Here is a 57,671-nt window from a genome sequence, read left to right as displayed (position 1 = left end):
AAGACCATTCGATGAAAAGGATGTGTCCGTATGCTGTCGATCGTCAAAAAGTCAGGCCTGTCCATTCTAGTCGCCGCATTAATCTCCTCGCCTCTTACTTTCTCCCCCGCCCGCAAAGCGCACGCGGACGCCGTCGAGACGAACGTCGCGCTCGGCAACGCGACCGTAACGACGAACAGCTTCGTAAGAAACGCTGTCTCGCTCGCCAGGCTCGTCGACGGCGACCGGCAGACATCCAGTTACGCGCTCATCGACGCAACCGCCGGCCCCAAGTGGGTTCAGCTCGATCTGGGCGAATCGTTCGACGTCACTCGCGTGAACGTATTGAACGACTTCAATCCTTCCGAGCCCCGGACCGGCAGAGACATCATCGTTCAGCTGTCCAACGATCCTTCCTTTGCCAGCGGTGTCACGACCGTGTTCAACAACGATACGGACAACACGGCCGGCCAGGGCGCAGGCACCGACGCTTCCTATCTGGAGCCGACGGATGGCAGCGGCAAGAACGTGACGCTCGCCGCTCCCGTGAATGCGCGCTACGTCCGCTCCTGGGCGAACGGACACGTCCGGTCCTCGAACAATTCCATCCAGACCGTCAATACGCCTGTCGAAGTGGAGGTGTATGCCGCCGTTCCCGCGACGAATGCGTCGCTGCCGAGCTCCGTCGGGCTGACGGCGGGCAGCGCCTCGGTCAACAGCGCGAGCTTGTCCTGGACCAGCCCGGGACCGTCGGCGGTCAGCGGCTACGATATCCGCTACTCGACCTCCCCGATCACGGGCGCCAATTGGGACAACGGCCTCGTCGTCAAACGGGTGACCGGCGAACCGGCTCCGGCCGCCGCGACGACCGCCCAGAGCATGACGGTGAAGGGCTTGCCCTCCGGCACGCCGCTGTACTTCGCGATGAAGACGGTCGGCAGCTCGGGTCAGGTATCCGCGCTCTCGCCCGCCGTCACGGTCTCGACGCTGCCCGTCGCTAATATCGCCCTCGGCAAGCCGGTCACGACGAACGGCACGGTCAACCCTAGCGGGCAGCCGATCTCGGCGCTGACCGACGGCGTGAAGACGCGGGACGCCTATTCGCTATATAGCGTCGCCGACGGTCCGAAGTGGGCGCAGCTCGATCTGGGCATGACGTACGATATCGCCCGGATCAACATCCGCAACGACTGGGGCGGCTCCGCCGACGTCTACCGGTTCGCCCGCGACGTCGTGGTCCAGCTGTCGAACGATGCGAGCTTCGCAAGCGGCGTCGTGACGGTGTTCAACAACGACGGCGACAATAGCGCCGGACTCGGCGCCGGCACGGACGCCGAGTATATGGAGCCAGCAGACGGCAGCGGCAAGGACATCTTGCTGGCCGACACGGTCGGCGCGCGGTACGTTCGCTACTGGGCGAACGGCCACGTTCGTGTCAATGGCTCGGTCAATACCGTCGACACGCCCGTCGAGATCGAAGTGTACGCCGATCCCCAGGACAGCGCCCCGCCGGCCGCAGTGACGAACCTGGCGAGCACCTTCGTCTCCTGGAAGTCCGCCGATCTCGCGTGGACGGCGCCGGGCGGCGACGGCAATACGGGCACGGCGGTCGCCTACGATCTCCGCTACGCCACGAGCGCGATCACGGCGTCCAACTGGTCCTCCGCGACGCCCGTGTCCGGCGTTCCCGCGCCGAAGACGGCGGGTTCGGCCGAAGCCTTCACGGTCACCGGGCTGACGCCGGGCACGACGTATTACTTCGCGCTCAAGGCCAAGGATCTCGTTAACGAGTCGCCGATCTCCAACGTGGCGACCGTCACGACGCCGGCGGCGGACACGGTCGCTCCGGCCGCCATCGCGAACTTGCAGGCGACGCAGGCGATGTTCAAGTCCGTCAAGCTGACCTGGACGGCGCCGGGCGACGACGGCTCGAACGGCAAAGCCGCCAGCTATGACGTCCGTTATTCGACCTCTCCGATCACGCTGGCCAACTGGGCCTCCGCCACGCAGGCGGAGGGCGAACTGCCGCAGCCGACGGCGGGCACGCCTATGCAATTCAAGGTGACGGAGCTGACCGCAGGCGTTACGTATTACTTCGCGGTCCGGACGACGGACGCCGTAGGGAACGTATCGGGTCTGTCAAATTCTGCGAGCGCCACGGTCGCGACGCCGACGGCCGATGCCGTGACGGTATCCTCGCTCTCCGCCCTGCAGACGGCGATCGACGGCGCGCCTGCCGGCGGCCGGGTCATCACGCTGGCTGCGGGCACCTACAACCAGACGACGCCGATCAATATTACAGGCAAGAACAATATTACGATCCGGGGCGCAGGCAGCAACTACACGGCGACGGTCGTGAAAGGGCTCGGCATCAACAACAGCGCGCTCGACATCAATTTCAAGGTCAACGACTCCGATTATGTCACGTTCAAAAACATGACGATTCAGGATTCCTATTATCATGCCATCCAGGTCAATCAGGGCTCGAAGTACTTCCATGCCGACGGCTTGAAGACCTGGGACAACGGCGAAGGCGGTTTCAAGACGACCTTCGATCTGAACGGGGGCAAAGGCTATACCGATTACGGCATCATCGAGAACTCGCTGATCGGCTACACCACGAGCGGCATGCGCAGCGTCGTGGAGGGCGTCGACCTGATCGCCTCCAAGGGCTGGATTGTCCGCGGCAATCGCGTGGAAAACGCCAAGACGTCGAATAACGGCGGCGGCTACGGCATTTTCGCTAAAGGGAATTCCATCGACACGATTTTCGAGAACAATGTGATCGTAGGCAGCTTTGTCGCCATGTCGTTCGGCGGCGGCGGCACGGGGGCGACCTTCTTCCGCAATCAGGACCAGACCTACGAGCATCGCGGCGGCATCATCCGCAACAATGTCGTTTTCGGCGCTACGGATACAGGCGTCTACCTGAACAAGGCCAACGGCTACAAGGTGTATAACAACACGATTCTGAACACCGGATCCGGCGTCGGCGCCATCGAGCCAAGGTTCGCCGGCACGAGCGGAGAGGTGCGCAACAACCTGATGACCGGCACGGTCAAAAACCGCGACAGCGGCACTTCCGTGGTTAGCAACAACATCACGGGAGCGACGGCAAGCTGGCTGGTCGATCCGGCTGGCGGTGACTATCGCCTGCATCCGTTCAACGGGATGGCTGCCCGCGACGTCGGCATGACGCTGGCCGACGTGCCGACCGACATGTACGGCGAAGCCCGTCCGTACGGCAGCGCGTACGACGTCGGCGCCGACGAGTTCGCGCCGAGCGAGACGACGCCGCCGGCCGCCATCGGCAATTTGGCCGCAAGCGACATTACGTCCCGTACGTTCCGGTTGACATGGACGGCGGCGGGCGACGACGGCAACACGGGAACCGCGTATGCGTACGACATCCGCTATGCGAATGCCCCGATCACGGAAACGAACTGGAGCAGCGCGCAGAAGGCGGACTCGACGCTGCTGCCTGCGGCCGCAGGGACTTCGCAGTCGGTTCAGATCGTGGGCCCCACGGCAGGAAGCGTCATTTATGCGGCCGTAAAGACGGTGGACGACCAAGGCAACGTGTCGCCGCTGTCGAATATCGTGCAGGTTAACACGCCTGCGTCGTCGGGTTCCGAGTTCACGCCGACCGACGACGCCTATGTGGCCGCCTCGGGCGACAGATCCGGCACGAACCAATCGCTCATTATTCTGAACAACGGCAACAGCACGTATTGGAGTTATTTAAAGGCCGACTTCACCGGTTATTCCGCGACGCATGCCGAACGTGCGGTCTTGAAGCTGTACGTATCGGACATCCCGAACAATCCAAGCCGGCCGCATGCGCTCGCCGTCACCGGATTGATCAACGACAGCTGGTCGGAAAGCACGGTCACCCGGCTCACCTTGGCCGACGAGACCGGCGCCGTCCCGCTGGGATCGATCCAGTTCAGCAAGCCGGGCTGGTACGAATTCGACGTCACGGCGTTTATTAACAGCCAGATGACCGACAAAATCGTCACTTTCAAAATTAGCGATCCGCAGTCTCAAGCGGCAAGAGTGGACCTGAACAGCACGGAGCATCCATACAACAGGCCGTACCTGCTCATCAGCGCAACGGACGATGTTGCGCCGGCGGCGATCGCCGATCTCACAGCAGGGAAGAAGACGCTGAGCAGCGTGGAACTCGGCTGGACGGCGCCGGGCGACGACGGCAACGTCAGAACGGCCGGCGAATACGACGTGCGGTACGCCGCTTCGCCGATCACCGAGTCGAACTGGGCGAACGCCACGCCCGTGATCGGGGAGCCCTCGCCTCTCGCGGCGGGCACCGCGCAGAAGTTCACCGTGCTGGGCTTGACGCCGGGCGCCACGTATTACTTCGCGATGAAGACGCGGGACGATGCGAACAACGAGTCGGCGCTCTCCAACGTGGTTCAGGTCGCGCTGGAGTCGACCGTCAATGTCGCGCTCGGCAAGGCGGTCAGCACGAACGGCACGGTGTCCGGCGGCGGCTCTGTCTCGGTCGTGACGGACGGCGCCCGGGGCTCTAGCGGGTACGCGCTGATCAGCGTCGCCGACGGTCCCAAGTGGGTGCAGGTCGATCTCGGTCAGGCTTATGCGATCAGCCGGATCAACGTGCTGAACGACTGGGGCGGTTCCTCCGGCGTCGCCAGGACGGGCCGCGATCATGTCGTGCAGTTGTCCAACGATCCGATGTTTGCAACCGGCGTCACGACCGTGTTCAACAACGACACGGACAACAGCGCGGGACTCGGCGCGGGCAGCGATGCGGCATACCAGGAGCCGACCGACGGCACGGGCAAAAACATCGTGCTCACGACGCCCGTCAATGCCAGGTACGTCAGATCCTGGGCCAACGGACATGTGAGAGTGACCGGGGAGACGAATCTGGTCAATACCCCGGTGGAGCTCGAGGTGTACGCGAATACGGGGGATACGACGGCGCCGGGCACGATCGCGAATCTATCCGCGTCCGGTACGACCTGGAAGTCGACCAATCTGTCATGGACTGCGCCGGGCGATGACGGCACGACCGGTACGGCGGCTGCCTACGACATCCGGTATCATACGTCCAGCATCACGGAGAATAGCTGGAACGATGCCGTCCAGTTGACGAACGAGCCGGCTCCGGCGCCCGCGGGAACGACGCAGACGCTGGCGGTAACCGGACTGCCGGCGGGCACGGCGCTGTACTTCGCGATGCGGACGTTCGACGAGACTTCCAACGCATCGGCGCTGTCCAACGTCGTGCCGGTTACGACGGCAGCGAACGATCCGACGCCGCCGGCGGCGATCGCCGATCTCGCGGCGGTGAACCCCGGCCCGCGCAGCGTGCAGCTGACCTGGACGGCGCCGGGCAACGACGGCACCGCCGGCATGGCGGAAGGCTACGAGGTTCGGTACGCGACTTCGCCGATTACGACCGAGGCCCAATGGTCTGCGGCGACGCAGGCGGAGGATGAGCTGGCGCAGAAGAGTCCCGGCCAGACGATGAAATACCAGGTCAACCAGCTCCAGACGGGCGTGACCTATTACTTCGCGGTCAAGACGTACGATGACGGCGGCAACTACGGCGGCCTGTCCAACCCCGTCAGCGCGACGACCGTCACGCCGACGCCGGACAGCGTGACGGTCGCTTCGCTGTCCCAGCTGCAGCAGGCGATCGACCAGGCGCCCGCGCAGGGCAGAATCATTACCCTTGCTGCAGGGACCTACAGCCAGACGACGACGATCAATATTAACGGCAAAAACAATATTACGATCCAAGGCGCGACGTCGAACTACGACGACACGGTCGTCGCCGGTCCGGGCATTAACGCCTCGAGCATGGACATCAACTTCAAGGTCAACGATTCGGACTATGTCACGTTCAGGAACATGACAATCCGCGATTCCTACTACCATGCGATCCAGGTGAACTCGGGGTCGGATTACTTCCGCGCCGATCATCTGAAAACCTGGGACAACGGAGAGGGCGGCTTCAAGTCGACCTCGGGCGGATCCCCGGATCTGCCTTATGCGGACTACGGCACGATCGAGAATTCGTTGATCGGCTACACCACGGGCGGTACGCGCAGCGTCGTCGAAGGGGTCGACTTGATCGCGGCCAAGGGCTGGATCATCCGGGGCAACACCTTCCAGAACGCGAAAATGTCCGGCGGCGGTGTCGCCTATGCCTTCTTCGCCAAAGGCAATTCCATCGATACGCTCGTCGAGAACAACGTGTTCCAGAACAGCTTCATCGCCATGTCGTTCGGCGGCGGCGGTACCGCGCCGCAGTACTTCCGAAACGGAGATACGTCGCTTGAGCACCGCGGCGGCATCATGCGCAACAATGTCGTGTACGGCACGGCCGACGCGGGCGTCTATATGAACAAGGCTTCCGGCTTCAAGGTTTACAACAACACGATTCTGGGCATTCCGTCGGGCGTAGGCGCCGTGGAGTCCAGGTTCGCGGGAAGCAGCGGCGACGTGCGCAACAACCTGATGGACAAAGCGGTGAAGCTCCGCGACGGCGGCGCGGCTACCAGCAGCAACAATATTACGAACGGCACCGCGAGCATGCTGGTCAACGCGGCAGCCGGCGATTATCATCTGAATCCGGCCACCGCCTCGGCGGCGATCGATACCGGCTTCGCGCTGCAGGCCGACGTTCCGCTGGATATGGACGGCCAGCCGCGTCCGTCCGGCTCGGCCTACGACATCGGCGCCGACGAGCTCAGCCTGGCGCCGGCCGCGCCGACCGGACTCACGGCCAGCCTGGTCGGCGGCAACGTCCAGCTGACCTGGAATCTCGTGTCCGGCGCGACCGGCTACACGGTGAAGCGCGCGACGGTCGCAGGCGGTCCGTATTCGAGCTTGGCCACGGGCGTCGCGACCAACGCTTATACGGACAACGCTGCAGCCGCGGGCGCGACCTACTACTACACCGTCTCCGCCGCGAATACGGCCGGCTCGGGACCGAACGCAGCCGAGGCGTCCGTCACGGTTCCGCTGGCGGCGCCGACCGGCGTCACCGCGACCGGCGGCAACGCCACGGTCTCCGTCGGATGGACGGCTACTTCCGGCGCGACCGGCTACAACGTGAAGCGCAGTACCGTCAGCGGAGGTCCCTTCAGCATCGTCGCGACGAGCGTGACCGGCGCCGTCTATGCCGATACGACCGTCTCGAACGGGACGACGTATTATTACGTCGTGAGCGCCGTCAGTACGGGCGGCGAGAGCGCGGACTCCGCCCAGGTGTCGGCCACGCCGTCGAGCGGCGCGGTACTGAGCCGTACGGGATGGACTGCGACGGCTTCGTCGTCCGCGAGCGCTGCGTCAGCCGCGCTGGACGGCAGCGCTACGACCCGCTGGGCGACGAGCGCTGCGCAGCAGGTTGGTCAGTACTATCAGGTCAACATGGGCGCGGCCAAGACATTCAACAAGATCACGCTTGATTCTACGGGCGGCAGCGATTATCCGCGCGCCTACGAGGTATACGTGTCCGCCGACGGCACGAACTGGGGCACGGCCGTCGCGAGCGGCACGGGCATCGGCAATGTGCAGACCGTCACCTTCTCCGCGCAGACGGCCCGGTATATCAAGGTCGTGCTGACGGCGGCGGCATCCCCGTGGTGGAGCATTTACGAGTTTAACGTGTATGAGCCTTAAGCGTTCGCATTCCGCTTGATTCGCTTTCGACCGACCGCCGGCGGCAGCCCCATTTCGGGCCGCTCCGGCGGTTTTTTCGCGGCGGAAAACCTGCTCTAGCAGGAGGACAAAAGTTCCTCAGTAAAAGCCAGCAATGACTCGTTTCTAAAGTATGGCGTCCTCTCTAACATGATAGATAGCTGCAAACCACAAGGCGGTTCGAGGGCGAAGGCCGGGAAGGAATGGACGATGACACCGATCAAGACGAACGCTGTAGATCTGGATTGCAATTGGAAAATACAAGGCTTCGACGGCAGGGAGACGATCCCGGATGCCGTGCATCGAGCCGGCTTCGACGACGCGGAGTGGCTGGCTGCGGCGGTGCCGGGGGACGTGCATTCCACGCTCCTGGCGCACGGGCGAATCGAGGATCCGTACTATTCGACCAATGACCAGGCCTGCCTGTGGATCGAGCGGAAAACATGGGTGTACCGCACGGTATTCGACCGTCCGGGCGCCGCGGATACGGCCGGCCTGCTGCTGGAATTCGACGGACTCGATACGCTGGCGGAGGTATTCCTGAACGGCGAGACGGTCGCCGTATCCGACAACATGTTCGTCCCCGTCGCGGCCGAGCTCGCCGGCAAGCTGAAGGCGCGGGACAACGTGCTCGTCGTCCGCTTCGATCCGGTCGTCGAATACGCGGCGCGGCAGGATGTCTCCCGCTTCTGGTCCAAAGTCAATTACGAACGGATCTGGCTGCGCAAGTGCGCTTGCAATTTTTCGTGGGATTGGAGCCCCCGCATCGTGACCGCGGGCATCTGGAAGGAAGCGCGCTTGAAGGTCGTCCCTGCGGCGCGGCTCGCGCACCTGGACTTCAAGACGCTGTCGATCGGTCCGGATCGCGCAGAAGTCGAAGTGGGGGCAGAAGTCCGGCACCGCGACGCGGGCGCGCGGCTGACCGCCGAGGTGATCCTGCGCGGGCGCGGCGGCGAGATCCGGCACGAGACGGACGTGACGGACGGCGCGGTCGGCCTCCGGTTCCCGGTGGAGCGGCCGTCGCTCTGGTGGACGTTCGATCACGGGGAGCCCTTCCTCTACGAGTTGACCGTCAACCTGACGGCGGATGGCGAGCTCGTCGATACGTTGTCCGAGGAGGTCGGCATCCGCACGATCGAGGTCCTTCTTCGTTCGGAGAGCGGCGCCCCCCGCTTCCAGTTCATATTGAACGGAAGGCCTATCTACGCCAAAGGCGCGAACTGGATTCCCGCCCACAACTTCATCGGCGCGATCCCGGACGAGCGGTACGAGGATCTCGTGACGCTTTCCCGCGAAGCGAATATGAACATGCTGCGCGTCTGGGGCGGCGGCGTCTACGAAAAGGCGGCCTTCTACCGGGCCTGCTCCCGTCAAGGCCTGCTGGTGTGGCAGGACTTCATGTTCTCCTGCAGCGAGGTGCCCGATTACGACGAAGCGTTCATGGCCAGCGTGCGCGCGGAGATCGTGGCGAACGTGAAGGCGCTGCGCAGCTATCCGTGCATCGCGATCTGGGCGGGCAACAACGAGAGCCAGGCGATCCACAGCGAAAAGATGTACTACCGCAGCGACACCCGTTTCTACGGCGCGAAAATTTTCCACGAGCTCATGCCCGAGCTGCTGGCGAAGCTCGATCCGACGCGGCTGTATTGGCCCAGCTCGCCTTGGGGCGGCAACGACCCGAACAGCTTCGACGAAGGCGATACGCACAATTGGGCCGTATGGGCGGGGGACGTCTATCCGCGGCATTACGGCGAAGCCTCCAAGATGGACGTCTCGCCGTACGGCATCTCCTACCGGCGATTCGCCGAAGACACCTCCAAGTTCAGCAGCGAGTTCGGCATTCACGGGAGCACGGTGAAGGAGACGCTGCGGCGCAACATCCCGGAAGGCGAGCTCTACTACGGCAGCTTCGAGGTCGATTATCGCAACAAAGACTACGAGCCGGAAAAGGCGACGATCACGATGGCGGGCTACTCCGGGCTGCCGGGCGATCTGGACGAGTACATCGACTTCTCAATGCTGTGTCAGGCGGAGGGATTGAAGTTCGGCGTCGAGCACTTCCGCAGGCGCAAGCCGGAGAACGCCGGCTCCCTGATCTGGCAGCTCAACGACTGCTGGCCGGGCATCAGCTGGAGCCTGATCGACTATTACTTGTTCCCGAAAGCTTCTTACTACTGTGCCCGCCGCTTCTATCATCCGCTGCTGCTGTCGTTTAAGGAAGACGAGGGACGGATCTCCGTCTGGATGACCAACGACAGCGACGAGGCCTACGACGATACGATCACGGTCGGCGTGCGCAGCTGCTTCGGCCAGTCGATCTACGAGCAGTCGTTCGAGATTCGCGTCGCGGCGAACGCATCCCAGAAGATTGTCGATTACGCTCCAGCCGAGATCGAATGGCGTCTTGGCGTCATCGACAAGCGCTCCCGGTTCATGTTCGCGCGAAGCGCCCGGGAAGACGTGTACGACAACCACTTCTTTTTCGCCGAGCACAAGGATCTGCGGTTCAGTCCCTGCCGGCTGACCGTCTCGCATAAAGAGAGCCCGGAGGGGATTCTCGTCACTGTCGAGACGGATACGTTCGCGCGCTTCGTCAAGCTGGAATGCCCGATCGACGGCACGATGTTCTCGGACAACTACTTTAACCTGCTGCCCGGAGAACGCAAGACGGTGCTGGCGACAAACCGCAAGGGAACCCCGGTCTCCGCGGCGGATATCAGCGTCTCGGCGCTCAACGTCAAAAAAACACAGCGGCAGGAGGAGAAGCGATGAGCAGCAGCTATTTGATCCATGATATGATACGCGTCTGTCCCCAGACGGGGGAGTTGCTCGAAGAGGAAGCCCGTGCCGGTACGCTGGCAGAGCTGAGCGAGCGTTCGTCCGAGCTGGCTTCGCCGCGCAACGCCTATGTATCCTTTCAACTGATCGTGAAGCTTGGTGCGGCGGGACCGTCCGCGATCCGGTTCGAGGCCGAGGCGCCTCGGAGCGGGTGGGACGAGATCGGCGCGAACGAATTCGCCTTTTACGCGCAGTGGTATCATCGCGTGCAAGGGAGGTACTACCCCGACGCTCTCGTGCCGCTGGACGGCGGAGAAGCCGGGCCTCGCACGCTGGCCGCGATCTCGGCCGCGAACGAAGTAGAGGACCAGGCCTATGCGGCCGTCTGGGTGGACCTGTTCGTCCCGGCCGGCGTCGGGGCGGGAGATTACCGCGGCGCGGTTCGCGTGGAGACGGGGAGCGGGACCGACGTCCACGAGATTCGGCTGCGCGTGCTGCATACGGCCGTGCCGGACGAATCTCTGATCGTCGCCGATCTGAACAGCTACGCTGACAATCTGTCGCGCCGGATGGACAGCCTGCGAAGCAATCCGGACCGATACGAGGACGGCACGTACTTCAGGACGGAACAGGCTTTTTTCCGAATGGCGCACGAGCACCGCTGCCTGCTGCATTATTTGCCTTACGAGCACTCGGGGCGCATTCCTGCCGCCTTTATCCCGGAGCTCGAGGGCAAGGGCAAGGAGATGCGCGTCAAGGACTGGTCGGTTTTCGACGAGCACTTCGGCCCCTATCTCGACGGCTCGGCCTTCGCGGATACCAAGCGCGGCGCCATTCCGATTCCGTATATGTATTTGCCGTTCAACTTCCATTGGCCGGCCGACTACGCCAAGTTCGGGACGAAGGGCTACCGCACGGAATTTGCCGGGATCATGGAGGAATTCCACCGACACTTCACCGAGCGCGGCTGGCTGCGGACGAAGTTCGAACTATTTCTGAACCACAAGAAGCGGTATAAGCTGTTCCCTTATGACGGAGACGAGACGCGCTTCGTCTGGGACGAGAAGGTCAACGACATTTATTACGACTTGGCGAAGGACGTATTGGAAAAGGAGGACGGCGCCCGGTTTGTATTCCGTACGGATGCGAGCTGGAGCTATGGGCTCCACTTCGAAAAGTATGCGGATCTCATCAAGCTCTGGGTCGTCAATCATCAGATGTTCTCCTGGTTCCCGGAGAGCCTGGGCGTGCTTCGCGGCGCCGGCTGCGAGGTGTGGACGTACGGCGGAGCCGAGCGGATCTCGCGTCCCCTGCTCGCGACCGCGATCTCTCCGCTGGCCGCCGTGGCGCGGGGCGTGGACGGGTTCGTGTACTGGGAAAACACGAAGTGGGGAGACCAGTGGCACGAGACGCCCGATTCGGAAGGCAGCACCGCGGTATTCTACCCTGGGGACCGGCTGTTCGGCTTGCAAGGGCCGATCCCGTCCATCCGGCTTAAAGTGCTGCGCAACACGATGCAGGTCGCGGACTGCATGGAGCAGTGGATCCGCGCGCAGCCGGAGGCCGGCAGGGAGCGGATGGGCGAGGCGATCGCCGAGGCTTTTGACCTTGCGCCGGGAGCCTGGTGGCCGGGCAAGCCGAACTTCCTCGACAAACCGCCTTACGAGTGGGAGAATGCGATGTTCAGCGAAGCGCCCAAAGCGTCGCTGCACGAGGGGCGGCCGTCGGAAACGCTGAACGACCTGAAACGAAGCTTGTGGGCGATCCTGGGATAGGAGGCGAAAGCCGCGATGAAGCCGAAAACGTACAGCTTGATGGAAATCGCAAGACTTGGCGCGTTGTTTCTTCCGGGCGACTCCCTCGAAGACGTCATGCCGCCGGACCGGCGGGAATATCCGCTGAAGGTCGCCGGCACGGAGAGCGAATTCGCGCTCGGCGACGAGATCGACTTCGTGGAAGACCACTTCAACGCGCTGAAGCGGGTACTTCTGTTGACGGAGCGGATCGATCCGCTCCGCCGTCCCTATGCGGCGCTGTGGATCCGGCGGCCGGAAAATCCGGCGCTCGGCGAGGTCATGGTCGCTGGCGGCGCCCTGCCGTCGGAGGGCACGCATATCATGGCTTTATGGCCGGAGATTTTACGCGCCTTCTCCGGGCGCCCTACGCGACGGGACCGGGAGTCCGGACAGACGGTCTATTATCCCGTCCGCAATTCCGACGAGGAAATCGTCGGGGTGCTGGAGCTGACCGAGAACGTTCCGCCTATGTTTGTCTAAAGAGAATGCTGCCATAGCTGCCATGCTGTCGCAAAGCGCCGATACCGAAGGATTCCGCATTTCGTCATGCGGATTTCATCGGATTCGGCGCTTTTCTCTTTTTTTCAGGAAGGGATGTAAGAGCTCGGGGGAGAAGTACTGAGCCAGGAGAGGCGAATCGGCGTGTTGGTCCCCCAACAAGGATAAAAATGCCCTGCATTCGTCTAGTTTAACCTGTAGCGACGCCGGGGAGACACTACGCAAAATGGAGATCAAAGCCTCATTCCGTTAACGACACGCGTGATTACAGTAGAAATCCGAGGAGGCGGTGCGATGGTCCGGATTTTGATAGTCGACGACGAAAGGGAAATTCGCAACGGTCTTGTAAAACAAATTCCCTGGTCGGATTGGGGCGTCGACGAGGTGCTGGACGCCGATGACGGCGATACGGCGCTTGAGCTGGCGCTTGCGCGCCGGCCGGACCTGATCGTCACGGATATTCGCATGCCTCGCATGACCGGCCTGAAGCTGATCGAAGCGCTCTCGCGGGAACGGTACGACGGCAGTACGATCGTCGTCAGCGGCTTCGACGATTTCCATTATGCCAAGGAAGCGTTCAAGCTCGGCGTATCGGATTACCTGCTTAAGCCGCTCGACAAGCACGATCTGTTCAAGGCGGTCACCGTGGCGCTTCAGCGCCAGCGCGAAAAAAACGAAAGCGAGCTGAACCGAAGACTCATGCGGCAGGGGTACGAATCGGCCGTCCCGAAGATCAGGGAGGAGCTCCTGCGACAGCTGCTCGGTCGTCCGTACCGGGAGGAGCCCGCCGTGCGGACCGAGCACAAGCTGGAGCAGCTGGACCTCGCGTGGCTGCTCGACGCGCAGCTAGGGCTCGCCGTAATTGGGATCGACAGCTTGAAGGCGCTGACAGCGAGGCCGTCCATGACCGACAAGGAGGCGCTGCTCGCAGAGGTTGGCAGGATCCTCTCGCAGACGATCGCCGCTCGCCATCCCGGCCGTCACGTGCTGTTCAGGTCCGAGCAGGACGATTGGATCGCGATCCTCGAGCAGGCGGATGCGGACATGACCGAGCCGGGCGCGGAATTGCTCGAGGAGGCTCGCGAGCAGGTCGGACAAACGTTGGATATTCGGCTGAACCTGGGCGTGGCAATTGGGAGAGGCGGCCTTCAGCAGCTGTCCGATCTGTACCGAAGCGCGATGGAATCGCTTGTCAGCCGGAGGCTCCAGGGAAGCGGAGCGGAGGAAGCGCCGGAAGGCGAACTCGGCGATCGGCCCGAGTACCTGCTGGCGAGCCCCAGAGAACTCGTGGAAATTCTGAAGTACGGTACCGAGAGGGAAATTCGGGAGACGATGGCCGGCTTTTCGAAGCTGGTGAAAACCTGGGAGGTCAAGCACCCGAAGGATCTGCAGCAGCGTACGTTCGAATGGCTGCTTGACGTATTTCGGACCGCACAAAAAACGGCGGGCTGGAAGGAATCGTCCTGGGAAAAACATCCGATCGCGCTCTGGGAGCATCTCGAGCGCTTTGACACGCTGGAATCTCTCCGGCAGCAGGCGACGGAGCAGTTGCTCAAGGCAGCGGAGAGCATCAAGGCGCAGTCCGGATCGCGAAGCCAGATCGTGGACGAAGCCCAGCGCATCATCCATGAGCGCTACCAGGAGAACCTGACGCTGCAGATGGTGGCCGAGCGCGTGCACGTGACGCCGGTGTGGCTCAGCAAGCTTTTCAAAAAAGAAACCGACATGAACTTCCTGGAATATCTGACAGATGTGCGTCTGAAAAATGCGGCGGACCGGCTGGGCGACCTCAGGTACAAAGTGTATCAGATCAGCTACATGGTCGGATATCAAGATCCCGTCCACTTCGCCAAGCTGTTCAAACGAGCGTACGGCTGCACGCCGCAGGAGTACCGCAACAGCGGGAGCAGCCGGCATGAGTAGGCCGGTCCGGGCCCAGCTTGGGAGATTCTCGATCCGCCGCCAGGTGATTCTCCTGTTTTTTCTGATCGTCGTGCTTCCCTTTTTATTCATCGGCTATTTTGCCTATTCCAAGTCCATCAAGGCCATTCAAGACGTGAGCTCGATCGTGTCCATGGAGATGATGGACAAGAATGCGAAGGTGCTGGACAACTATCTGGATCTGGTGGATACCGCCCAGAACGAGATCATGTATTCCAGAGACATGCAGGACCTGCTCAGCATCCGGCCGACCGACGAGCTGGAGGAGCTCGGGATCGCTTCCAGGCTCATGCAGTATACCGGCTTGCTGAACAGAAACACGCATGCGTATACGATCCGGATCTTCCCGATCGAGCCGTCCCGCTACCCGACTTTTACGCACACGATATACGATGATGCCGACATCGAGAGCCAGGCCTGGTTCCGCCTGGCCAAGGAGATGAAGTCTCCCTATTGGCAGCTTTTCCTGCCGAAGGACAATCCGACGCTCTACAAGGAGCCGATTCTGTCGAAAATCAAGCAATTGTACGGACTGAACCAATCCGAGCCGCTGGGCTTCGTCGCCGCCGACGTCAAGGCGAGTACGCTGAGCGAGTACCTGGCGCCGGTCAAAATGGTGGATCGCCAGCAGGTCGTGCTGCTGAACGAGAACAATACGATCGTCTACCACCAGGAAGCGGAACGGATCGGTACCCGATTCGACTCTCCCGAGTTGGACGCCTTCCTCATGCAGTCTACGGAGGCGGCGAGCCGGCTCACGATCGAAGGCGTGCAATATATGGCGACATACGCGTCGCTCACCCATAACGATTGGAAAGTGCTCAGCCTCATTCCCGTATCGGTGTTGACGCGGCCGGTATCGGGCATCGAACAGATCAGTCTGTTCTTTTTGCTGTTCTATCTCGCGATCTCCGTCTTTACGATCGCCTTTTTCACCATCCGCTTCACCAATCCGATTCAGAAGCTGGTCAAAGCCATGCGCAAGGTGGAGCGCGGGGAGACGGTCATCGGCTGGCCGCAACTGAGGCGTTCGGACGAGATCGGCTGGCTCTATATGGGCTTCGACAACATGGTGCGGAAAATCGACGAGCTGGTCAGAAGCGCGGAGAAAGAAGCGAAGGACAAGAAGGAACTGGAGTTCCAGGTGCTTACGCATCAGATCAATCCTCATTTTCTGTACAACACGCTCGAGGCGATACGCTGGAAGGCGGAAAGCAGGCAAGCGTCCGATATCAGCGAGATGGTCCGGTCGCTCGGCAATTTGCTGCGGCTGAGCTTGAACGACGGCCGGGAGCTGACGACGGTCGAACGCGAGATCGAGCACGTCAAGGCGTACGTCGCTATCCAATCCGCGCGCCAGGATACGTCGATCCGGGTCGTCTATATGATCGACGAGGACATCCTGCCGCTGCCATGCATGCGGCTCATGCTCCAGCCGCTCGTGGAGAATGCGATCAAACACGGCACCCGGCACGCCGGAGACGGAGAGGCCGTCAAGATTCTGATCCGGGGCACCCGCGAGCCGTACCGGCTGCAGTTTGAGTTCGTGGACAACGGCCCCGGCATTCGGGAGGCGCTGCGCGCCGGGCTGCTCACCGCCGAGACGGACATCCCCCATCGACGGAAAGGGGTGGGCCTCCGCAACGTCCACGAGCGGCTGGCGCTCTATTTCGGCGAACGCTACGGACTGCGGATCGCGAACAGAGAAGAGGGCGGGACGATCATCGAAATCTCGCATCCGATCCTGGACGCGGAACCGGCGCAGCGGGAGGCGATCTGACGATGACGCGGCACGGCCGTTCGACCGGTTAAGTCACACAACCGGCGGGCGGCCTATTTTTTTGCCTGCCTCTCGAACAGTTTAAAAATCTCCCAGTAAACAACAACTTTAAGAGATACTACGGGCGCATGGGCGGAAGCTATAATGAATCTCAAGTAAGACGGAGGTGAACCGGAATGGAAACGAACGCAGCCGCAAACGCAGAACCCGTCCAGAGCGCGCGCCGGGCAGCTACGGTCCGAAGGTCTCCGCTATGGATGAGAATCCGGAAGCAACAGGTGCTGCTGTGGATGTCCGTCCCCATCATGCTCCACCTGGTCCTGTTCCAGTTCGTGCCGCTCTGGGGATGGCTGATGGCGTTCAAGGACTATCACATCGGACAAAGCTTGTGGAAAGCCGACTGGGTCGGGTTCAAGCATTTCAGGACATTGCTCACGCACGATGAGTTTTTACAAGCGCTTCGAAACAACTTCGCGATGAACCTCATGCAGCTGATCTTGGGGACGTTAAGCTCCATCGCCCTTGCTGTCGTGCTGAGCGAGCTGAGGAGCAAAAATTTCGTCCGCATCGTCCAGACGATGACCTACTTGCCCCATTTCGTTTCGATGGTTGTCGTCGCCAACATTTTCGTCATGCTCCTCTCGCCGGACGGCGGCCTCATCAACGACCTGCTGATCAAGCTGGGCTGGATCGATGAAGGCATCTTCTTCTTCGGCAAGCCGACCTGGTTCTGGGTCATTCATACGCTCATCATCACCTGGAAGGGCTTCGGCTGGGGCGCGATCATCTATCTGGCCGCGATCGCCGGCATCAATCCGAGTCTGTACGATGCCGCGATGGTGGACGGCGCCAGCCGGTGGCAGCGAGTCAAGTACATTGTCGTACCCTCCATCATGCCTACCGTCATCCTGCTCACCATCCTGTCCATCGGGGGGCTCATGACCGGCGGATTCGAATCGCAGTTCCTGCTCGGAAACGTGATCAATGCGGATTATTCCCAGGTCATCTCGATCCTGGCGCTCAGACTGGGCCTTAACGCAGGCGACTTCTCGTTCGGTACGGCGGTCGGTATCTTCAACTCGGTCGTCAGCATTACCCTGGTTCTTATCGTCAACGCGATTGCCAAACGCTATCAAGCCAACCTCTTCTAACGATTGGAGCGAATCGCCATGCCTCTTCATCGCAGTGCAGGAGAGCGAACGTTCGACGCCGCGTTGTATGCGCTGCTGGCCCTGGCCGCCTTTACCACGGTCTACCCGTTTATCTACTTGCTGGTCATCTCGCTCAACGAGACCGCCGACGCTTTGAAGGGCGGACTTTACTTCTGGCCGCGCAAGTTCACGTTGGAAAATTACGCGTACGTGTTCCAGAAGGACACCCTCCTGCGGGCATCGGTCAACTCCGTGCTCCGTACCGTGATCCAGACCGTCCTTTCCGTATTCGCCTGCGGCATGCTCGCTTATGTCCTCAGCCGCAAACACTTCATGCTGCGCCGCTTCTTCATCCTTATGCTCATCGTCACGATGTACGTAAGCGGGGGATTGATCCCGACCTACCTGCTGATCAAAAACCTTCATCTGCTCAACACGTTCGCGGTCTACATCGTGCCGGGACTGGTCAGCGCCTTTTACATCTTCATCATGCGAACCTTTTTCGAGCAGCTGCCGGAAGGGCTCGTCGAATCGGCTTACATCGACGGCGCCAACGATTTCCGGATCTATACGCAGATCATCTTGCCGGTCAGCCTGCCCGTCCTCGCCACGATCGCGCTGTACGTCGCGGTAGGGGAATGGAATTCGTGGTTCGACAACTACTTGTACAACAGCCGCAACGAGAAACTGGCCGTCCTCCAATACGAGCTTCAGAAGATGATTCAGGTCGTAGAGAACACCGCCGCGGAAGGCGGGGAGGAAGGCAACGCCCGCATCATCTCGCCGCTCACCATCAAGTCCACGCTCACTATCCTCGTCACTGTCCCGATCCTGCTCGTCTATCCGTTTCTGCAAAAGTATTTCGTCAAAGGCCTGACACTGGGTTCCATGAAGGATTGATTTCACGGCGGCCGCCGCTTGTGCCGGCTCGTAAGTCGGCGGGCGCCTGAAATAAATAGCACGATACGAAATGGGAGGTCGCCAGCGTATGTGGAAATGGAAGAAGCACGGTTTGGTGTCCGTACTGCTAATGTTCGGTATTCTCGCGACGGCTTGCTCGAATGGCAACGGCAACGGCAACGGCAACGGCAATAACGGGGCTTCGCAGGAAGCTTCGCCCAGCCAGTCGGCGGCGCCGAGCGCATCGGCGTCCGCGTCTCCGTCCCCGTCTGCGTCAGGAGGCGAGGCGGCCCGCGAGCCGTTCACCTTCACGATGAACACGGACAACCCGAACATCAACTGGAACAATGAAGTCGCGCAAGAGATTACCAAGCGCACCGGCGTCACGATCAAGTGGGACGTCATCACGGGAGACTTCCGCGAGAAGATGAACGTCTGGCTTGCCGCCGGCGATTATCCGGAGGTCATTAACATCCATGACAATACGCTGCAGTCGTACATCGGCGCGAAGGCCGTACTCGATCTGACGGACTTGATCAAGGAGCATGCGCCGAACATCATGAAGGCGTACAATAACGATCTGTCTTTCCTTGAGCAGCCGGACGGCAAAGTATACGGCTTGCTGCAGCCGCCTACCCAGAAGGTCGATAATCTGAGCCAAGCGGGCTGGATCGCCATTCAATCCGCGGTGCTGAAGGAAGCCGGCTATCCGGAGATCAAAACGCTCGACGACGTCAAGAAGATTACCGTCGACTACATGAAGAAGTATCCCGAGATCGGCGGCGGCAAGACGATCGGCTTCTCCAACTACGGCGCGGCCAACCAGCTGTACAATGTTTTCGATACGGCGGCCCGTTCCTATGCCGGCTTGCCGACGACGGCCCAGTATTTCGTCGACGATCAGAAAAACGCCAGACTGCGCTTTTTCGAGCCGGGCTACACGGACTTCTTCAAATTCCTGAATCAGATCAACAAGGAAGGCCTGTTCGACCCCGAATCGCTTATTCAGACGCAGGAGCAGTTCACGACCAAGTGCAGCCAGGGACGCGTCCTCGTCATTTTCGGAGGCGGCGGCAACTGCAACGGCAGCCTCGAGCAGAACAACATGGCGGATCGGACTTTTATCAACTTCGACATCGTCGAGCCAGGCAAGACCAAGCTCATCGTCAAGCCGTCCACCTATGCGAGCCGCGGCGGCGACATGTGGCTGTCGATCACCAAGAACGCCAAAAATCCGGAGCGCATCATCCAGTTCTACGACGACATGTTCAAGCTGGAAAATCAAATCCTCGTCGGCTGGGGCATCGAAGGCAAATACTACACGGTCGAAAACGGCAAGCGTACGGTAACGGATTGGCTGATCAACGAGTACAAGAACAGGCCGAATACGTTCTGGGAAGATCTCGGAATGGGCTACGCCCGTCCGCTGTCCACCAACTATGCATCGGGCTTCACGCTGTCCGACGGAGACTTCGCGATGTACAGTTTCTCGGAGAGCTGGATCTCCAAAAACATGAATGCCGTCGCGATCGAGACGCTTGGCAAATACGGGGCCAAGACGTCCGCGGATCTGCTGGTGAAGGGCGAGGAGAAAGACTACCAGTTCGCCGGCTCGGTCGCCAAGTGGACGGACGATATCAAAGATTTCAACACGGAAGCGATCGCGGAGTGGGGCAAGACGCTGCCGAAGTTCATCCTCGAGAAGGACGAATCCAAGCTGGACGGCATCTGGCAGGGTCTTGAGAAAACGCTCAAGGGCAAGGGGCTCGACAAGCAGAACCAGGAAGTGACGGCCATCTACCAGGAATACCTAAAGTCGGTCGGACAATAACCTCGCTAAAAAAAGCCGTTCCGGCAGCGCCGGAGCGGCCTTTCTTTTTTATTCATGCCGGCCGTCGGGCAGCCAGTGATCGTGCGTCCGGAGCGCGCAGCCCGCGAACTTGTTGTCCCCGAGGGTGATCCCCGACGTATGCGGCTCCAGGCAGATACCGATCGTTCGCTCGGGAGGCGCTTTGGAAAAGGAGATCCGATTCGATACGAGCTCGACGTCGTGCGTGTACCCCCGTATGCGGATGCCGACGTAGCCCATATCGTCCGAGCCGTTGTCCTCCAGCGTGTTTCCTTCGACCCGGTTATAGCTCGGCGACATCGGTTCTTTTTCGTTGCGGAAGAAAATCCCATAATACCGGTTGTCCGACAGGCGGTTGAACCGGATCACGTTACGGATGTCCTTGTGGCCGATGGACAAGCCGTTCATCCCGTTGCCGACGGCCGTGCAGCCTTCCACCGCGCTGTCCTGCACGCGCCAGCAGAGGAAGATTCCGTCCATGGCATTGTCGTTGAAGCGGCTGTTCACGATTCGGGTACGGGACGTGCCGCTGCCGGGATGGATGCCTTTGCCGCCGTTGCCGACGGAATCGCAATCCTCGACGACGATGTGCGAGCAGTGCTGATAGCTGATGCCGTCGCCCTTGTACGCGCGCACCGCGCAGCGCTCGATTCGCGCGCCGGCGACTCCGTACAGGTAGATGCCCGCGCTGCGGCAACCTTCGGCCAGCGTGACGTTGTTTTCGTTGCCCCGGACGGTCAGGCCGTACAGCTCGATCCCCTCGCAGTCGTAGGCGGCGACGACCGGCGCCTGCGTCGTCACGATGCCGCCCTGGTCGAGCAGCACGGTCGCGTACAGCTCGCGATCGAGGTGCAAGACTTGACCTTCTTTGCCGACGACAACGGCGACCGTGTCCCCGAAGCCCATGCTGGACGCGGCTTTGCGGATCGTTACGGTCTGTCCGACCGCGAAGAGGCCAGGATGCTCCACCGAGACTTGGCGTTCGTGCAGGTCGGCGTCGGACGCGAGCGCGGACAGCCGCTCCTCGCCTTGCTGCAGAACCGTTCGGCCGGGAATGCCCTCGAGCCGCACGCCGGATCGCAGATGCAGCGAGCCGTCCAGCGCGTAGACGCCTTCTCCGAGCTTGATCGTACCGCCCCCCAGATTCGCCGCATAATCGATTGCCGATTGAATGGCTCTGGTCGTGCCGCCGGCTCCGGACGCGGGCGAGGGTTCGACCTCGAAGACGATTTTTTCCATCTCTCCACAGCTCCTTGTAGGGGATCCCCATGATCCAGTCCAGTCTACCCCAGGCGCGGCGGCGCGGCGATGAGGCGTTCGCGTTTTTTACTGGGTGGATCTTAATCACTCCGGGGTGCAGACGGATGGTCGGACGGCCGCGCAGCTGCGGGAGATCGAAGGATAAAAGTCCCGCAGCATAAATTAAGATCGGCCCGTTTGCCGGACGCCCGATTCGTTCTACTATGGAAATGATACTGGCGATCGCGCGACGGAGGTGTTCACGGATGGCGAAGGTGGGAAAGTCAGGCGCGGCCTTTATCGGCGTCGATATCGGAGGGACGAACACGGTGATCGGCCTCTTCGACGAGGACGGCCTGCCGCTCGGCGAGCGGCGAATCGCGACGATGCGCGCGGATCCGCGCCGCCCGACGTCCGAGCCCGCCGAATTCATTGATCGGCTGGGTCTTGAGATCGGAGCGCTCGCGCTTGCGCACGGCTATCGCGAGATCGCGGCCGCCGGGTTCGGCGTGCCCGGCTGGGTCGATACCGCGAGCGGGATGGCGCTGGACGCCTCGAACATGGGCTGGAAAAACGTGCGGTTCGCGGAGGAGATGAGCCGCCGATTGGGCGCGCCCGTCTATATCGACAACGACGTCAGGCTTTATACGTTGGGCGAAGCTATTGCGGGGGCGGGCGAAGGCTGCGCCGACCTGGTGTGCATCACGGTGGGGACGGGGCTGTCGGCGGGCATCCTGATGGACGGCGTCCTGCTGCGGGGCAGTCGTCTGCTCGCCGGCGAGATCGGGCACGATCGCGTGGACGGCTGGGACGAGCCGTGCAACTGCGGCAAGCGGGGCTGCCTCGAGACGATCGCTTCGGCGCCGGGCATCGCGCGGCTCGCAGAGGCGGCCGTGCGGGAAGGCAAGCTAACGACGCTGGCGGAGGTCGGGCATCCGATTACCGCGTATGACGTCTTCCTGGCTTGCGAAGCGGGCGATGCCGTCGCCGCCGACATCTTCGGGTTCGTCGGCCGCGCGCTCGGCCGCAAACTGGCCGCGCTCGCCTTTGCCGTCGATCCGCAGATGATCATCGTCGGGGGCGGCGTGGCTGCGGCGGGCGACTATTTGCTGCAGCCGATCCGCGACGAGTTGGCCGCGCACATCCCCGAGACGGAGTGGCGTCCGGCCGTGGTACCCGGCAAGCTGCAGGACAAGGCCGGCCTCGTCGGCGCCGTGCGCTTCGCGATCGACAATTGGACGAAGGAAAGGAGCGGCGAACATGACGAGTAGCGACGGCCGGCGTCTGCTGGCGATAAACGGATTGATCTACGCGGGCGGCCGCGCGATTGAAGGCGGACGTATGCTGATCGGCGCCGACGGACGTATCGAAGCCGTTGGCGGCGCGGAGTTGGAGGCTGTCGGGGTGCAGGTGCTCGATTTGGGCGGGAAAACCGTCATCCCGGGGTTGATCGACCAGCATGTTCACGGCGGCGGCGGCTGGCAGGCGATGAACGCGACATACGAAGATTTGAACGGGATGAGTCTGTTCCATGCGGCGAACGGCACGACTTCTTTTCTCGCGACGACGGAGTCGGCGGCCGAAGGGCGAATTCTCGACGCGCTGCGCAGCGCCGTCGCGGCCGCCGGGCGGGGGCTCGAAGGCGCCGAGCTGCTTGGCGTTCATCTGGAGGGACCGTTCTTGAACCCGATCCGCTGCGGGGCGCAGGACAAGGCGAATATCCGTCCGGCGAATCCGGACGAGCTGGATCGCTATCTCGAGGCGGCGGGCGGACTCATCCGGCTCGTCACGCTCGCGCCCGAGATCGAAGGCGGCATCGAGGCCGCGGAGCGCCTGACCCGGGCGGGCGTGACCGTGTCCGTCGGCCATTCCGACGCGACGCTCGCGCAGATGCGCGAGGCGATTGAGCGGGGGGCGACGCAGACGACGCATCACTTCAACGGCATGAGCCCGTTTCACCACCGGGAGCCGGGCGTGGCCGGCGCCGGGCTGATCTGCCCGGAGCTGACGACGGAGCTGATCGCCGACGGCATTCACGTCCATCCGGACGCGGTCAAGCTGTTGTACGACGTCAAGGGCGCGGGCGGCGTGTGCGTCATCACCGACGCCGTCTACTGCGCGGGACTGCCCGACGGCGAATACGGGGAAGCGACGATGAAGGACGGACAGGTATGGCTGAAGGACGGCTCGAGCCTCGCGGGCAGCAGCCTTACGATGCTGCAGGCGCTGCGCAACGTTCTGCGGTTCACCGGCCGCCCGCTTGCGGAGGTGCTGCCGTCGCTCACGGAAGTGCCTGCCCGGCAGATTGGCGTATCGGGGCGCAAGGGGAGGCTGGAGGCGGGAATGGACGCCGATTTTCTCGTGCTGGACGGCGCGCTGGAGCTGCAGTCCACCTATGTGCGGGGCCGGCAGGTCTATGCGAAGAAGGCGGCCGACAGTCCGATCGGATGAGGTCCCGCATCGAAAATTGCGACATTCCTCTCAGGTTCGCGTCACTCCGTTCGAGCAGCGATGCTTGGCGGGGTGGCGTTTTTTTACGCATAAATAGCTATTGCATGGGTGGGCGGCGTCCGCGCGGGGTACACTTCATGGTAAAAGGAGGCGGTTCCGTGCTCGTCAGGTTCGGCTTTGTCGCCATGTCCGTGCTGCTGGAGAACGCATCCCCGTCGCGCACGATGACCTACACCAATTTCAGCAAGCTGCCGGACCGCGAAGGCGCGCTGCTCCGTCTCGCTCGCATCGCGCAGGAGAACCTGCAGCATACGCAGCGGCTGCTCAGCCACTGCAAATATTCGGACATCCACCTTTACCGGCTCACGTCCAAGCTCGTTCCGCTCGCGACGCATGACGCGCTGGCCGACTGGGACCCCTACGCGATACTCGCGGACGACTTCGCCGCGCTCGGCGTCTATATCAGGGAGACGGGCATCCGCGTTTCGTTTCACCCGGACCACTTCACCGTGTTCAGCACGCCGCGGCCGGAGGTGCTGCGCAATTCGATCAAGGACTTGAACCATCATGTGCGGATGTTCGAGCTGATGGGGCTGGACGAGCGGGCGACATGCAACATCCACGTCGGCGGCACTTACGGCGACAAAGACGCGGCTGGCCGGCGGTTTCTGGCGCAGTTCGGCGCGCTCGAGCCTCGCATCGTCCGGCGGATGACGCTCGAGAACGACGACAAGACGTTTACGGCGGCCGAGACGCTCGCGATCAGCGAGGCGGCGGGCGTCCCGATGGTGCTCGACATTCACCATCATGCGGTCAACAACCCGGACGCCATCGCGCCCGAATCGCTCTGGGACCGGGTACAGCGCACTTGGCGCGATTACGGGTGGAACGGGCTTCAGCGCGAGGCCGGCGGCGCTGTCGCGGAGGCGTCTTTGCAAGCGGCGCTGCCGCCGAAGATTCACGTCTCAACGCCCAAAAGCGCCACCGATCCGCGTGGGCATGCCGATCACGTCTCCTTGGAGCCGCTGCTCTCGTTTCTGCGCGCGATCGCCGGCTCGACGCCGGCCGTCGACGTGATGATCGAGGCGAAGCGCAAGGACGAGGCGCTGTTCAAGCTGATGGACGAGCTCCGCGCAGCCGCCGAGGGCGGTGCCGGGGATATTCGGATCGTGGACGGGGCCAGCGTGGAGATCGAGGCGTGAAGGCTGTTGAGACAGTCGGCATGGACCGTACAGGCGTTATTTTGGCGCATGGGGCGTGATCGGAGAGGTTGGCGGACCCACATGCTCTTATTTGGTCTGAACGGGGTTAAAAAGTCCCGCTTTGTGGTCAATAACGTCCGCTGTGTCCGCGAATCGGCCTATTTCAGCGTATTGCGCTCAAATAGCGCCTCTCGGGTCCGGCAGCGCGGCGTTTAGACGAACGAGAGCAGCCGGCCGACGTTCTGAGGCCTCTCTATAACCGAGACTTCGCTTCCGGTGCAGGTACAGGTATAATAAAGTGAATTCAACCCAACAAGAACCAATAGGAGATTTGCATTTGGCTACGATTATCCTCGTATTGATCGGCATCGTCGCCGCGCTGTTCGGCAGCATCGTCGGGCTGGGAGGCGGCATCATTATCGTGCCCTCGCTCGTGCTGCTGGGGCCGAGCTTGCTGGGCGAGGAAGTATCGTCGCAGACGGCGGTGGGCACGTCGCTCGCCGTGCTGATTTTCACCGCTTTGACGTCCACCTGGACGTATCGCAAGCAAGGGAAGGTCGATTTTCGCAGTGGGTGGCTATTCTTCATTACGAGCGGACCCGCCGCCATGGTCGGCGCGCTTGTGACCGATTATATTCCGCAGGGGCCGTTCCAGCTGGCGTTCGGCCTGTTCATGCTCGCGATGTTCGGCTTGATGCTGGCCAGAGAGCGGATGAAGCCCCTGCGCATCGATTGGCCGATCAAACGATCGTTCAGAGACGGCTCCGGCGCCGTACACGAATACGGCTACAACCTGCCGCTCGCGCTGACGATCGGCTTCGCCGTCGGACTGTGCTCGGGCTTGTTCGGGATCGGCGGCGGTTCGCTGTTCGTGCCGATCATGGTTATTTTGTTCAGGTTTCCGCCGCATGTTGCTACGGCAAGCTCGATGTTCGTCATTTTCCTGTCCTCGATATTGGGCAGCACCGTGCACCTGTGGAACGGAAACATCGATTGGCCGCTATTTTTGGCGCTTGCGCCCGGTGCGCTCATCGGCGGCCGCGTCGGCGCGGTCATCGCGTCGAGGCTGTCGGGGCCGCAGCTTATGTGGCTGTTGCGCGTGACTCTGCTGATCATGGCCGGATATCTCATCTTTAAGGGCGCCAGCGAGATGTGACACGGAGCCCTTCCTTAATAAGGCGGGGCCAAGCGCCGGAACGCTCGGCGACGGCTTCGCGTATAAGTAGAGAGATCAACGGTAGACAAGCGGTCCTGGCGCTACGAATTCATAATGCTTAATGAGGGATGAGGATATGAGCGACAATACGAATACGATCGGGGGCAAGAGCTTCACGGCCGTCGCGATCAACTGCGCTTCCAAAGCGGGCGAGTGGATCAAGAGCAGGATCGGGCAGTTCGCGGCGCCCGATCTTAAATTTTCGAAGCACGATCTCGTCACCGAAGTGGACAAGGGCTCCGAGCGCCTGATCCGCAATTTGGTGGCGACGCATTATCCGACGCACTCGTTTCTGGGCGAGGAGGGTGTCGAGCCCGGGCCGGAGGCGTCGGCGCAGTCGATCGCCAAGATGGGCGGCAGCGAGTATCTTTGGATCGTGGACCCGGTGGACGGCACGACCAATTATGTGCACGGGTTCCCGTTCTATTCGGTATCGATCGCGCTCGCCTATCGTGGGGAAGTGATCGTCGGCGTCATCTACGATCCGTCGCGAGACGAGCTGTTCGTAGCCGAGAAGGGGAAGGGCGCGTACGTACACGGTAAACGGATGCAAGTATCCGCGGAGCCAGGGCTCGCGCAAAGCCTGCTGGCGACGGGTTTCCCGGCGGACCATCTCTCCGCGCTCCCGCGCAACCTGAAGCAGACGCTGGCGATCGCGCCGCAGGTACGCAACATCCGCAGCTCCGGCTCTGCCGCGCTGCACATGGCTTACGTCGCCGCGGGACGGCTTACCGGCTTCTGGGAAGTCGGCCTGAACGCCTGGGATCTGGCTGCCGGCGCGCTGATGATCGCAGAGTCCGGCGGCGTCGTCACCGACCAGAACGGCCAGCCTTACTCGCTCGGCGTGCGCGATATCGCTGCGAGCAACGGCCTCATTCACGACGAATTGTTGAAGGCGCTTGCGGACGCCTAAGTATGCGTGCGCGCAGTATCGTTTTCACACTTAAGCATTCGATCCCGCTTGGGGTACATGAGAGTAGGGCGTAAGGATCATGCTACTGAAGAAAGGAGTGCGACAACGATGCGCGACGACCGATCGGACGGAAGATTCGACCAATCGCAGCCGTTGCCCGAGCGTACGGAAGGGCTTGCTGCGCGTGCGGCGGAGGAGTACGTGGACGACGAAGCGGCGTTCATGTCCGGCGCGGAGGCCGAGCTCGTGAGACAGCTGACCGAAGGAGAGCCGGCAACCGGCGACCCGAACGAGGAAGCGCTCGCGCGCCTGTCTCCGCGATGGGAGATTCGGATCCAGACGGAGCGCGACCCCGTCGCCGAAGAGACGGCGGCCTACCGCAAGCTGGCAAAAGAAGCGGACGGGCGGTACGACGCACACGGCAAGTCCGAATGAGCAGGCAACGAAAAAAGACGGCCCTGGGGTCGTCTTTTTTTCGTGCGTTTTTGGGGATGCGCGGGATTCAGGCCGTGCGGCAGCCTTTTATCGCGCCAGCGCATACCTCAGCTGTACGACGCCGCCTTCGAGCGGTCTGGAATCGATTAATGATACTTCTTGGAAGGCATATTTCTCTTGGTCGAGCAGAATGTTTAGTCCTTTTCCCTCCAGTACGGGAGCAATGTTGAAGATAAGCTCGTCGACGAGGCCTTGGCCGAGAAAGGCTTGATGAAGCGCGCCTCCGCCGGACAAAAGCGCGGTCGAATGCCCCTTGTCTCGAAGATAATCTAGCGCCTCTTGAGGCGAACTCGCGATCTTGGCGCCCGGTAACTCCTTTGCGCTTGCGGAGACGACGACGATGTCGAGATCCGCGAACGGGCCGCCTCCGCCGCCGTTGCCCGCCATCGCCTCGTATGTCCGCCGGCCTACGATGAAATTGCCCGCTGCTTTGGCTTGCGCGGCGAAGTCGGCCAGCGCCTCCGGTTTGGGGGGATTTTCAGGACCCGATTGCGCGTAATTTCCGTTTGCAGTCAACGTTGCCCATAGAATGGTTTTCATAGTCGAACCTCCGATTGTTATTGAATTCGTTCAATGACGCTCCTAATGCTAGCCGCGACCCGATCGGGCCGGTCCTCCTGGACGTAGTGCGATGCGTCCTCCAATATCTCGGCTTCGCTGTTCGGCAGGTAGCTCTGCCATCTTCGCATCTCGTCAAGCGGGAACCCCGCGCTGTCGCGCGCCCCCCAGACGATTCGGGCGGGCAGATCGGCAATTGCCGGAAGCCCGGCTTCGATGCCGGCGAGCCATTTCCGCGCTTTTCGGATGCTGCGGGGGAACACCCAGGTCGGTATTCTCGATGCCGGCGTAGGGTATGGATCCGTGTAGGCTTTTGCGAGCGTCTTTGTTACTTTGTTCGCTTGATGGATACCGCTCGGCAGAATCTTGCGCGCGAAAAAGTTGCGCCTGGTCTGCAGCCAGTAGCCCAAGGGCCAGCCGCCCATAACGATGGAGAAGAGCTTCATCGCGGTCAGCTTGGCGGGCCATGCCCACGTGTTCATGAGCACGATGCCCCGCACGTTATCCCTGTTGCGTACCGCATAATTCAAACCGATCGGACCTCCCCAGTCCTGAACGACCAGGACGATGTCCGTCAGACCGAGCGACGCGATCAGCTCGCCGAGCGCCTCAGAATGCTCCTGAGGCGTATAGCCATAGCCGGACGGTGCGCGAGACATCCCCATGCCGGGGTAATCCAACGCGATCAGGCGGCACTCTCCGCGCAGCGCCTTGATGACGTTGCGATAAAGATAAGACCAGGTGGGATTGCCGTGCAGGAGCAGAACGGTCTGTCCCCGGCCCTCGTCCACGTAATGAATCGTGCCGCCCCGATACGGCAGCCACCGATCCTCGAACGGATACTCCGCGGGATCGACTTCGAATGGTTTTTGCATGCTCACGCCCTCCTTTCCCGGTTGTCGATCGCGCGCTCGATCAACCCTGTACATAGCTTAATGGCCTATGGTACATTTGAAAAGTAGTTACATTTAAGTGCAATAGTTTCATAAAATGAACTACGGAGGACGATAGCCGATGAAACCCGATCAAGCATGCCAAGGCACGATCGAACCGCTGCTGGAAATTTTGGACGGAAAATGGACGCTGCCGCTGCTGCGCGACCTGTTCAACGATGTCAAGCGGTTCGGGGAACTGAGGCGATCGCTCCATCCGATCAGCCCGAAGACATTAACCGACCGGCTGCGGATGCTGGAAGAGAAGGGGATCGTGACGCGAACGCTTTATCCCGGCGTGCCGCTTCACGTCGAATACGAGCTCACGGACAGCGGCCGCAGGCTGCAGCCCATCTTCGCCGCGATGAGCGAATGGGCGCGAGCGGAGGCGCCCTGCGAACGAGCCGAGCCGGAAGCGGAGGCATCCCTCGGCGCGGCGGCGTCCGAATAAGGCGAATGCCTGCGCAAAAAAGAACCGCACAAGAAATGTGCGGTTCTCCATCATGTCTTCATAAACGCAAGGCTCAATGCCGCACGCCCGCGCTGCAAGCACGAGAACCGCACAGAAAATGTGCGGTTCCGCATCATGTCCTCATGGACGCAAGGCTCCATGTCGTACGCCGGCGCCGAATGCGCCAGAACCGCACAAAAAATGTGCGGTTGCGCGCCAAACCCGCCGGCCGGAGAAGCTTCGCGCCTTACGCCGGCGCCAAACTCGCATGCTGCAAAGCTCCGCGCCCCGCGCCAAGCCCGCACTTCCCTTCGCTCCCGGCAATCTACCTGATCGCCCTGAAGCTCGCGTCTGCCGCCTCGAGCGTCCTGTCAACGTCCGCCTCCGTGTGCGCGGTCGTCAGAAACCACGCCTCGTACTTCGACGGCGCCAGATAGATGCCGCGCGACAGCATCTCGCGGAAGAACGCCGCGAAGCGCTCGCCGTCGGTGTCCTGCGCCTCGTCGTAGTTGGTGACGGGGTGGTTGCAGAAGTGCGTCGAGATCGCGCCTGCGATGCGGTTGACCGTCAGCGGCACGCCGTGACGCGCCGCGGATTCGCGCAGGCCGTCGGCGAGCCGCGTGCCGAGCACCTCCATGCGCGCATAGACGCCCTGCTCGCGGAGCACTTCGAGGCAGGCGATGCCCGCCGCGATGGAGGCGGGGTTGCCGGCCATCGTGCCCGCCTGGTAGGCGGGGCCGAGCGGCGCGACCTGCGCCATGATTTCGGCGCGGCCGCCGTAGGCGCCGATCGGCAGGCCGCCGCCGATGATTTTGCCGAGCGCCGTCAGGTCCGGCTCGATCGCGGCCAGGTCGGGGAACGCCGCCGCATACGTCTGCGTCGTGCCGTAGTGGAACCGAAACGCCGTGATGACCTCGTCGTAGATCACAAGCGCGCCGGCCGCGCGCGCCATGCGGCACACGTCCTCGAGAAATCCCGGCTTCGGCATCACCATGCCGAAGTTGCCGACGATCGGCTCGATCATGACGGCCGCTACGTCGTCGCCCCAAGCTTCGAGCGCGAGCCGCAGCCCTTCGGTGTCGTTAAACGGCACCGTGATCACTTCGCTCGCGATGCTGACCGGGATGCCCGCGCTGTCGGGGATGCCCAGCGTCGACGGACCCGAGCCCGCGGCGACGAGCACAAGGTCTGAGTGGCCGTGGTAGCAGCCGGCGAACTTGACGATCTTGTTGCGCCCGGTGGCCGCGCGCGCGACGCGAATCGTCGTCATGACGGCTTCGGTGCCGGAATTGACGAAGCGCACCTTGTCGAGCGACGGGATCGCTTCCTTCAGCATGCGCGCGAGCGTCACCTCGCCTTCGGTCGGCGTGCCGTACAAGGTGCCGTTCTGCGCGGCGCGGACGATCGCCGATGTAACGTGCGGATGCGCATGGCCGGTGATGATCGGGCCGAATGCGGCCAGGTAGTCGAGGTAGCGGTTGCCGTCGACGTCCCAGAAGTAGGCGCCTTCGGCGCGCTGCATGAACACGGGGGCGCCGCCACCGACGGCCTTGAAGGAGCGCGACGGGCTGTTGACACCGCCGACGATATGGCGCTGCGCCTCCTCGTAGAGGCGGGCGGATTCGGGTCTTACGTTCGATGGTTGATTCAAATCGGACATGTACGGTGACCTCCTGAGCGAATGGGATAAGGGCGGTTAGGTGCGGAAACGTCAAGGGACCGCCGATTCGGCGGTCCCCGGTAAGGTCGGTTATGGCGCTGCGCTCGACGAAGGAGACGCGGAGCCGGACGGCGAAGGCGACGCCGCGGACGTATCCGAAGCGAGCACTTCCTGGATGTACTCGCGGAGCTTGTCCTCGTCGCGGATGCCGATCGTCGAGCCGCCTTTGGTCTGCTCGACCAGGTTGTCCATCGGCGGCAACTGAGCGGAGCCCGCCTGGTGCGACTTGTAGCCGAGGCTGGCGAGCTTCCACATGTCGTTGACCGACATGTTGGTCTCGATATAAGGCACGACCTGGTTGAGGATGGTCGGCAGCTTGATCAGGTTCCAGCCGGACTGCAGCTTGTCTGCGACCGCGCCGAGGAAGGCACGCTGGCGCTCCGTGCGCGTGTAGTCGCTCAGGCGGTCGTGCCGGAACCGGACGTACTGCAACGCATGATCGCCGTCGAGGTGCTGCTGCCCCTTTTTAAGATGAATGTCGAACATATGCTTGTCCGCGGCCGACTCGTAGTCCATGTCCTTCTCCACGTAGAAGTCCACGCCGCCGATCGCGTCCACCAGCTTGATGAAGCCCTGGAAATCCGCGTACACATAATACTGAATATCAAGTCCGGTCAATTCGGAGATCGTCTTCATCGACAGGTTGGGCCCGCCGATCGAGAGCGCCGCGTTAAGCCGGTCGGAGCCGTGACCCGGTATCTTCACGTACGTATCGCGCAGGATCGAGAAGAGATGCACCTTCTTTGTCGTCGGGTCGAACGATGCGACGAGCATCGAGTCCGAGCGCGGCGTTTCCCCCTTGGAGAGCCCTCTGTTGTCTCCGCCCATGAGCAGGACGTTGACGCGTTCGGTGCCCGTCCACTCGGGAGGCTGCTCCTCCGGTTTCTCCGGAATGTTGCTGAAGATCGAGTCTTCCTTCGGCTTGTCGAGCTGGTCGAGCGCGTGATACGTATTGTAAAAGTACCAGGCGGCAAAGCCGATTACGATTACTAATATGGAGAGACCCGTGTAGAGGGGCCACCTTCTCTTTTTTCGCGGCTGGCTGCGCATCCTCATGTTCCCTTCGTTTTACGTTAAGATCAATCTCCTGTAAGATATCATATTGAATTATATAGTTCCCGCACGACTCGAATCAAGTAAAGTCGAATTACGGAGGAATATGGAATGTTAGCCATCGACGTACGCGATCTGCGCAAGCAGTTCAACGTTCAGAAAAACCGCGAAGGCATCGGCGGTGCGCTTCGGGACCTTTTCAAGCGCGAATATACGGAAGTGACCGCGGTCAAGGATATCAGCTTCCAGATTCCGCAGGGCGAGATTTGCGGCTATATCGGGGAGAACGGCGCCGGCAAGTCGACGACGATCAAGATGCTGACCGGCATCCTCGTCCCGACGTCCGGGCATATCAAGGTCAACGGCTTCGTGCCGCATAAGGAAAGGGAGAAGTTCGTCCAGGGCATCGGCGTCGTGTTCGGCCAGCGCAGCCAGCTGTGGTGGGACATCGGCGTCATCGAGTCGTTTCGGCTGCTGCGCAAGGTGTACGGCGTCGGCGAAAACGACTTCAAGCGTCTGCTCGACGAGCTCGTCGAGACGCTGTCGCTCGGCGAGCTGCTGAACCGGCCGGTGCGCAAGCTGAGCCTGGGGCAGCGGATGCGCTGCGAGCTGGCGGCGGCGCTGCTGCACAACCCGTCGATCCTGTTCCTCGACGAGCCGACGATCGGCCTCGACATCGTGGTGAAGACGGAGATCCGCGAGTTTTTGAAACGGATCAACCGGGAGCGCGGCACGACCATCCTGCTCACGACGCACGACCTGCAGGACATCGAGGCGCTCTGTTCCCGCGTTATTATGCTCGACGACGGACGTATTATCTATGACGGAGGGCTGGAGGAGCTCAAGACGCGCTGGGGCAAAGGCCGCGAGGTCGTCTTCACGTTCGGCGACGCCGTGCGGGCGGATAAGCTGGCCGCGCTGACGGAGGGCATGGACGTAAAATGGAGTCTGGGCGACGCCTTTACCGCGACGGTGTGGATTCCGCTCGAGATCAACGTGTCCGAGGTGCTGTCGCGCGTCGTCGGCACGATGGAGATCAGCGACATCAAGATTATCGAGACGAACACCGAGGAGATCGTACGCGAGATTTACCGGACGGGCAGCGCGCAGACGCCGGCGGAGGTGCTTGCCGAAGGCGGTTCGGGCATCGGCGGTTCTGACGGCGACAGTTCGCAGCCGACCGCACAGGCGGAGGCGATCAAGCCGTGAATGCCGCTTATTTCGAATTCATTCGCATCCGCTTTTTGACGATGCTCGCTTACCGCGTTAATTATTATAGCGGCATTATCGTTTATGCCATTAACATCGGCGCGTACTACTTCCTGTGGAAAGCGATCTACGGCGATGCGGAGACGCTGGCGGGTTTTACCGTGGAGCAGATGACGACCTACGTGGCTGTGTCCTGGATGGCGCGCGCGTTTTATTTCAACAACCTGGACCGCGAGATCTCGAACGAGATTCGGGACGGCAGCGTGGCGGTGCAGATGACGCGTCCGATCAATTATTTAATGGTGAAAATGATGCAGGGCTTCGGCGAGGGCGTGTTTCGCCTGCTGCTGTTCATGGTGCCGGGGATGATTCTGGCCACGCTGCTTTTCCATGTGACGCTGCCGTCTGACCCGATGCGCTGGATCGTGTTTTTTATCATGATCTGGTTCAGCTTTCTGATCAATACGCAGCTCAATATCTTGACGGGCCTGTTCGCCTTCTTCGTCGAGAACAACGAGGGGCTCATGCGCATGAAACGGGTGCTCGTCGACCTGCTGTCCGGCGTCGTGGTGCCGATCGCCTTTTTCCCTGCATGGGGGAGGGCCGCCATGGATTGGTTGCCGTTCCAGGCGATCACGTATTTGCCGAGCTCGGTGTTCACGGGCAGGACGAGCGACGCCGAGACGTGGCACGCGCTGCTCATCCAAATCGGCTGGTTCGCGGTCCTCATCATTCCGATCGTGCTCATGTGGCGGTCGGCGCGTCGCCGGCTGTTCGTGCAGGGAGGCTGACAAAATGAGACTGTCGAGACTGGGCTACACGTTCGGCCTGTTCAAGGAATACATCGCCAATTATGCCAAGGTCAAGCTGACGTACCGCGCCGACTTCTGGGTGGAGGTCGTGAGCGACCTGCTTTTTTCGCTGACTAATTTGTTGTTCATCTTTATTGTGTTCCAGCACACCCCGACGCTCGGGGACTGGAGCGAATCCGAGGTCGTGTTCGTTTACGGCTACTTCATGATCGCGCAAGGGGTGTTCGGCGCCTTTACGAACTTGTGGAACTTCGGCGATCGCTACATCATCAAGGGTGAGATGGATCGCGTGTTGACGCGGCCGGCCCACTCTTTGGCTCAGGTTATGCTGGAAAACGTGGACCCGCCGTCGCTCGTCTCCTCGCTCGTCGGACTCGCGATCATGGGCACGGCGTGGGGGAAGCTCGGGCTCGCGTTCGACTGGTACGACCCGTTCGTGCTCGTCGTGATGGTGCTGGGCTCGGTGCTCATTTACACGGGCATCTACGTGACGCTGGCGGCGATCTCGTTCTACTCGGACGCGCCGACGGGCATCATCCCGCTCATGTACAACATCCAGAGCTACGGCCGCTACCCGGTTCAAATTTATAACCGCGGCATCCGCTTTTTGCTCACCTGGGTGCTGCCGTTCGCCTTCGTCGGCGTGTATCCGGCCATGTTTTTCCTCGAGGCGCATCGCAGCGTCTTCATGGCGTGGATGACGCCGGTCGTCGGCCTGATCGCGGCGGGCATCGGCCTCGCGGTATGGAACCGCGGCGTGAAGCGGTACCGGGGGGCGGGGAGCTAGGGGGAAAAGCGCCGCTATCGCACGTGAGTTTACTGCTCTCCGGGCGATAGCGGAAGAAAGTTCCGCTAAGGCGCTCTGACGCGGCGCGCTGTGGGGCGATAGCGGCACGGAATGCCGCTAAGGCGCTCTTGCGCGGCGTGCTGCGGGGTGATAGCGGCATGGGATGCCGCTAAGGCGCTCTGGCGCGGGGCGCTGCGGGGCGATAGCGGCATGGAATGCCGCTAAGGTGCTCTGGCGCGGGGCGCTGCGGGTACTAGCGGCATGGAATGCCGCTAAGGTGCTCTGGCGCGGCGCGCTGCGGGGTGATAGCGGCATGGAATGCCGCTAAGGTGCTCTGGCGCGGCGCGCTGCGGGGTGATAGCGGCATGGGATGCCGCTAAGGCGCCTAGCGCGGCACGCTGCGGGTGATAGCGGCATGGGGTGCCGCTAGGGCGCTCTGCCGCGGTGCGCTGCGGGGCGATAGCGGCATGGAATGCCGCTAAGGTGCTCTTTGCGCGGCGCGCTACGGGTACTAGCGGCATGGGATGCCGCTAAGGCGCTCTGGCGCGGCACGCTGTGGATGATAGCGGCATGGCATGCCGCTAATGCTTGCCGCCGCTCAGAGCCGCACTAAGACTAAATAGTCCCTTATGCCGAGAATAACGTACCGCCTCCTGCGACAACCGAATTTCGCCCAAGCCCTGGACAAATTCCTCTTGCCCGCAAAGGCGCGGAAAAGTATACTCATTTTATAAATATTTGCGCGTGAAGAACACCGCCTCTCCTATTGGAGCTGGCGGTTTTTTTATTGCCGCTTATGGGAGGAAGGCGTCGAATGGAAGAGTTATATTGGAAATGGCTTGAGGAACAGCGCCGGGGGCGTACGGGCGAATCCTTGCGCAGGCTGCTCGAAGGACACGCTTTTAACGAAGCGTTATTTACGAAGGAAATATGGCTTAAGGGTGTAGGGAATTTAAATTATCTAAAAGCGGAATATGAGGTACCCGGCTTTGGAGAGGGATACTTTTACGTCGATAATGCTTACTTGAGACCGCCTTACAAGGTTGGTTGGGAGATTGACGACTTTAAGACGCATGGGCAGCACACGAGTCGGCGAACGTTCGAATACGAGCGAGAGCGGCAAAACCACCTTGTACTCAACGGCTGGATCATATTTCGCATGCCCTTGGATATGATCCGTGACCAGCCTAACAAATGTCGACGGTTTGTCCAGTTCACGCTGGGGAAGCTGTATGGCGACTTCGGGGAAACGAAAGAGATCTCTCTTCCGCTGAAACAGCGGGAGATCGTCAGATTCGCGAATAAGCTGCAGCGGCCATTCTCACCTGCCGAAGCATGTGATGTGCTTGGCATCCGTCCGCGACATGCACGCAACCTTTTACACGAAATGACCGAGCAAGGCTGGCTGGAAGCAGCCAGCGGCGTCCAACGCGTGCGGACCTATCGTCTTGGTCAAAAAGGGAGTTACTTTGAAACGTAAGATGCCGTTAACGGTCGGCGGGTAGCACGGTGACACACATTAACGGCACGCAATGCCGCTAACGGTCTTTGGTTAGCGTAGGGACACGCATTAGCGGCATGCGGTGGCGTTAAGGGGTGGTGGGGAGCAAATTGACGCATATTAGCGGCACGCGGTGCCGCTAACGGTCTTTGGGTAGCGTAGGGGCACGCATTAGCGGCACATGGTGCCGCTAGTGGTAGATTGGTGGTGCGACGATGGGCGTTAGCGGCACGCGGTGCCGCTAACGGTCTTTGGGTAGCGTAGGGGCATGCATTAGCGGCACATGGTGCCGCTAGTGGTAGATTGGTGGTGCGACGATGGGCGTTAGCGGCACGCGGTGCCGTTATGGGTCAGCAGGGAGCACGGTTACGCGCATTAGCGGCATTTCGTGCCGCTAGTAGTCGATTGGACGAATCGGTGATGGGTGATAACGGCACGCGGTGCCGCTAACGGTCTTGGGTTAGCGCAGGGGCATGCATTAGCGGCATTTGGTGCCGCTAGTGGTTGGTTAGTGGTGCGACGATAGGGGTTAGCGGCACGCAATGCCGCTAATGGTCTTTGGTTAGCTTAGGGGCACGCATTAGCGGCATTTCGTGCCGCTAGTAGTCGATTGGTCGATTCGGCGACCGTGATAGAGGCACGCGGTACCGCTATTAAAACCGCAAAAACAAATGATCGACGATTTGCGACAAAACTTGAATAAAATTCAAGTTTTATATTGACATGGACAAACTGTTCGTGATAACTTGAACTAGCAGTTAACTTAAACGATTAAGTCAACCGAGAAGGAGTGGGATCGATTGCCTGAAAAAAACAAAATAGCGAAGACGCTGGCGCTCACGATGGTGCTGGTATCGGCCGCAGGATGCGCAGGCGGGAATGCGGGATCCGGCGGGCAGGACAGCAGTCCGGAGACCGCAACAAAAGACACTTCGCCCAGTCAAAATGTAAGCGCTGACATCAAGCCTGAAAAGGGTGCTTCCTTGTTGGTATGGGAGTCCGACGGAAACGAACGGGCGTTTTTGCAGGAGATAGGCAAGCAATTTGAAACCGCTTACGGCGTGAAGGTCAAGGTAGAGGTCGTCCCGTCCATCGACACGGTCGGGAAGCTCATGACGGACGGCCCCGCGGGACTGGGCGCGGACGTGTTCTCCTCGCCGCACGATGCGATCGGCAAGGGCGTGAGCGCCGGCCTGATGCTGCCAAACGACCGTACGCAGAACGACGTGCTCGAGAACGTCATGCCGTCCGTCGCGCAGGCGATCACTTACAAGGACGTGCTCTACGGCTACCCGATGTCGGCCGACACTTACGCGCTCTACTACAACAAGAAGCTGATGCCCAAGGAGCCGGCGACGTTCGAGGAGCTGCTGGCGTTCGGCCGCGCGTTCACCGATCCCGTCGCCAAGAAGTACGGCCTCGCCTGGGATGTCGCCCAGATTTATCAGGCGCATGCCTTCATCGCAGGCTACGGCGGCTATATTTTTGGCGACGACGGCACAAACCCGGAAGATATCGGACTGAACGGCGAAGGCGCGGTCGAAGGCATGAAGTTCGCGAGGAGTCTGAAGGCGCTGTTCCCCCTGAATACGGCGGACATCAACAACAACGTCATCTCCGGCCTGTTCCAGGAGGGCCGGGCGGCGGCGATGATCGAAGGCACGTGGCAGATGGCCAACCTGCGCAAGGCGGGCGTCGACTTCGGCGTCGTCCAGCTGCCGCTGCTGCCGAACGGCGAGCATCCGAAGAGTCTCATCAGCGTGCGGTCGCTGTTCGTCAATTCCTACACGAAATATCCGAACGCAGCCAAGCTGTTCGCGGAGCTGGCGACGAGCCGCGACAACGCCAAGCTCCGCTATGAGATGACCGCGCAGCTGCCCACGCGGCGAGATCTGGTGAGCGATCCGGCCATCATAGCCGATCCGAACGTCTCCTCGTTCCTCGCCCAACTGCAGAACGCGACGCCGCTGCCCGTCATCCCCGAGACCTCGGCACTGTGGGTGCCTTCCTACGCTGCGCTGTCCGTCATCTGGAACGACGACCGCGCTGACATTAAAAAGACGCTGGACAACATGGCGAATCAGATGCGCACCGCCATGAAGACAAACGGATGAGCCGGGGAGATCGCGCGATCGCGTATCGCGCCGGTCCGGCGGGCCCGGCGACGGCGGGGCTGCTGTCCGCGGTCTGCGCGGGTGGGGGGCAGCTGCTGAACCGCCAATACGCCAAGGGCGCAATTTTCATGGCGGCGTACGCCGTCGCCCTGATCGTCGGCGTGCCGCGCATCGGCCGTGCGCTCGAAGGACTGATCACCCTTGGCGACACGCCGACGCGGATCGTCGACGGCACGCTCGTGCGGGGAGACCATTCGATTTTCCTGTTGATCAACGGTCTGCTCGCCCTGTTCGCGGGCGCGGCGCTGCTGCTGCTCCACGCGTTGAACGTGGCCGACGCTTATCGACACCGCGCTGCCTTGATCGCGGGCGGAGGGGCGTTCTCCGGGACGCGCCGGTACGGCGACGCAGCGGCGGCGGCCCAAGCCCTCCCGAAGCTTGGGCGAGCGGCGCCGACCCATCGTCGCCCCCGCGACGGCCGGACGGCATTGCTGCTGCTCGCGCCAGCGCTGCTATTCGTCCTTTTCGTATCGGTCGTGCCCATGCTGTTTAACGTGCTGATTGCCTTTACGAATTACGCGTCGCCGAACCATATTCCCGACCGCTCCCTTGTTAGCTGGACCGGCCTGCAGACATTCTCCCGCCTGCTGTCCGACCGGGCATGGACGTCGACCTTCGGCGGCATCTTCGCCTGGAACGTCGTCTGGGCCGTGCTGTCCACGCTTGTCGCCTACTTCGGCGGCCTGGCCGTCGCGCTGTTGATCGAGCACCGTTTGGTCCGGTTCAAAAAGCTGTGGCGAACGGCGTTCGTGCTGCCCTGGGCATTCCCCTCGTTCATCGCGATCCTCGTCTTCCGCGTGCTCTTCAACGGCGCGCTCGGTCCGGTCAACGGCTTGCTGGAGCGCGCGGGACTGCCCGCCGTCCCTTGGCTGTCCGACCCGACGGTCGCCAAGCTGACGGTGCTGCTCGTGCATTTCTGGATGTCGATGCCGTTTCTGATGGCGCTGCTGGCCGGCATCCTCACGACGATCCCCAAAGATCTGTACGAGGCGGCCGAGGTGGACGGCGCGGGCGGCGCGTCGAAGTTCAGACGGATTACGATGCCGCATGTGCTGATCGCGACGTCGCCGATTCTGATCATGCAGTTCGCATCGAACTTCAACAACTTCAACCTGATCTATCTGCTGACCGACGGCGGACCGCCGAATCCCGACTACTACTTCGCGGGTTCGACCGACATTCTGCTGTCCTGGATCTACAAGATGACGCTCGAGCAGAACCAGTTCAACATGGCTTCGGCCGTCTCCATCGTCATGTTCGTCGTCGTCGCGCTCGTCTCCGTGCTGAACTACAGCCGCACCCATTCGTTCCGAGAAAAGGATTGAGCGACCATGAAACGTATGCAAGACCATCTTGTCGCTGCGGGGCTGTATGCGCTGCTGGCCGCCATCTTCGCCGCGACGGTGTATCCGCTCGTCTGGGTCGCCGGCACGGCGCTGAATCCCGGCGATACGCTGCTCATCAGCAGCATGGTGCCGGAGCATCCGACGCTTCGGCACTTCGGGCGGCTGCTGCGCGAGACGGACTTCGCGCTGTGGTACCGCAACACGATGTTCATCTCCGTTTCCAACATGCTGCTCTCGACGCTGCTCGTGACCGTGACGGCTTACGCCTTCTCGCGCCTTCGGTTCAAGGGGAGGCAGGTCGGGCTCATGACGCTGCTCGTGCTTCAGATGTTCCCCGGCTTCCTGTCGATCATGGCGATCTTCGTGCTGCTGCTTCAGACGGGATTGCTCAACACGCATCTGGGGCTGATCCTGATCTACACGGGCGGCTCCGTCTCGTTCGGGGTGTGGGTGATGAAGGGCTACTTCGACACGATTCCCCGCAGCCTCGAAGAGGCCGCGATCATCGACGGCGCCGGGCGTGCGGACGTATTCGTCCGCATCCTTCTGCCCCTGTCGGTTCCCGCGATCACCTTCGTCATGCTGACGGCGTTCATCGGCCCGGTCATGGACTTCATTTTGCCGCAGATCGTGCTTCGCTCTTCCGACAAGATGACTTTGGCGCAGGGACTGTACGGCATGGTGTCGGACAAAATGAACTCCAGCTTCAGTTTGTTCGCCGCCGGCTCCGTGCTGACCGCGCTGCCGATCACCGCGCTGTACATGTTTTTCCAGAAGTACCTGATTCACGGCCTGGCCGCGGGAGCGGACAAGGGCTGACCATCATTGCGCCCCAGCGGCGCACAGGAGGATGTCATGCCGTCAAAAATCGTAACGCTGGCCGGATTCCGGTCTGAATTTTTGGACAATGAGAGAGAGCTCTATATTTACTTGCCCGACGGCTACGGAGATGCAGCGAATGAGGACGTCCGCTACCCGGTGCTGTACATGCAGGACGGACAGCATGTATTTGCCGCAGACAGCCGGGGCGGCTCCTGGGAGGCGCACAAGACCGCTGACCGCCTGATCGCACAAGGGCTGATTCGCCCGATCATCATCGTAGGCGTCGCCCACGTGACCGGCGTGCGGGTGGCCGAATATATGCATCCGGTGCCGTGGCTCGATAAGGTATTCGGCCAAGGCGCGCAAGGCGACCTGTACGAGCGCTTTCTGGCGGAGGAAGTCAAGCCTTACATCGATCGGCAATACCGGACGCTGCCGGAAGCGGCCCATACCGGGGTGCTCGGCTCGTCGGCAGGCGGGCTGATGGCTTACAATCTCGGCTTCCGCCGTTCGGAGACGTTCGGCCTCGTCGGCGCGCTCTGCCCGTTTTTCGTAAGGCCGGACCAGAGCCAGGAGCAAGAGCTGTGGCTTAGCGAAGTTCACCGCTTCAAGCCGCCGATCCGCGTCTGGATGGACGTCGGCGGCGCGGAGGGCTTCACGGTAATGGAGCGGCATGTGCGGACCGTCGTCGGCGCCATGATCGAAGCGGGCTTCCTTCCCGGGGCCGATCTGATGTATCATCTTGTGCCCGAATCCGGTCATTACCAGAAGGACTGGGCAGCCCGGCTTCACGAGCCGTTGATCTTCCTGTTCGGGCATCCGGGGAGCATCGCCCGATCGCATCTGCACGGACCGGAGACCGTCAGCCTGACGGAGCCGGCCGCGTGGTTCAACCCCGTCGACGAGTACGACAGCGGGTTCGCCGCCACAAATCTGGAGGGCGCGTATGCCGTGTCGCAGCCGTCGGTGCTCTCGGTGCTGCCGGACGGCACGATTGTGCCCCGCCGAGAGGGCGCGGCCGAGGTGACGTACACGAACGCGGCGAATCAGCAGGTCACGCGGGCGGTCGCGGTCGTCGCCGGCCTGCCGCAGACGGTGCGGGTCAGCTTCCGCGTCGAGGTGCCGCCCGATACGCCCGATACCGAGATGATCTACGCGGGCATCGAGCTGCCGAAAATCGGCGAGCGGCTGTACGGCGGCACGTTCGCGCTGCCCCGCGGGTTCGCGGTCGAATTCCGCATCTCCCGCGGCATGGGCTGCGACGAATCCGACGAATGGGGCAGGGAAGTCCCGTATCGGCTGCTTCAGGCCGAAGAGGGGCTGCTCGCCGCGTATAAGGTGAAGGGCTGGATCGACATGGCGCCGCGCCGGAACGGCGAGGCCGCAGAAGAGGAGGAGACGGCATGACGCTGCTGCGCATCGACAAATTCCGTTCCGAACTGCTGGATAACGAGCGGGACATCTATATTTATTTGCCGCCCGGCTACAGCCAAAGCTCCGAGCGACGCTATCCCGTGCTGTATTTACACGACGGTCAGAATGTATTCCACCCCGGCTACAACGGGCAATCGTGGAATTTGCACCGCATCGCCGACCGCCTCATCGCGGAGGGACGAATCGAGGAGATCGTTATGGTCGGGGCCGCCAATATGCAGACGGAGCGCGCGGACGAGTACACGCATGCGCTCGAAGGCGTCGATTATGCCCGCGACAAAATGGACATTACGCCGAAGGGCGAGCTGTACGAGCGATTCCTGATAGAGGAGCTCAAGCCTTACATCGACGCGGTGCTGCGGACGAAGACCGGTCCGGCGCATACCGGACTGCTCGGATCGTCGCGCGGCGGCCAGGTCACCTACCATATCGGCATGCGGAGAGCCGACGTTTTCGGCATGATCGGCATCATGTCGCCTTACCTTTATTACGTCAATCCCGACAATCTCGCGGAGACGCGGGTATATGCAAGATTCAAAGGCAGGCCGCCGCTCCGCAAGATCTGGATCGATACGGGCGGCAAGGAAGGAACGTTGATCCTGGAAAAGCACGTTCGGGGTCTCGTCGACGAGCTGCTCGCAGCCGGCTACGAGCCGAATCGGCAGCTGGCGTATTACTTCGATCCGGAGGCGGCGCACACCGAAGCCGATTGGGAAGCGCGCGTCGCGCTGCCGCTGCTCCACTTCTTCGGACAGCCGGGCGAGCTGGCGGAAGTCAGCCTTCAGCCTGCGCCGGCGACGGCGCTGCACGGGCCGGACGCGATCGGGCGGTTCGTGCCGGCGGCGTCGTACGCCGGGGGGCTGCGCCTGACGCCGCTGGGCGGGGGCTTCGCGGCGAGTGGACCCGTGGAAGGCGTCGCGCGCGTCGACGACGGCGGCATCGTCCGGGGCGCGTATGCGGCTCCGGTACGCGCGGCCTATTCTTTCGAGGGACGAACGGCGCAGGCGGTATGGCCGCCGGGAGAGTGAGGCTGCCGACGACGGCGGCGGTGCGGAAGCGGCGAGCTTCTGCATCGTCGCCGTTTTTTTAACTTTATAGAAATAAAAAGGAAAACCGGTTTCCTTGGCCTTGGCGCATGAAGGCTCGCTACCGTTGAAAATGAAAAAGAAAGCAAAACTTTAGATTCCATTTAACTGTAATAAATGGAACTTCTGTCGACGTGTAAAACGCGTTTGATTGACCCCTTTCGTGTGCAGCTTAAGGCATAGAAGTTTGACAAAAACCGCGTATCTGTGGCGTTTTCGGGGCTTGTCGTATTTTCCCGATCTTCTGATCATGCCAAAATAAGATATTGAAAAAGCAAAAATATAGTGCTACAATCTGGAAAAATTGAAGGCCATGTTACCGAAAGGTACAACCTCGAACGCAAGTCGGGGCTGTGCCTTTTTCTATTTTTTGGCCCGGGAGGGATCAAGTCCGGTTTAGTTTAGCGCAAGCGCTATGGTTTTAACCCGATCGACACGAATCGAAGAGGAGGACGGAGATGAATCGAGGAGCGCTCTATCATCGCCACAAGCAGAATTGGGCTTTTATGTACGACGACGAGCAAGTGCGGGTGAGGCTGCGCGCGGCGCGCGGCGATATCGACGAAGCCGTCGTCTGCTACGGAGACAAGTACGACTGGCACGGCACCGAGCGTCGCACGCGGATGGAGATCAAGCTTGCCGATGCGCTGTACGACTACTGGGAGGCCGATATCGCGGTCGATTCGCGCAGGCTCAGCTACCGCTTCTTGCTGACGTCCGGACAGGAGCGGATTTACTATGGCGAACGCTGGCTCGACGAGCAGCCTCCGGAAGAGTCGTTCGGCAACTTCGAGTATCCGTACATGAACCCGGACGATGCGATCCGGCCGCCCGGCTGGGTGAAGGACGCCGTGTTCTATCAGATCTTTCCGGACCGCTTCGCGAGAAGCGGCGAGACGGAGGCGGGAGGTCCGTTCGAGCCATGGGGGAGCGCGTCGACGAAGCAGAACGCCTTCGGGGGCGACCTGCGAGGCGTGATGGACAAGCTCGATCATTTGTCGGCGCTCGGCGTGAACGCGATCTACTTTACGCCGCTGTTTCAGGCGCCGTCGAGCCACAAGTACGATACGGAGAACTTCTATGCGGTCGACCCGCAGTTCGGTACGGCCGAGACGCTCAAGGCGCTGGTCGAAGCGTGTCACGCGCGCGGCATTCGCGTGCTGCTCGATTTTGTATTCAACCATACCGGCAGCCGCTTCCCGCCGTTCGTCGATTTGCTGGAGCGGGGCGCGGCATCGCCGTTCGCGAACTGGTTCCATGTGCGGCGCTGGCCGGATCCGCACTCGGGCGCCCCGCTCGTCTACGAGACATTCGGCTACGAGGCCGATCTGCCCAAGCTGAACGTGTCCCATCCCGCGACGGCCGAGTACCTGCTGGAAGTGGCAGCGTACTGGCTGCGCGAGGCCGATATCGACGGGTTCCGTCTCGATGTGGCCAACGAGATCGATCACCGCTTCTGGCGCAGGCTGCGAGAGACGGTCAAGGCGGCGAAGCCCGACGCCTATTTGCTCGGGGAGATTTTCCACGACGCGATGGCATGGCTCGGGGGCGACCAGCTCGACGCCGTGATGGATTACCCGGTGCGGGATCTGGCGATCAAGTTTTTCGCAACCGGCAAGATCGACGCGCAGACGTTCGCGAACGTCGTCTCGCAGCAGCTCGCGATGTATCCGCAGCAGGTGTGCGAGGCTTCCTTCCAGCTGCTCGGCAGTCACGACACGGCGCGCCTGCTGACGCTGTGCGGCGGCGACGAGGCGCGAATGAAGCTCGCGGTGCTGTTTCAATTCACGTATATCGGTGCGCCCTGCATTTACTCCGGCGACGAGATCGGCATGAGCGGGGAAAACGATCCCGACAACCGGCGCTGCATGGTGTGGGAGCCGGAGGCGCAAAACCGAGGGCTGTTCGCGTTTTACAGGGACATGATCGCGCTGCGCCGGTCGCACGGCGCGCTTCGCGGCGGCGGCATCCGATTTTTGCATGCGCCGGCGGGCGGGCGAACGCTGGCGTACGAGCGCTATGCCGGAGACGAGCGAATCGTCGTGGCCTTCAACGCCGGCAAGGAGGAGGGCGTGCCGCATGTGACCCGCGGACATGAGGCGGTCGGCACCGTGGTCGAGACCGGACGGTCGGTCCGGCGGCTGCGGCCCGGCGATCGCGTGGTTATCGATCCAAACTGGAGCTGCGGCGAATGCGAGTATTGCAGACGGGAGATGCCCAATCTGTGCGTCGGCTATGGCGGCGGGATGGCGATCGCCGGACTGAACGCGCCCGGAACGTTCGCGCGCTACTATGTGTCCGAGGAGCGGTTCGTGCATCGCTTGCCCCACGGCATGTCCTGGGAGCGCGGTGTGCTCGTGGAGCCGCTCGCCTGCGTGCTCCACAACCTTCAAGAGGCGCAGGTGAAGCGAGACGACGCGGTGCTGGTCATCGGCTCGGGGCCGATGGGGCTGCTCTGCCAGATGGCGAGCCGGGCGACCGCACGCCTGACGGTCGCGACCGAGCCGAACCCGGCGCGCCTGCGGGCGGCGCAGCGGATCGCGGACGCGGCCTGCCTGCCGGACGAGCTCGAAGCCGTCGTTGAGCGGATCGCCGGCGGACGCAGGTTCGACGTCGTCATCGACGCGGTCGGCAACCAGCTCGAGGCCGCGGAGCGCTGGATCGGGCGGGGCGGGCGCATCGTGCCCTTCGGCATCGACGCCACGTACCGCTACTCGATCTCGCCGGTCCGGCTCGTCCAGAACGGCATCAGCATCGTCGGCGCTGGCGAGTATCGCTGCACGTTCCCGCTCGCGCTGCAGCTCGCGGAGACGATGCCGGGACTCGATTCGCTCGTCACCGGGCGGTACGGTCTGGAGCAGCACGAGCAGGCCGTGCGCGAGCTGCTCGGCTACGATCCGGCGACGGGAGAGCGGATCGTCTCGGAGGCCATCAAGACCGTGTTCGCGCCGTGGGCTGGCGCGGCGGTGGAAGAGGCGGGATGAGGTTCGGACGGGAGAGCGCGGACCGGTCGCGGAAGACCATGAGCAATCCAGCGCGAGCACAGCGCACACGGAAATATCTCGATTAACAAGGGGGACGAGACGCATGAGCGCGGGCAGGAAGGTTGAAGAACTGGTGATCTGGCACGAATTCGACGGGCCTGGAGACACTTCGGTCGAAGTGCTGGAGGAGATCGGGCGGATGTACGAGGAACGGTACGGGATTCGGGTGCGGGCCGAGGCGATGAGCATCGCGGACCTCGGCCGGCGGCTGACGCGGCTGCCGGAGGACGGCGGGGGACCGGACATGGCGATGGTTCCTTCGGATATGGCGAATTACTGGGAGGCTGCGCGCTTGTCCGAAGTGGACGAAGCCATGCTGCATGGCTTCGTCGCGTCGTCCGCGCTCGATACGATGCGGATCGGCGGACGTCTGTTCGGCGTTCCCATGCTCACGGGCAACCACCTCGTTCTTTACGTCAACAAGACGCATTATCCCGAAGCGCCGCAGACCTGGGACGAATTGGAGAGAGAAGCGGTGCGTCTGCGGGAAGCCGGGATCGTTCCGCTCGGGCTCGATCTCGGTCAAGCCTACAACTTCATCCCTTTTCTGACCGCCTTCGGCGGTTGGCCGATGGAGGGCGGTCGGGTGTCGCTCGATACGGAAGCCGTGGAGCAAGCGCTGGCGTTCCTGCGGCGCGGTTTGGCGTCGGGCAGAATCGCCAGCCTGGACGGTGCGACGACGCTGCTCGAACGGTTTGCCGAGGGGCACATCGGGGCGATTGTGACAGGCGAATGGATCTACAACTATTTGAACCGCAGGCTGGGCGACCGTCTGGCCGTGAGCGCCATTCCGGCGATCGGGGGACGGCCCGCCGTATCGATGTGCTCTTCGATCGGACTTATATTTCCGTGCGGATCGCTGTCGTCTCCGCGCGGCGCGGCCCTGCGCGCCTACGCGGCCTTCATGCTGAGCGACGAATGCCAGCGGCTGTGGGCCGACCGCGTGCAGCGGATACCCGCTTCGATCGCCGCGCTGAAACGGCTCGAATCGGCCGGGACCGCGAACAAGCGCCGGCTGATCGAGCAGCTCAGAGCGAGTCGGCCGATGCCGGTCAGCCCTTATATGATCGCCGGCTGGGTCGGCATGGAGGAAGGGCTTCGGCGGCTGCCGGAGGACGGCGCCCCTCTGGCGCGCGCCGCCATGCAAGAACGGGCGAGGGCCGTCATGGCCGAGGTGGACGCTTATGTGGATCAACTCAAAAAAGGAGCGAACATCGGATGAGAGTGACCGTATTCAGCCAGGTTTCGATCGACGGCAAGCTGACGTTCGGCGAGGGGCAGTCGAGCAAGGAGCTTTTTCAGCTGTTCGACGAGGACGACATGACCTATATTCACCGCTTCCGCGGCCAGGTCGACGGGATCATGGTCGGCAAAAATACGATTTGCACGGACAACCCCTTCCTGACCAACCGCTACGAGCCGAACCGCAATCCCGTCCGGATCGTGCCCACCCGCACGCTCGACATCCCGCCGGCGAGCAACATTCTGTCGGACGCCGAACGCACGCTGATCGTGACGACCGAGTGCGGCATGAACGAGGACAAGCGGCGGCAGATTGAAAATAAGGGCAAGGAGGTCATCGTGTGCGGCGAGGAGCTCGTCGACTTCGCTGCGCTGTTCGACCGGCTCGAGACCGAATACGGCTTCAAGCGGCTGATGGTCGAAGGCGGCGGCCTGCTCAACTGGCACGTCTTCGATCGCAACCTCGTGGACGAGATTATCCTGATGCAGCTGCCGATTATTATCGGCGGCGGCACCAACATCACGCTGGTGGACGGGCAGGGCTACGACCGCATGTCGTTCACAAAGCGGTTCAGCGTCGTCGACGTCCAGCCCCGCAAAAATTACACGCTGATGCGCTACGCCCGTTACCGCGATGCCGGGGAGGATGCTTTGCTTCATGGATGACACGAAAGCCGGCTTTTACAAAAGCTTGTACAAAATCGCCGTCCCCATCGCGCTGCAGAGCTTGATCATGGCCGCCCTGTACATGACCGACCAGCTCATGGTCGGGCAGCTCGGCGACGTGGCGATCGCTTCGGTGGGCATGGCGAGCAAAATCTACAGCGTCATCTCCGTCGTCCTCGCGGGTCTCGCGACCGGATTGTCGGTTTACGCCGCCCAATACTGGGGCAGCAAGGACGTGCGCAGCATCACCGATCTGCTCGGCATAACGCTGCTTATCGGGCTGTCCTTGTCCGCGGCGTTCTCGGCGTTCGTTTTTCTCATGCCGGAATTCTGCCTGGGGCTGTTCACGACCGACGCGCGGGTGACGGGCGAAGGCGACATTTTTCTGAAAATCGTGGCGCTCAGCTACGTGCCGACGATGCTCACGATGATCTATTCGGCCATCATGCGCAGCACGGGGCACGTCAAATATCCGATGTACGTCAGCCTCGCGGTCGTGATCGTCAACGTTGCGCTGAACTACTTGCTGATTTTCGGCAACTGGGGATTTCCGAAGCTGGGACTGGCCGGCGCGGCCTATGCGACGCTGACGGCCCGCATCGTCGAGTGCCTGCTGATCGTCGGGGCGGTGTACCGGTTCAAGCTGCCCGGCGCGGCGGGATTCCGGCATCTGCTGCGCTTTCGCGGCGATCTGGCGCGAAAGTTTTTGCTTACGACTTACCCGATCGTGCTGACGGAGCTGATCTGGGTGCTGGGCGAGGCGGCTTACGCCGTCATTTACAGCCGGATGGGGACGACCGAGATGACGGCGATGACGGTCACGTTTCCGCTGCAAGGTCTCAGCATCGGGCTGCTGTCGGGCCTGGCGGGTGCGGCCGGCGTGCTGGTGGGCAACCGGCTCGGCGCGGACGAGCACGGGCTCGCGCTCGATTATGCCGGGCGGCTGATTCGCACGGGCATCGGCCTGTCGCTGGCGCTGGGCGCGGGCATCGCGGCGCTGTCGCCGCTGTACGCGTCGGCATTCTCGATCACCGGGGAGGTGCGCGATCTGTCCGTTCACGTCCTCTGGGTATTCGCCGCGTTCATGTGGGTGAAGGTGGCCAACATGATCATCGCTGGCGGCATCCTCCAGAGCGGCGGGGACAGCAAGTTCGTATTCAAAATGGAGTCGGCCGCCACCTGGCTGATCGGCGTCCCCCTCGGGCTGCTGCTCTCGTTCGTCTGGAAGCAGCCGCTGTTCTGGGTGTATTTTTTCCTGTCGCTCGAAGAGCTCGTTCGCCTGGGCGCGGGACTGCTGCGGTTTCGGTCGCGCAAATGGATCAAAAATCTGACCGGCACTCAAATCTCGGCCTAAGGAGGACAACCGATGCGTATGACCGATACCGAGCGTCCTGCGCCCGCCGCCGGAACCGCAGCTTCGTCCACTGCTTCAGCCGCGGCTCCAGCCGCCTTGTTTCCGCTGACCCATCCGCAAAAGCGGATCGGCTACGTCGAGCAGCGCTATCCAGATACGTCGCTCCATGTCGTGGGCTGCACCTCCGTCATCCATGGCGCGGTCGACTTCGGGCGGCTGGCGCGCGCGATACGCCGGTTCGTGAGCGAGCACGACGCGTTCCGGCTCGGGTTCGTCGAGACGCCGGACGGCTTGATGCAGCGGCTGCGGGAGGCTCCGCCGTCGTTCGGGATTCCGCTCGTCGATCTGTCGGGCGAAGCGGACCCGGATGCCGAGCTGGAGCGCTTCGTACGCCGCGGCGCCGCCGAGCCGATGCAGCTCTCCGACGATGTGCTGTTCCGCTTCGCGATGTTCCGGCTGGACGGCGGCCGCACGGGCTATACGTACCGATTCCATCACGCGATCGCGGACGGCTGGTCGGTGCAGCTGCTGTCGGAGCGAATCGCGGATCTGTATGAGACGGATCGGACGGACGGGACGTCCGAGCGATGGGACGAAGTGAAGACGGACAAGGAAGGCGTGACGGAGGCGGCCGGCTATTTCTCATTGTTGGAGCGCGAGCGGCAGTATGCCGCTTCGCCGCGCTTCGAGCGGGACCGGCGCTTCTGGCGGGCGCAGTTCGCCGAGCTGCCGGAGCCGCCGTATCCGCTCGTCGAGGGCAGCCTTGCCGGTGCGCGCCATTCGTTTCGCATCGATCCGGAATTGAGCGACGCCGTTCGGCGTCACGCCGAGGCGCGCGGCGTGTCCGTCCACGCCCTATTCGCGGCGCTGGCGCTCATCCTGCTTCATCGCGACGCGAACGCCGCCGACCTGGTCGTCGGCATGCCCGTCTACAACCGGACGAACCGCGAGGAAAAAGGACTGTTCGGCATGTTCGCGAGTACGATGCCCCTGCGAATCCGGGCGGAAGAGACGGATACGGCGGACGACTTCATCCGGAAGGTTCACGAGCGGCTGAGGACCTGCTTGCCGCACCAGAAGTACCCCTACGATCTGCTGACCCAGGATCTGGAGCTGCGCAAGAAAGGCCGGGACGGGCTGTTCCAGGCGACCGTCAACGTGTACAACACGAAGCCGCGCGACACGCTGGACGGGCTGGCCGTGGAGACGCGGGAGCTGTATGCCGGCTGCCAGGCGAATCCGCTCGACGTCGTTGTCCACGAATGGGCGCCGGACGGCAGCTTCACCGTCGATTTGAAATACCGCAAGATCTGCTTCGACGCGCAGCGCGTCGAGGCGATGGCGGAGTCGCTCACAGCGCTGCTTGTCGGCATGATCGCGGACGGCGGGCGCCGGTTGGCCGAGCTGCCGATGACGACCGGACATCGGACGCTCCGCCTATTGGCGTCGTTCAACGATACGCGCCGGCCGTATCCGGCGGACCGCACGCTGCACGGTCTTTTCGAGACGCAGGCGGCGCTGACGCCGGGGCGGATCGCCGTCGAATGCGCTGGACGCGCCGTAAGCTACGGGCGCCTGAACGAAGCGGCTGACCGGATCGCCGGGCGTCTGCGGCAAGCGGGGGCCGGACCGGGCACGATCGTCGGCCTGCTGGCGGAGCGGTCGCCGGCGCTGCTCGCCGGCATCTACGGCATTCTCAAGGCCGGCGCTGCGTACCTGCCGCTCGATCCCGCGCATCCGGCGGATCGAATCGCCTACAGTCTGGCGGACAGCGGGGCCAGGTGTCTGCTGGTCTCGCCGGGCATGTGCGATCGCGCGGCGGCATGGAAGACGGCGACGGGAGAAGGGTTCGTGCTCGTTGAACTGCAAGACGGGCTTGAAGACGAGCCAGGAGCCTGTATAGAGGCTGGAACCGGGATAGAAGCTGGACCGAGCGCCGCCGGACTGAGCGGTGGGGCTGGCGCGGGAGACCTCGCCTATCTCATTTATACGTCGGGCTCTACGGGTAAGCCGAAGGGCGTCATGATCGAGCACGGAGCGGCCGTCAACTTCGTCGAAGCGATGGCATCGTCGCTGCCGCTGCCCGGCTCACCGGTCGTACTCGGCGTGACGACGGTATCCTTCGACATCTTTGTCACCGAAGTGCTGCTGCCGCTCTCCAAGGGCATGCGGGTCGCGCTTGCGACGGAAGCCGAGCTTAAGGACGGGGATGCGTTGCGGTCGCTCGTCTTGCGCGGCGGAGTCAACGTCGTGCAGATGACGCCCTCGCGCATGCAGCTGCTGCTGGAGGGCGACGATCCGGCGGAGCCGTTCCTCGGCGGTGCAGAGCTGCTGATGCTCGGCGGGGAGCCGCTGCCGCCTATGCTGCTGACGCAGCTCAGGCAGCGGACGGATGCCCGGATCTTCAATATGTACGGGCCGACGGAGACGACCGTTTGGTCGACGCTGCAGGACGTGACCGCCGAACGTCTCATCACGGTGGGTCGGCCGATCGCCAATACGCAGGTGCTGATCTTGGACCGGCGGGGCGAGCTGCTCCCCGTCGGCATGGCCGGCGAGCTGTGCATCGCCGGAGAAGGTCTTGCGCGCGGCTACCGCGGCCGGGACGAACTGACGGCGCGGTCGTTCGCGGTCCATCCGCTCGCGGGCGGCAGGCTGTACCGGACGGGCGATCTCGCCCGCTGGCTGACGGACGGCACGATCGAGCATCTCGGCCGGCTCGACCGCCAGGTCAAGATCCGCGGCTACCGGATCGAGCCGGGCGAGATCGAGAGCTGCCTGCTGGCGCACGACGCCGTCCGGATGGCGGCGGTCGTCGATCGCGAGGATGCGCACGGCATCCGCGAGCTGTATGCGTATTACACGGCTTCGCGGCCGGTGCCGCCGTCCGAGCTGCGTTCGTACGCCGCGCAGTGGCTGCCGGCGTACATGATTCCGGCGGCGTTCGCGGGGCCGGCCGCGCTGCCGCTCACGCCACGCGGCAAGGTGGGCCGGCGCGCGCTGGTCGATCTGGCGCCGGGCGCGGCTGCGTTCGCAGCACCCGCATTCGGGGCTGTGCAAGCTTCCGCCGAAGCCTTCGCCGCCGCGCAAGCTCCTGTCGCAGCCCCCGCCGCCGAGCAGGCCCGGGCATCCGTCCGCGCAGACGGCAGCGACGCCGGCGCGTCCGAAACCCGCCCAACGCCGGAGGCGAGCGCGACGGTCGCCGACGGCCCGCTCCGATTCAGCGACGCCGAGGGCGATCGCGCGCTGGCCGATACGATCGCGGCGTGCCTTTCCTCGCTGCTGCCGGGCGAGCCGCTCGGGCCGGCCGACGATTTTTTCGCCTGGGGCGGTCATTCGCTCCATGTCCTTCGTGCGGTCGCTCTCCTTAAGGCGCGCGGCATTCCCGCCAAGGCATCGGACCTGTATGCCGAGCCGACCCCGGCCGGGCTCGCCTCGCTGCTACGGCAGCGACAGGGGCGCTTTGCCTTCCGCGCGATCGTCGAGGCGGACCTGGCGCAGGTGCAGACGCCTTCGCCGATCCGCGTGCTCGGCGGCGTCGTGCCGAACCGGGACGCCTTTACGTGGGAACAGATCAACTGCTTCACCAAGCCGATGGCCATTTTGTTCGATTCGCTGGCGCCAGGCAGCTTCGATCTGTTTTTGTTCCATGCTCAGTTCGGTCTCACCTTTTTCCCGGACGGCTGGAAGGCGGACTTGTTCGAACGCAGCAGCGAACCGCACACCGACTTTTTCGAGCTGTACGAGAAGACACTGAAGCCGCTTTTCCAAGTGGACATCGACCGTCGCTCGTTCGGCAGCGAGGCGGAGATGAGGGCGATCCTCGCGGACACGCTCGAACAGGGACGTCCGGCGCTTGTGCCCGGCGATCTGTACGGTCTGTATTATTCGCATCATTATCGCAGCGAACCGCACACGCACTATTTTATCGTCAAAGGCTACGATGTGAAGCGGGACCTGCTGTTCGTGCTGGACAACATGCATATCGACGACGGCGCGCGGCCTGTCTATCGGGACTTCGTCGTCCCGTTCGCGGCATTGTACGAGATGAGCAGGCTATACGCCGCGAACTGGTGCGCGGAAGGCACCATGCCTTATTTGTGGTCGCTTGGCCGCTCCTCGGACGAACCGCTCTCTCTTGCGGCATCCCTTGTTTACCATCGCGATCAGCTGGAGCGCTGGAGGCGAGGGGCGTCGGAGCTCCGGTTCCTGGAGCGGGAGATCGCGGTCGAGGTGGAGACGCGGCAGGATGCCGGCAGGTTCGCCAAGGCGATTCCGCTCTCGAATTACAAGACCGTCTACTACGAGCTGCTGTTCAAGCTGCTCGGGCAGGCGGGAGGCGCCGCTGCCGATATCGAAGCGCTGCGAGCGCGGAGCGCGAGGATTGCGGCATCATGGGAGCCGGTTCGGCTCGCGCTTTTCGACCGGATCGGCGAAAGGACGTATCGCTTTGCGGACCTGATGCCCGAGATCGAGCGGATCGTGGAGGAAGAGCATGCCTTTTTCGATGCGGCGCTGCTTCAGCTAAGTGCGGCCGTCTCGGCCGCGAAGGCGGGGCGTGAAGGCGGGGAGGCGTTCGAGCTGGGTGAGGGCGAGCTTCTGCGGGCGTTTAATCCGAACGGAACTGCGATCGAGCGTTCGGGCGAGCAGATTCGCATCGTGCATACCGCAGGCCGCATCGACGATACGTGGATCGTGAAGGACGAGGCGCCGCAGCTGCTGCTCTCGCCGGCGCCGGGCGCGTTCGCCTTCGAGACGGAGACGATGAACGACGTAAAGTTCGGCGGCTGCTTCCACAATGGCATCATCGTGAAGTTCAAGACTAAAGGCAAGATCATGTTCGGCTGCGCAAGACGCAAGCTGCTCGGCGTCTTTTATCCGGAGCGCACGGACAATTACGAACTGTATGCAAGGCCGGAGGTGGCTGCCGTGCACGGACTTCGCGTCGAGGCGTCGGATGCGGGCAAGCTGCGTTTTCTGGCCCGGCACGATGTCGGCGAGCCGTGGGAGATGTTGCTTGAGTTGGATGCGCCGGACGAGGTCGACCGGATCGGCCTGTTCTCGAAGACGTGGGAGCCGACCGAGCAGACGACCGTATTTTCAAATGTAAAGTACAGGGTAGGCGCACGGGCGATTGAGCCTGCGGATACGGGGAGAGGAGAAATCGACGATGCGAATTGAGGAGCCGCTGCGACGAATCGCGGCGTTCGTGGCGGAGCAGGGGGAAGGCCGGACACGGATATGGGTGCCGGAAATTTGGAATACGTGCGAATACGCAAACGTCGCGGAGCGCCGGGGGGGCGAGATTCTCGTCGATGCCTACCCCTTTTTGTCGGCGCATCTGGATCGGCTGACGGAGTGCGTCTCGCCCGCCGAAGCCGCGTCCGCTCGCGAACCGGCGCACAAAGGGGAGACAGCGATCGTACCGGCAACTTCGGCCGCGGCAGCGCCCGAAGCCGATCTTGACGACAGCATCATTTATAGTACGCTGGTCCGCTATTCGACGGCCTGGGACTACGATGGCGACGGCGCGATCGAGTCGGGCACCTTTCTCCGATTCATGCTCCTGCTCCCGCTGCTTAGGCGTATGGGCGTGAACATCGTCTATATGCTGCCGGTAACGCGTTACAGCACGCTGCATCTGAAGGGCGATATCGGTTCTCCTTACGCGGTGCAATCGCTATTTGAGCTGGATCCGAACCTTCACGATCCGCTGCTCGACGGCATGCCGGAGCTGACGCTGCACGATGAGCTGTCCGCGCTGGTTGGGGCTTGCCATGCGCTGGGCATGCGGGTCGTCGTCGACTTCATTCCGCGGGTGACCGCGCGCAACAGCGACCTGCTGGCCGCACACCCGGATTGGGTGTACTGGATTCGCAAGGAAGCGCTGGACGGCTTCCGGCTGCCGCATATTCCGGAGCTCGGCTTTTTTGAAGAGTGCACGCCGGACAAGCTGGAGACCGTGTACCGCAGCGCCGAGACCGCGGACTTTCTCGCGCAGTTTTCCCAGCCGCCGAACGTGCTGGACGATGCGCTGTGGCAGCGGCTCAAGCTTCGTGCCGCAGAGACGGGCGAGGAGCTGCTGACGCTCGTCGAATCCGAGATGGGCATCACAACGTCGCCCGCGCACTCGGACTGGATCAACGACGTGCAGCCGATCTGGACCGATATTACGTTCTGGCGGCTGTACCGCGATACGGCGCCGGCCGCCCGGCCCTTTATCCGCGAAGACCAGCCGCCCTACGTGCTGTTCGATACGATTAAATGCAACTATTATCCGGGCGAGGAGCCGAACCGGGAGCTGTGGGATGTGCTGGTGGCGGCCGCGAGGTTCAATCTCGAGCGCTACGGGATCGACGGCTTTCGCATCGATATCGGGCATGTGCTGCCGATTCCCCTGCTGGAGGAGATTTTCGACGCTATCCGCTCGATCCGTCCGGACGCGCTCCTTATCAGCGAGGATCTGTTCAACCGCAACCACCGCAAGGCGGCGGCCGTCGGCTACAATATCATGCTCGGCAGCGGCTGGAACGTGATGACGGACATCCGCAAGGACAATCTGCTCGCCTACGTCCGGGAGTTGCCGGAGCTGGACATCCATGTGTTCGCCTGCGCCGAGACGGCGGATACGCCGCGAATCACGAGCCGTGGCGGAACGGCGCTCGCGCGGATGATTGCGGTGTTCAACCACTTTCTGCCGCGGGCCATTCCGTTCCTCGCGACCGGCTTCGAGCTGAACGAAGAGCGGCCGATGAACTGCGGACTCGGCGACAACACGGACGGCTCCGACATTCCGCGTGCGTTTTTCCATGAGATGACGATGAATTGGACAAATCCGAGGCCGATGATCGGGTTGCTGGAGCGGCTGTCCGAAGCGCGCAAGCGGCTGCTGCCCTTGATGAGGCCGGACCGCTTTTTTACGCCGGCTGCGCCGGACGATATCGTCGCATACGGCTATCGCTCGGAAGCGGGCACGTTGCTCGCCGTGTTCAACTTGGGCACGGAGGCGGCGGTTCCACTCTCGGTATCCGAGCTGCTGCGGGACGGTATCGCGGCCGGCGCGAGCGGCGGAGGACTCGCGGTGCGCATCGACAGCGAGCCGGGCGAGGGACTGGAGGGACAGCGTTTGGACCGGTTTAAGCTGGGGCCGCGCCAGGCGATCGTACTGTCGACGGACTAATTGCTCAGGCGACGAAAAAGCGGATAAGCGGCATCAGCCCGGATGGGCTGTGCCGCTTTTGCGAACTTGCTTTAGCCTGGCGCAGCCATGCGGCGCAAGCGAATAGCGGCAAAAGCTGCCGCTATTGGCCCCGGCAGCCACGCGGCGCAAGCGAATAGCGGCAAAAGCTGCCGCTATTGGCCCTGCAGCCTCGCGGCGCAAGCAGATAGCGGCAAAAGCTGCCGCTATTGGCCCCGGCAGCCACGCGGCGCAAGCGAATAGCGGCAAAAGCTGCCGCTATTGGCCCTGCAGCCTCGCGGCGAAAGCGGATAGCGGCAAAAGCTGCCGCTGTGGCCCCGGCAGCCGATGATGTATAAATGTTTGTGTACCAATTTTTGGCCTAGAAAGCACAAAAAGAGTAGGGTATTCTCGGGATTGCGAC

36 protein-coding genes are annotated in these 57,671 nt (G+C 62.3%); 31 read left to right on the top strand and 5 right to left on the bottom strand.

Annotated elements, in window-relative coordinates:
• Window positions 1-30 precede the first annotated feature (30 nt).
• From KVT38_RS08615 to KVT38_RS08575, 9 genes are all read left to right on the top strand, one after another.
• Window positions 31-7,653 carry a fibronectin type III domain-containing protein gene (locus tag KVT38_RS08615; RefSeq protein ID WP_217593292.1) on the top strand — a complete coding sequence of 2,541 codons (7,623 nt, stop codon included), beginning with the start codon at window positions 31-33 and terminating at the stop codon, window positions 7,651-7,653.
• Window positions 7,654-7,881: 228 nt separating this feature from the next.
• Entirely contained in the window at window positions 7,882-10,443 is a 2,562-nt protein-coding gene (locus KVT38_RS08610; RefSeq protein WP_217593291.1) for a beta-mannosidase, read from the top strand.
• The gene (locus KVT38_RS08605; RefSeq protein WP_217593290.1) at window positions 10,440-12,224 is read left to right on the top strand and encodes a glycoside hydrolase domain-containing protein; all 1,785 of its coding nucleotides are present in this window, start codon (window positions 10,440-10,442) and stop codon (window positions 12,222-12,224) included. The genes KVT38_RS08610 and KVT38_RS08605 overlap by 4 nt, the downstream gene beginning before the upstream one ends.
• 15 nt (window positions 12,225-12,239) lie before the next feature.
• Window positions 12,240-12,725 carry a hypothetical protein gene (locus KVT38_RS08600; RefSeq protein WP_217593289.1) on the top strand — a complete coding sequence of 162 codons (486 nt, stop codon included), beginning with the start codon at window positions 12,240-12,242 and terminating at the stop codon, window positions 12,723-12,725.
• Between the two features lie 312 nt (window positions 12,726-13,037).
• Window positions 13,038-14,666: a response regulator gene (locus KVT38_RS08595; RefSeq protein WP_217593288.1), complete on the top strand. Its 1,629-nt coding sequence runs from the start codon at window positions 13,038-13,040 to the stop codon at window positions 14,664-14,666.
• Window positions 14,659-16,464, top strand: coding sequence for a cache domain-containing sensor histidine kinase (locus tag KVT38_RS08590; RefSeq protein WP_217593287.1), 1,806 nt, complete (start codon window positions 14,659-14,661; stop codon window positions 16,462-16,464). The genes KVT38_RS08595 and KVT38_RS08590 overlap by 8 nt, the downstream gene beginning before the upstream one ends.
• Window positions 16,465-16,640: 176 nt before the next feature.
• Window positions 16,641-17,615, top strand: coding sequence for an ABC transporter permease (locus KVT38_RS08585; protein ID WP_217593286.1), 975 nt, complete (start codon window positions 16,641-16,643; stop codon window positions 17,613-17,615).
• 18 nt (window positions 17,616-17,633) lie between these two features.
• Window positions 17,634-18,515, top strand: a complete 882-nt coding sequence (locus KVT38_RS08580; RefSeq protein ID WP_217593285.1) for a carbohydrate ABC transporter permease — start codon at window positions 17,634-17,636, stop codon at window positions 18,513-18,515.
• 88 nt (window positions 18,516-18,603) lie between these two features.
• A complete protein-coding gene (locus tag KVT38_RS08575; RefSeq protein WP_217593284.1) occupies window positions 18,604-20,346 on the top strand; it encodes a type 2 periplasmic-binding domain-containing protein in 1,743 nt (580 codons plus the stop codon).
• 48 nt (window positions 20,347-20,394) lie between these two features.
• Here the strand turns inward: KVT38_RS08575 and KVT38_RS08570 are convergent, their stop codons facing one another.
• Entirely contained in the window at window positions 20,395-21,603 is a 1,209-nt protein-coding gene (locus tag KVT38_RS08570) for a right-handed parallel beta-helix repeat-containing protein (protein ID WP_217593283.1), read from the bottom strand.
• Window positions 21,604-21,869: 266 nt separating this feature from the next.
• On the opposite strand from KVT38_RS08570, the gene KVT38_RS08565 reads away from it, so the two are divergent.
• The 6 genes from KVT38_RS08565 to KVT38_RS08540 all read left to right on the top strand — a co-directional run bounded on the left by KVT38_RS08565 (window position 21,870) and on the right by KVT38_RS08540 (window position 27,820).
• Window positions 21,870-22,874 (top strand): ROK family protein, encoded by a 1,005-nt coding sequence (locus KVT38_RS08565; RefSeq protein WP_217593282.1) that lies wholly within the window; start codon window positions 21,870-21,872, stop codon window positions 22,872-22,874.
• A complete protein-coding gene (nagA, locus tag KVT38_RS08560) occupies window positions 22,864-24,054 on the top strand; it encodes an N-acetylglucosamine-6-phosphate deacetylase (protein WP_217593281.1) in 1,191 nt (396 codons plus the stop codon). The genes KVT38_RS08565 and nagA overlap by 11 nt, the downstream gene beginning before the upstream one ends.
• Window positions 24,055-24,212: 158 nt before the next feature.
• Window positions 24,213-25,256 carry a UV DNA damage repair endonuclease UvsE gene (gene uvsE, locus KVT38_RS08555; protein WP_217593280.1) on the top strand — a complete coding sequence of 348 codons (1,044 nt, stop codon included), beginning with the start codon at window positions 24,213-24,215 and terminating at the stop codon, window positions 25,254-25,256.
• 337 nt (window positions 25,257-25,593) lie between these two features.
• Window positions 25,594-26,412: a sulfite exporter TauE/SafE family protein gene (locus tag KVT38_RS08550; protein ID WP_217593279.1), complete on the top strand. Its 819-nt coding sequence runs from the start codon at window positions 25,594-25,596 to the stop codon at window positions 26,410-26,412.
• Window positions 26,413-26,548: 136 nt separating this feature from the next.
• Window positions 26,549-27,385 (top strand): inositol monophosphatase family protein, encoded by an 837-nt coding sequence (locus tag KVT38_RS08545; RefSeq protein WP_217593278.1) that lies wholly within the window; start codon window positions 26,549-26,551, stop codon window positions 27,383-27,385.
• A gap of 108 nt (window positions 27,386-27,493) precedes the next feature.
• On the top strand, window positions 27,494-27,820 hold the full coding sequence (locus KVT38_RS08540) for a hypothetical protein (RefSeq protein ID WP_306795302.1): 327 nt from the start codon (window positions 27,494-27,496) through the stop codon (window positions 27,818-27,820).
• A gap of 87 nt (window positions 27,821-27,907) precedes the next feature.
• On the opposite strand, the gene KVT38_RS08535 is transcribed toward KVT38_RS08540, so the two are convergent.
• Entirely contained in the window at window positions 27,908-28,420 is a 513-nt protein-coding gene (locus KVT38_RS08535) for a dihydrofolate reductase family protein (RefSeq protein ID WP_217593277.1), read from the bottom strand.
• Between the two features lie 17 nt (window positions 28,421-28,437).
• Entirely contained in the window at window positions 28,438-29,313 is an 876-nt protein-coding gene (locus KVT38_RS08530; protein ID WP_217593276.1) for an alpha/beta fold hydrolase, read from the bottom strand.
• A gap of 139 nt (window positions 29,314-29,452) precedes the next feature.
• Here KVT38_RS08530 and KVT38_RS08525 point away from each other — a divergent pair, with 139 nt between their 5' ends.
• The gene (locus KVT38_RS08525; RefSeq protein WP_217593275.1) at window positions 29,453-29,821 is read left to right on the top strand and encodes a winged helix-turn-helix transcriptional regulator; all 369 of its coding nucleotides are present in this window, start codon (window positions 29,453-29,455) and stop codon (window positions 29,819-29,821) included.
• A gap of 325 nt (window positions 29,822-30,146) precedes the next feature.
• Here KVT38_RS08525 and KVT38_RS08520 read toward each other — a convergent pair whose 3' ends face one another.
• Together KVT38_RS08520 and KVT38_RS08515 are read right to left on the bottom strand one after the other, a co-directional pair.
• On the bottom strand, window positions 30,147-31,481 hold the full coding sequence (locus KVT38_RS08520; RefSeq protein WP_217593274.1) for a glutamate-1-semialdehyde 2,1-aminomutase: 1,335 nt from the start codon (window positions 31,479-31,481) through the stop codon (window positions 30,147-30,149).
• A gap of 90 nt (window positions 31,482-31,571) precedes the next feature.
• Complete coding sequence (locus tag KVT38_RS08515; RefSeq protein WP_217593273.1) at window positions 31,572-32,591, bottom strand: LCP family protein; 1,020 nt, start codon at window positions 32,589-32,591, stop codon at window positions 31,572-31,574.
• A 114-nt stretch (window positions 32,592-32,705) separates the two neighbouring features.
• Here KVT38_RS08515 and KVT38_RS08510 point away from each other — a divergent pair, with 114 nt between their 5' ends.
• From KVT38_RS08510 to KVT38_RS08440, 15 genes are all read left to right on the top strand, one after another.
• Window positions 32,706-33,803, top strand: coding sequence for an ABC transporter ATP-binding protein (locus KVT38_RS08510; RefSeq protein WP_217593272.1), 1,098 nt, complete (start codon window positions 32,706-32,708; stop codon window positions 33,801-33,803).
• Window positions 33,800-34,594 carry an ABC transporter permease gene (locus KVT38_RS08505; protein ID WP_217593271.1) on the top strand — a complete coding sequence of 265 codons (795 nt, stop codon included), beginning with the start codon at window positions 33,800-33,802 and terminating at the stop codon, window positions 34,592-34,594. The genes KVT38_RS08510 and KVT38_RS08505 overlap by 4 nt, the downstream gene beginning before the upstream one ends.
• Before the next feature lie 4 nt (window positions 34,595-34,598).
• A complete protein-coding gene (locus tag KVT38_RS08500) occupies window positions 34,599-35,402 on the top strand; it encodes an ABC transporter permease (RefSeq protein ID WP_217593270.1) in 804 nt (267 codons plus the stop codon).
• An 814-nt stretch (window positions 35,403-36,216) separates the two neighbouring features.
• Complete coding sequence (locus KVT38_RS08495; RefSeq protein ID WP_217593269.1) at window positions 36,217-36,882, top strand: DNA-binding response regulator; 666 nt, start codon at window positions 36,217-36,219, stop codon at window positions 36,880-36,882.
• An 821-nt stretch (window positions 36,883-37,703) separates the two neighbouring features.
• Window positions 37,704-39,017, top strand: coding sequence for a sugar ABC transporter substrate-binding protein (locus KVT38_RS08490; protein WP_217593268.1), 1,314 nt, complete (start codon window positions 37,704-37,706; stop codon window positions 39,015-39,017).
• The gene (locus KVT38_RS08485; RefSeq protein WP_217593267.1) at window positions 39,014-40,402 is read left to right on the top strand and encodes a carbohydrate ABC transporter permease; all 1,389 of its coding nucleotides are present in this window, start codon (window positions 39,014-39,016) and stop codon (window positions 40,400-40,402) included. Before KVT38_RS08490 ends, KVT38_RS08485 begins: the two co-directional genes overlap by 4 nt.
• A 6-nt stretch (window positions 40,403-40,408) precedes the next feature.
• Window positions 40,409-41,242, top strand: a complete 834-nt coding sequence (locus tag KVT38_RS08480) for a sugar ABC transporter permease (protein ID WP_217593266.1) — start codon at window positions 40,409-40,411, stop codon at window positions 41,240-41,242.
• 36 nt (window positions 41,243-41,278) lie between these two features.
• A complete protein-coding gene (locus KVT38_RS08475; protein WP_217593265.1) occupies window positions 41,279-42,652 on the top strand; it encodes an alpha/beta hydrolase in 1,374 nt (457 codons plus the stop codon).
• The gene (locus KVT38_RS08470) at window positions 42,649-43,707 is read left to right on the top strand and encodes an alpha/beta hydrolase (RefSeq protein ID WP_217593264.1); all 1,059 of its coding nucleotides are present in this window, start codon (window positions 42,649-42,651) and stop codon (window positions 43,705-43,707) included. The genes KVT38_RS08475 and KVT38_RS08470 overlap by 4 nt, the downstream gene beginning before the upstream one ends.
• Before the next feature lie 515 nt (window positions 43,708-44,222).
• A complete protein-coding gene (locus tag KVT38_RS08465; protein ID WP_217593263.1) occupies window positions 44,223-46,748 on the top strand; it encodes an alpha amylase N-terminal ig-like domain-containing protein in 2,526 nt (841 codons plus the stop codon).
• Between the two features lie 103 nt (window positions 46,749-46,851).
• The gene (locus tag KVT38_RS08460; RefSeq protein WP_217593262.1) at window positions 46,852-48,030 is read left to right on the top strand and encodes a sugar ABC transporter substrate-binding protein; all 1,179 of its coding nucleotides are present in this window, start codon (window positions 46,852-46,854) and stop codon (window positions 48,028-48,030) included.
• Window positions 48,027-48,716, top strand: coding sequence for a dihydrofolate reductase family protein (locus tag KVT38_RS08455; RefSeq protein WP_217593261.1), 690 nt, complete (start codon window positions 48,027-48,029; stop codon window positions 48,714-48,716). The genes KVT38_RS08460 and KVT38_RS08455 overlap by 4 nt, the downstream gene beginning before the upstream one ends.
• The gene (locus KVT38_RS08450; RefSeq protein WP_217593260.1) at window positions 48,709-50,070 is read left to right on the top strand and encodes an MATE family efflux transporter; all 1,362 of its coding nucleotides are present in this window, start codon (window positions 48,709-48,711) and stop codon (window positions 50,068-50,070) included. The genes KVT38_RS08455 and KVT38_RS08450 overlap by 8 nt, the downstream gene beginning before the upstream one ends.
• A gap of 12 nt (window positions 50,071-50,082) precedes the next feature.
• Complete coding sequence (locus tag KVT38_RS08445; protein ID WP_217593259.1) at window positions 50,083-55,251, top strand: non-ribosomal peptide synthetase; 5,169 nt, start codon at window positions 50,083-50,085, stop codon at window positions 55,249-55,251.
• The gene (locus tag KVT38_RS08440) at window positions 55,241-57,250 is read left to right on the top strand and encodes an alpha-amylase family protein (RefSeq protein WP_217593258.1); all 2,010 of its coding nucleotides are present in this window, start codon (window positions 55,241-55,243) and stop codon (window positions 57,248-57,250) included. The genes KVT38_RS08445 and KVT38_RS08440 overlap by 11 nt, the downstream gene beginning before the upstream one ends.
• Window positions 57,251-57,671: the final 421 nt, after the last annotated feature.

This window comes from Cohnella sp. GbtcB17, from assembly GCF_019091135.1.
Taxonomy (GTDB): Bacteria; Bacillota; Bacilli; order Paenibacillales; family Paenibacillaceae; genus Cohnella.
The sequence above is the reverse complement of the archived record's forward strand: the minus strand, read 5'-3'. Positions and strand labels throughout refer to the sequence as shown.

Bases quoted from the DNA above. Each gene is read 5' to 3' on its own strand.
- KVT38_RS08460 (WP_217593262.1), top strand. From the start codon at position 46,852: ATGAGCGCGGGCAGGAAGGTTGAAGAACTGGTGATCTGGCACGAATTC.
- KVT38_RS08575 (WP_217593284.1), top strand. From the start codon at position 18,604: ATGTGGAAATGGAAGAAGCACGGTTTGGTGTCCGTACTGCTAATGTTC.
- KVT38_RS08590 (WP_217593287.1), top strand. From the start codon at position 14,659: ATGAGTAGGCCGGTCCGGGCCCAGCTTGGGAGATTCTCGATCCGCCGC.
- KVT38_RS08485 (WP_217593267.1), top strand. From the start codon at position 39,014: ATGAGCCGGGGAGATCGCGCGATCGCGTATCGCGCCGGTCCGGCGGGC.
- KVT38_RS08470 (WP_217593264.1), top strand. From the start codon at position 42,649: ATGACGCTGCTGCGCATCGACAAATTCCGTTCCGAACTGCTGGATAAC.
- KVT38_RS08520 (WP_217593274.1), bottom strand. From the start codon at position 31,481: ATGTCCGATTTGAATCAACCATCGAACGTAAGACCCGAATCCGCCCGC.
- KVT38_RS08510 (WP_217593272.1), top strand. From the start codon at position 32,706: ATGTTAGCCATCGACGTACGCGATCTGCGCAAGCAGTTCAACGTTCAG.
- KVT38_RS08600 (WP_217593289.1), top strand. From the start codon at position 12,240: ATGAAGCCGAAAACGTACAGCTTGATGGAAATCGCAAGACTTGGCGCG.
- KVT38_RS08455 (WP_217593261.1), top strand. From the start codon at position 48,027: ATGAGAGTGACCGTATTCAGCCAGGTTTCGATCGACGGCAAGCTGACG.
- KVT38_RS08500 (WP_217593270.1), top strand. From the start codon at position 34,599: ATGAGACTGTCGAGACTGGGCTACACGTTCGGCCTGTTCAAGGAATAC.
- KVT38_RS08480 (WP_217593266.1), top strand. From the start codon at position 40,409: ATGAAACGTATGCAAGACCATCTTGTCGCTGCGGGGCTGTATGCGCTG.
- KVT38_RS08450 (WP_217593260.1), top strand. From the start codon at position 48,709: ATGGATGACACGAAAGCCGGCTTTTACAAAAGCTTGTACAAAATCGCC.
- KVT38_RS08540 (WP_306795302.1), top strand. From the start codon at position 27,494: ATGCGCGACGACCGATCGGACGGAAGATTCGACCAATCGCAGCCGTTG.
- KVT38_RS08545 (WP_217593278.1), top strand. From the start codon at position 26,549: ATGAGCGACAATACGAATACGATCGGGGGCAAGAGCTTCACGGCCGTC.
- KVT38_RS08565 (WP_217593282.1), top strand. From the start codon at position 21,870: ATGGCGAAGGTGGGAAAGTCAGGCGCGGCCTTTATCGGCGTCGATATC.
- KVT38_RS08475 (WP_217593265.1), top strand. From the start codon at position 41,279: ATGCCGTCAAAAATCGTAACGCTGGCCGGATTCCGGTCTGAATTTTTG.
- KVT38_RS08495 (WP_217593269.1), top strand. From the start codon at position 36,217: ATGGAAGAGTTATATTGGAAATGGCTTGAGGAACAGCGCCGGGGGCGT.
- KVT38_RS08465 (WP_217593263.1), top strand. From the start codon at position 44,223: ATGAATCGAGGAGCGCTCTATCATCGCCACAAGCAGAATTGGGCTTTT.
- KVT38_RS08605 (WP_217593290.1), top strand. From the start codon at position 10,440: ATGAGCAGCAGCTATTTGATCCATGATATGATACGCGTCTGTCCCCAG.
- KVT38_RS08610 (WP_217593291.1), top strand. From the start codon at position 7,882: ATGACACCGATCAAGACGAACGCTGTAGATCTGGATTGCAATTGGAAA.
- KVT38_RS08445 (WP_217593259.1), top strand. From the start codon at position 50,083: ATGCGTATGACCGATACCGAGCGTCCTGCGCCCGCCGCCGGAACCGCA.
- KVT38_RS08440 (WP_217593258.1), top strand. From the start codon at position 55,241: ATGCGAATTGAGGAGCCGCTGCGACGAATCGCGGCGTTCGTGGCGGAG.
- nagA (WP_217593281.1), top strand. From the start codon at position 22,864: ATGACGAGTAGCGACGGCCGGCGTCTGCTGGCGATAAACGGATTGATC.
- KVT38_RS08580 (WP_217593285.1), top strand. From the start codon at position 17,634: ATGCCTCTTCATCGCAGTGCAGGAGAGCGAACGTTCGACGCCGCGTTG.
- KVT38_RS08535 (WP_217593277.1), bottom strand. From the start codon at position 28,420: ATGAAAACCATTCTATGGGCAACGTTGACTGCAAACGGAAATTACGCG.
- KVT38_RS08525 (WP_217593275.1), top strand. From the start codon at position 29,453: ATGAAACCCGATCAAGCATGCCAAGGCACGATCGAACCGCTGCTGGAA.
- KVT38_RS08515 (WP_217593273.1), bottom strand. From the start codon at position 32,591: ATGCGCAGCCAGCCGCGAAAAAAGAGAAGGTGGCCCCTCTACACGGGT.
- KVT38_RS08570 (WP_217593283.1), bottom strand. From the start codon at position 21,603: ATGGAAAAAATCGTCTTCGAGGTCGAACCCTCGCCCGCGTCCGGAGCC.
- KVT38_RS08615 (WP_217593292.1), top strand. From the start codon at position 31: ATGCTGTCGATCGTCAAAAAGTCAGGCCTGTCCATTCTAGTCGCCGCA.
- KVT38_RS08595 (WP_217593288.1), top strand. From the start codon at position 13,038: ATGGTCCGGATTTTGATAGTCGACGACGAAAGGGAAATTCGCAACGGT.
- KVT38_RS08585 (WP_217593286.1), top strand. From the start codon at position 16,641: ATGGAAACGAACGCAGCCGCAAACGCAGAACCCGTCCAGAGCGCGCGC.
- KVT38_RS08530 (WP_217593276.1), bottom strand. From the start codon at position 29,313: ATGCAAAAACCATTCGAAGTCGATCCCGCGGAGTATCCGTTCGAGGAT.